The organism is Serratia plymuthica NBRC 102599, from assembly GCF_001590925.1.
Classification (GTDB): Bacteria; Pseudomonadota; Gammaproteobacteria; order Enterobacterales; family Enterobacteriaceae; genus Serratia; species Serratia plymuthica.
Map to the genome: position 1 here is coordinate 1 of NZ_BCTU01000035.1, position 55490 is coordinate 55490.

The window sequence follows — 55490 nt, forward strand, 5'->3', positions numbered from 1 at the left end:
GCGCAGCATTAAACCGTATTGGGCGGGGGCCGTCAACGGCTTTATGCGTGAAATACCTGAAAAAGCATTCGGTTGCTGACTTTTCAGGCAAGGCGCGCAAAAGTACGCCCATTTTGGTTGCGAAAGTGCCTCGTCAGCCCAGCCTTTCGCCGTTCAATCAGCCTAAAGCACCGTTTCTGCGGCACTGCGCTACCTGCAAGATATCTTCTGCCAGCCGTTTGGCGACGGATACATCCTGGAGCTGGCGTTTTACCAGCAGTTTGCTCAGGCAGCCTTCCTGAATCAGCTCCATCTGCTGCGCCACCATATCGGCGTCGTCGGCGTCCATTTGGCGCAGCAGGTCGCGGGTCAGCTCCAGCGACGTCAGCTTTTGCTGCTCCGCCAATTGGTGTATCGGGTGATCCACCTCCGGGAAGAAGCTGCAGGCAGCAATAAACAGGCAGCCGGGATAACGATCGTGCCGGACGTACTCCGCCAGAACGTCATAGCGCGCCAGCAGCTTTTGCTGCGGGCTCAGGGTTTCGTCCAACAGCAGTTGGCGGCGCCAGGTGTCAATTTGCTGGCCGTGGTAGCGCAGGCTGTCGTACAGCAGCGCCTCGCGATCCGGCCAGAAGCGTTTAAGGTCGCCCGGCTGCACGTCGAGTTTGTTTGCCAGCATTTCCAATGTGGTGGTCGCCAGGCCCTGTTGTTCCAACAGCCCCAGTGCCGTATCAAGGACGTGTTCGCGTTGCACTTGTGCTCCCTCCAAATTCGGTTCTGATCCACAGTGTCGTTTACCGCACTGTTTTCTGCAAATGCGCGCTGAACGCAGGCGCATTCATAAATCCGGTGACGCGTGCGGCCGGCACTTCCTGGCCCGCGCCGTTAAAGAACAGAATGGTCGGCAGCCCAAGGACCTTCAGGTGCTTGAGCAGCGCCGCCTGTTCGGCGTTGTTGGCGGTCACATCCGCCTGCAGCAGTACGGCATCGGCCAGCTTAGCCTGAACTGCCGCATCGCTGAAAGTATATTTTTCGAACTCCTTGCAAGCGACGCACCAGTCGGCGTACAGATCCAGCATCACCGGTTTCCCCTGTGCCTGCTGCAGCGCCAGGTTGAGTTGTTCTACGTTATTAATCCGCGCGAAGTTCAGGTGCGCCGGTACCCTCTGCTGGGCGTCATTGGTGCCGAAGGCCCAGTCTTGCAGCGGCCTTGCGGCGATCACCGCCGCTGCCAGCAATAGCAACTGCAATGCACGCGCCCAGCCGCGCGAGGTTTTCAGGCTCAGCGCGAATGCCCAACCGAAGAATGCCACCCCGAGCAGGCTCCATAACCGCAGTCCCCAGGCATCGCCGATTACCCGCTCCAACAAGAAGACCGGCAGCGCCAGGATCACAAAGCCGAAGGCTTCTTTTACATACTGCATCCACGGCCCGCTGCGCGGCAGAAGACGATTGCCGAACAGGGTGACGAACACCAGCGGAATACCCATCCCTAGCGCGTACAAGTACAGCGTGCCGCCGCCGGCCCACATATTGCCGCTCTGGGCGATGTAAAGCAGAATGGCGCTGAGCGGCGCGGTGGTGCAGGGCGAACAAATTAATCCGGCCAGTGCACCCATCAGGAACACCCCAGGCAGCGAGCCGCCCTTTTGGGTGTTGCTCCAGCCTGCCAGCCGCGTTTGCAGCGAAGAGGGCAACTGCAGCGAATACAGGCCAAACATCGACAGCGCCAGCGCGATAAACAGCACCGACAGGCCGATCAGCACGTACGGGTGCTGCAACGCCGCCTGGAACTGCAACCCGGCGGCCGCGACCACCAGACCAAGCAGGGTATAGGTTAGCGCCATGCCCTGTACGTAAACCACCGCCAGCGCCAGAATGCGTCCGCTGCTGTGTGGCTTTTCGCGGCCCAGAATGATGCCGGAAATCAATGGGTACATCGGCAGCACGCAAGGGGTGAAGGCAATGCCAATGCCAATCAACAGGGCCCAAAGTGGCGAAAACGGCAGGTTGGCTGGCGCGGGTTCCGTTGGCGCGTCAGCGGGCGGGGTTGTGGCGGCACTCACCGCATCCAGTGGGATCACACGCGTTTCAGGCGGGTAACAGAAGCCGGCTTCCGCACAGCCCTGATAGGTCACGCTCAGGCTGGCCCCTTTGGACGCCTGTTGCAGGGGAATGTTCAGAGCGAGCTGTTGCTTGAAAATAGCGACTTCACCGAAGAACTCGTCCTTGTGGCTCAGCCCTTCGGGCAGCTCAACGGTGCCTAGCGCTGCCTGCTGCGGTACCAGTTTGATTTGCTGACGATACAGGTAGTAACCGGGACGGATTTGCCAGCTCAGGGCCAACTGGCGATCTTGCTGCTTAAAATCAAAGGCGAATGCCTGATCGACGGGCACGAACTGGCTGCCGCCGCTTTGACCGAACAGCGATGCCTGAGCCGCCTGCGGCAAAAAAAACAGGCTGCAGATCAGGAAGATTAATTTAATGAGGCGTTGATCCATAACAGGTAGTCTTTATCTCCAGCCATCACCGGCAGCACCAACAGCTCGGGCGTTTGATACGGGTGATGTTGTTTCAGGGTGCTGAGCAGGGCATCTTGATGGCGGCGATCGCTTTTGAACAGCATCTGCACTTCGTACTCCTGTTCCAGTTTCCCTTCCCAGTAATAGAGCGATGTCGCGCCGGGCAGCAACGTGGCGCAGGCTGCCAGCTTTTCCCCCAAAATCCGGGCCGCCAGGTCTTGCGCGGTAGCCTCATCGGGCGCGGTACAGAGTATGACGACAGCTTCGCAATCAGACATCTTCAGCCCTCTCATCCAGATTATCAGTAGGCACTATACCCTGAAGGCGAGTTGGCTAGAAGGCGAGTTTATCGCCAGTGAGGCGAGGTTCGGGGGAGAACCGGGGCCGCAGCCCCGGTCAAAAGATTACAGCATCACGCTGCCCAGCAGGAAACCGAACAGCACCGCCAATACTACCCCGATGGTGCCGGGGATAAAGAACGGGTGGTTAAACACGAAACGCCCGATGCGCGTGGTGCCGGTATCGTCCATCTGCACCGCCGCGACCAGTGTCGGGTAGGTTGGCAGAATGAACAGGCCGGAAACGGCGGCGAAGGACGCGATGGCGGTCAGCGGCGAGACGTTCAGCGCCAGCGCCATCGGCATCAGCGCCTTGGCGGTGGCAGCCTGCGAGTACAGCAGCGCAGAACAGAAGAAGAAAATCACCGCCAGCAGCCACGGATGGGATTGAATCACAGCGCCTGCGGTCTCTTTGATCCAGTCGATGTTGGCCTGCACGAAGGTATCGCCCAACCAGGCCACGCCCAGGATACAGATACAGGCGCTCATGCCGGCTTTGAAGGTACTGGAGTTGAGCACCATATCGGTGTCGACGCGGCACAGCAGAGTGGTCAGCGTGGCGACGCTCAGCATGATGATCAAAATGGCATTGGTGGTGTTCATCAAAGGTTTTGCCACCAACCCAAGGCCCGGGCTGTTGATGATGGCGTAGGCTACCACGCAGACCACACCCAGCAGGAACAGCAGTACCGAGGCTTTGGCGCGCGGTTTGATGTCTATCGCCTTGTTGCCGCGCAGGGTAATCAGGCCTTCTTCCAGGCGTTTCAGGTAAACCGGGTCGTCAGACAGTTTGGAGTCAAACAGCCAGGACACCAGCAGCGACATCAACAGCACGGCGCAGAAGGTGGACGGCATCACCACCATCAGCATATGCAGATAGCTGACGCCATGACCTTCCATCACCGAAGACATATACACTACGGCGGCGGAAATCGGCGAGGCGGTGATGGCGATTTGCGCAGCTACTACGGCGGTAGACAGCGGTCGGCAAGGCTTGATGCCCTGTTCTTTCGCCACTTCGGCGATGACCGGCAGGGCGGAGAGGGAGATATTGCCGGTACCGGCGAAGATAGTCAGGAAATAGGTGACGATCGGCGCCAGAATCGTGATGTGTTTAGGGTTCTTGCGCAGCAGTTTTTCCGTTTGCTGCACCAGATAATCCATACCGCCGGCCACCTGCATGGCCGAGATCGCGGCAATCACCGCCATGATGATGGAAATCACGTCGAAAGGGATGCTGCCCGGCTTAACGCCAATCAACGCCAGGACCAAAACCCCCAACCCGCCTGCAAATCCGATACCGATACCGCCCAATCTGGCCCCTAAAAAAATGGCCAGCAGAACGATAACCAATTCTACGGCTAACATAGTGTCTACTCCTTAAAATAAGATTATTTGAAAATGAAAAGTTAAAAATTTGTGGGCGACAGAAAGTAAAAAGGCACGCTATCCAGAGGATTTAGCGTGCCTTTTAGGGCTACCGGGTGTATCTGTTATTGTTCATTTTCATCCGTATAGCGTTTGGCTTTATAGGCCGGGTGCATCAGGTTCTCCACGGAGAAGATGTCATCCAGCTCGGCTTCGGTCAGCAGGCCGCGTTCCAGTACCACTTCACGTACGCTTTTGCCGGTTTCGGCACAGATCTTCCCGACGATGTCACCGTTGTGGTGGCCAATGAACGGGTTCAGATAGGTGACGATACCGATAGAATTGAACACGTAGTGTTCGCAGACTTCTTTATTCGCGGTAATGCCGTTAATGCATTTTTCCAGCAGGTTATAGCAGGCGTTGGTCAGGATGTGGATTGACTCAAACATCGCCTGGCCAATCACCGGCTCCATCACGTTCAACTGCAGCTGGCCCGCTTCGGCGGCCATGGTAACGCAAGTGTCGTTGCCAATCACCTTGAAACACACTTGATTGACCACTTCAGGTATCACCGGGTTCACCTTGGCCGGCATGATGGAGGAGCCCGCCTGCAGTTCCGGCAGGTTGATTTCGTTCAGGCCGGCGCGCGGGCCAGAGGACAGCAGGCGCAGGTCGTTACAGATCTTGGACAGTTTCACCGCCAGACGTTTCAACGCGCTGTGTACCATCACGTAGGCGCCGCAGTCGGAGGTGGCTTCGATCAGGTCTTCGGCCGGTACCACCGGCAGGTTGCTGACTTCCGCCAGCTTTTGCACCGCCAACTGTGGGTAGCCTTCCGGCGTGTTCAGCGCAGTGCCAATCGCCGTGGCCCCCAGGTTCACTTCCAGCAGCAGTTCTGCCGTGCGATGCAGGTTGCGGGTTTCTTCTTTCAGCAGCACGCTGAACGCGTGGAATTCCTGACCCAGAGTCATAGGCACGGCATCCTGCAACTGCGTGCGGCCCATTTTCAGAATGGTTTCGAACTCTTTCGCCTTGCGATCAAAGCCTTCACGCAACTGGTTAATGGCGTCGATCAGTTTCTGGTTGGAGGCGTAAACCGCAATGCGGAAACCGGTGGGGTAGGCGTCGTTGGTGGATTGGCATTTATTAAGGTGATCGTTAGGGTTCAGATACTGATATTCGCCTTTCTGATGGCCCATCAGTTCCAGACCGATATTCGCCAGCACTTCGTTGGTGTTCATGTTCAGCGAGGTACCTGCGCCGCCCTGGAACACATCGACCGGGAACTGGTCCATGCATTTGCCTTTATCCAGCACTTCGTCACAGGCTTGAATGATGACATCAGCGATTTTACGCGGAATGGTTTTCAGTTCTTTATTCGCCATCGCTGCGGCTTTTTTTACCATTACCATGCCACGGACAAACTCGGGCACATCGCTGATTTTGCTGTTACTGATATAGAAGTTTTCAATCGCACGCAGGGTATGAACACCGTAATAGGCTTCTGCGGGGACTTCACGTGTTCCTAACAGGTCTTCTTCGATACGAATGTTGTTTGACATGAGAACCTTCTTTATATTGCTGCCGAATTAATTAATAGTCAGGGAATCAAATTATGTTGCCGAAGGCTTCAGGCATGAAACGATTAACCATAGCGCCCGTTGCAGCCCAGATCATATGCTGGTTAGTAATAAATGACTGAATCCAGATCACCTTCTGAGCCTTCTGGAATCACGCTTTTCCTGTTCTGTGATCTCATTCACGTTTGTTAACTTTAGCAATAAAAAAGGCCGTTGGTTGAAATGACGGCGGGATGACCCCATTGTAATGGTGTCGGCCGTTTACCGGCCCCCCTTTTCACCTTGCCGCCACCGTGCGGGAACGTGCCGTTACTTATAGGAGAACCAGGTGCGCTGGTTACCGTTACTGCTGATATTTCTGTTGGCTTACATCGAAATATCTCTATTTATCAAAGTCGCCGCCGTATTGGGCGTGGCGATAACCCTGTTGCTGGTGGTATTCACTTCCTGCGTCGGCATCTCGTTGGTGCGCAACCAGGGCATGAAAACCTTCGTGCAAATGCAACAGAAACTGGCCGCCGGAGAAAGCCCGGCTGCGGAAATGGTGAAAAGCGTTTCACTGGTACTGGCGGGCTTCCTGCTGTTGGTGCCGGGATTCTTCACCGATTTCCTTGGCCTGCTGTTGCTGCTGCCGCCGGTGCAAAAATCGCTGACGCTGAAATTGATGCCGCATCTTTCGGTCTACCGTCCCGGCGGCTGGAGCCAGGGCGGCGATGCCGCCAACGGCAACACCTTCGATGGCGAGTTTCAACGTAAGGACGACGATCGTTATACGTTGGATCATCAGCCGGACGATCATGACAAGCGCAACGATCGTTGAAAAAACGCGGCCTCGGCCGCGTTTTTCACATTTTGCTCCTCTGGATTGCCGTCAAAAGCGAAAATTTTTTTGACTGGCCCCTTGAAGGGGGATGGAATGCCCCCATTTCAAATCCCACGAGGCCGGTAACAACAATCCGGTGACAACCCTAAATCTGATAGAAACCTTCTTACAGGAGAGCGTTCAATGAGTATTCGTCCATTGCATGACCGCGTTATCGTCAAGCGCAAAGAAGTTGAATCAAAATCTGCTGGCGGCATCGTTCTGACTGGCTCTGCAGCGGGTAAATCTACTCGTGGTGAAGTTGTGGCAGTGGGTAAAGGGCGTGTTCTGGAAAGCGGCAACATCCAACCGCTGGATGTGAAAGTTGGCGATATCGTGATTTTCAACGACGGCTACGGCGTGAAAGCAGAGAAGATCGACAATGAAGAAGTGTTGATCATGTCCGAAAGCGACATTCTGGCAATTGTTGAAGCGTAATTACGCTTTATCTTCTGAACTGAACGAAACGAGTTGAAGGGAAATACCAATGGCAGCTAAAGACGTAAAATTCGGCAATGACGCTCGCGTGAAAATGCTCCGCGGCGTGAATGTTCTCGCTGATGCAGTAAAAGTGACCCTGGGCCCGAAAGGCCGTAACGTAGTGCTGGATAAATCCTTCGGCGCTCCTACCATCACTAAAGATGGCGTATCCGTTGCCCGTGAAATCGAACTGGAAGACAAGTTTGAAAACATGGGTGCGCAGATGGTGAAAGAAGTGGCCTCTAAAGCGAACGACGCTGCGGGCGACGGCACCACCACTGCAACCGTACTGGCTCAATCCATCATCACCGAAGGCCTGAAAGCAGTAGCTGCCGGCATGAACCCGATGGATCTGAAGCGCGGTATCGACAAAGCGGTTATCGCCGCTGTTGAAGAGCTTAAAAAACTGTCCGTACCTTGCTCTGACTCCAAAGCTATCGCTCAGGTAGGCACCATCTCTGCAAACTCCGACGAAACCGTGGGTAAACTGATTGCAGAAGCCATGGAGAAAGTGGGCAAAGAAGGCGTCATCACCGTTGAAGAAGGCACTGGCCTGCAAGACGAGCTGGACGTTGTTGAAGGTATGCAGTTCGACCGCGGTTACCTGTCCCCGTACTTCATCAACAAACCAGAAACCGGCTCTATCGAACTGGAAAGCCCGTTCATCCTGCTGGCTGACAAAAAAATCTCCAACATCCGTGAAATGCTGCCGGTACTGGAAGCCGTGGCGAAAGCCGGCAAACCGCTGCTGATCATCGCTGAAGATGTTGAAGGCGAAGCGCTGGCTACCCTGGTGGTCAACACCATGCGCGGCATCGTGAAAGTGGCTGCGGTTAAAGCACCTGGTTTCGGCGACCGTCGTAAAGCCATGCTGCAGGATATCGCTACCCTGACTGGCGGTACCGTTATCTCTGAAGAGATTGGTCTGGAGCTGGAAAAAGCGACTCTGGAAGACCTGGGTACGGCTAAACGCATCGTTATCAACAAAGACACCACTATCATCATCGATGGCAATGGTGAAGAACCTGCGATCCAGGGCCGCGTGTCCCAGATTCGTCAGCAGATCGAAGAAGCAACTTCTGATTACGACCGTGAAAAACTGCAAGAGCGCGTAGCTAAACTGGCTGGCGGCGTTGCGGTAATCAAAGTCGGTGCTGCTACCGAAGTTGAAATGAAAGAGAAGAAAGCTCGCGTTGAAGATGCTCTGCACGCAACCCGTGCAGCGGTAGAAGAAGGCGTAGTTGCTGGTGGTGGTGTTGCGCTGATTCGCGCTGCGTCCAAACTGAGCGATCTGCGTGGCGTGAACGAAGATCAGAACGTGGGTATCAAAGTTGCGCTGCGCGCAATGGAATCACCACTGCGTCAGATCGTTCTGAACTGCGGCGAAGAGCCATCTGTTGTTGCCAACACCGTGAAAGCGGGCGAAGGTAACTACGGTTACAACGCAGCAACTGAAGAATACGGCGACATGATCGCGATGGGTATCCTGGATCCAACCAAAGTAACCCGTTCTGCTCTGCAGTACGCGGCTTCTGTGGCTGGCCTGATGATCACCACCGAGTGCATGGTGACCGACCTGCCGAAAAGCGATGCGCCTGATTTAGGCGGCGCTGGCGGTATGGGCGGCATGGGTGGCATGGGCGGCATGATGTAATCATCCCCCACACTGTCTGTGTGCTGAGAACCCCGGTCAATTGGCCGGGGTTTTTTTATTCTGTGCTCTTTGCCGCACTGTATTTGATGATATTTTTGCAGCCCGGAGTGATTTAGCTGGTAAACTGATATTTCATCAGCTGTCGCTCAAGGCGTTGACCCGGTACCCGTGGCAACGGATGCTTAAGAGATAGCAACGCTTTCTGATAAGCTTGTGCAGAATTCTCAATATCATATGGGGAACAAGATGCGGATTAAAGCCTTACTGGGTCTTTCGGCAGCTATGCTGCTGGCAGGTTGCAGCAGCACCAACGAACTGTCCGCCGCAGGCCAGCAGGTCAAATTTACCGACACCAAACCGGCGGCTGAATGCCAGCTGGTGGGCGAAGTGACCGGCACCCAGAGCAACTGGTTGTCCGGTAACGGCGGCGAAGGCAGCTCTATGCGCGGTGCGGCAAACGACCTGCGTAACAAGGCAGCGGCAATGGGTGGCAATGTCATCTATGGCGCAACCAGCCCGACGCAGAACCTGCTTTCAAGCTTTGCCCCGCTGGACAGCAAAATGATTGGCCAGGTTTACAAGTGCCCCTAACGCAGTAACGAGCAGGGTATAACACAAAAAAGAGGCATGCCCAGGCATGCCTCTTTTTGTATCTGGAACGGGCAGTCGATCAGCTTTGCATCAGATGCAGATCGAGGGGGGTTTTGCTTGGCTTGCCGCCGACTTCACGCGTCAGACGCGGCACCATGTAGCCGGAAACTTTGCTCAGCAGCGCCTGCATGATCGCGCGCGCTTCGTCGTCGCTGACCATAAAGTGTGCCGCGCCCTGCACCTTATCCAGTACGTGGATGTAATAGGGCAGAATGCCGGCATCAAACAGCGCGTTGCTCAGTGTCGCCAGCGTGTCGGCGTTGTCATTGATACCGCGCAGCAGCACGCTTTGATTTAGCAGCGTGACACCTGCCAGACGTAGTTGCGCCATGCTGGCCTGCAGCTCGCGGTCAATTTCATTGGCGTGGTTGATGTGCGTAACCATCAGCACCTGCAGGCGCGAAGCGGACAGCCGACGGCACAGCTCCGGCGTAATGCGTGCGGGGATCACTACCGGCAGACGGGTATGGATACGCAGGCGTTTCAGGTGCGCAATGGCTTCCAACTCGCCGATTAGCCAGTCGAGTTCATGATCTTTCGCCATCAGCGGATCGCCGCCGGAGAAAATAATCTCATCCAGTTCCGGGTGTTGGCGGATATAATCCAGCGCCTGACGCCAGTTGGCCTTGTTGCCTTGGTTGTCCTGATACGGAAAATGGCGGCGGAAACAGTAGCGGCAGTTGACCGCACAGCCACCCTTGACCAGCAGCAGAGCGCGGTTACGGTATTTATGCAACAGGCCTGGCACCACGCTGCGCTGTTCGTCCAGCGGATCGGTAGTGAAGCCGGGCGCATTGATGAATTCTTCGCTAACGGTCAGGACCTGGCGCAGCAGCGGGTCATTGGCATCGCCGGGGCGCATGCGTGCCGCGAAGGCGCGAGGGACGCGCAGTGCGAACAATCGACGGGCCTCGCGGCCCTGCGGCAGGTCCGGATGCGTATTCAGTGATAAAAGCTGCAGTAATTCATCAGGATCGGTAATAACATCGGCGAGTTGATGCAACCAATCTTCTCTATATGCCGTATTTTGGGTTATAATGTGTGCCATTTTTTTGGCTAAGCTACCAGTTTAAATATTCAGAGGGGCCATCATGGCGACTTATTCTAGCAACGATTTCCGTCCGGGTCTTAAAATCATGTTCGAAGGCGAGCCTTATGCCATCGAATCCAGCGAGTTCGTTAAACCGGGCAAAGGCCAGGCGTTTGCGCGCGTTAAAATGCGCCGTCTGCTGACCGGCAGCCGCGTAGAAAAAACCTTTAAATCTACCGACTCTTGCGAAGGCGCAGACGTTGTAGATACCAACATGAACTACCTGTACAACGACGGTGAGTTCTACCACTTCATGCACCCTGAGACTTTCGAGCAACACGGGGTTGAAGAAAAAACCGTTTCTGACGCGGCAAAATGGCTGCAAGATAACGCGGAATGTATCGTTACGCTGTGGGACGGCCGCCCAATCGCCGTTCAGCCACCGAACTTTATCGAAGCAGAAATCACGGATACCGATCCTGGCCTGAAAGGCGATACTGCCGGTACCGGCGGCAAGCCTGCGACCCTGAGCACTGGCGCCGTGGTAAAAGTGCCATTGTTCGTACAGATTGGCGAAGTTGTCCGTGTTGATACTCGCTCTGGCGAATACGTTTCACGCGTAAAATAAGTTTCCAAACAAAGGAGCCCTGAGTGGCTCCTTTGCTTTATCCCTTTCCGCATATCGTTGGCAGACTCTGCATGATGAAGAAAACTCTGTTGGCCGTGATCTCCCTGTTGTTACTTGTCTCCCTTAGCGGTTGTAATACTTTCCGTGGTTTCGGTGAGGATGTTCAGCACCTCGGCGGCGCTATTTCACGGACGGCCAGCTAAAATCATTAATTTCAGTAATGTAATTGTGCAAAATAAACGCGTTTTAAACAGCAACTCTCGTTAATATTTACTAAGCTTAGAAAGCCGTACTTTTTCGTCACTGACAAATAAGGACTTTCATATGCTGAAGAAAAGTATTATCGCGATTTTCTCTTTGATGATCCTGACCTCATTGACCGCATGCAACACCACCAAAGGCGTAGGTAAAGACGTGCAGGCCGGCGGGGAAGCCATCCAGCGCAGTGCAGAATAACCTGCCTTTTTGCCTCTTGTGGTATTCCACGTAACCCTCCCACTGTGGGATACCGCTTCACCTCCGACCTTGGCAAACGCCACCTTTGTGCTGCTATCCTTCCCAGGCGCGGGTATAATTCCCGGGCATTTTCACAAGGCTAAACGGGACGACCTGTTTACGCATCAGCTTCCGGGGACGACCCCATCGTAACGGAGCCTGTTCATGGCTTGGATTATTCTGCTTATTGCCGGTTTGCTCGAGGTGGTGTGGGCTATCGGCCTGAAATATACCCACGGCTTTACCCGCCTGACACCCAGCATTATCACTGTCGCCGCCATGGTGGTCAGCATGCTGCTGTTGGCGCATGCCATGAAAACGCTGCCTGCCGGCACGGCTTATGCGGTTTGGACCGGTATCGGCGCGGTAGGGGCGGCAATTATGGGGATGGTGCTGCTCGGCGAATCGACCAATATCGCGCGTATTCTCAGCCTGTGCCTGATTGTCGTCGGCATCCTCGGGCTGAAGTTCAGCAGTCACTGAGTCGTGGCTTGTTGCACCCAGATTAGTTTATCGGTAGCAAACCCGTAACTCCTGGCGGTTTGCACCAGCCTGTCGCGCGTGGTGGCGTCCAATGTTGGCGTGCGCGACAGGATCCATAAATAATCTCGGTTAGGGCCGCAGACCAGCGCGTAGCGATATTCCGCATCCAGTTCAATCACGTTATAGCCGCCATAAAAGGGGCCGAAGAACGAAACCTTCAGAGCGGCCACCTGCGGCGAGCCTATAAAATAGGCTTTGCCTTCGCTTTCTTGCCATTGCTGTTTTTGCACATTAAAGCCGCGGTTGATCACCTTCAGGCCACCGTCAGCCCGTGGACTGTAGTTGGCGGTAACCTGTTGCAGGCCACGCTCAAAGCGGTGATCGAGACGGGCGATTTCATACCAGGTGCCCAGATAGCTTTTGCTATCGAAAGGGGTCACTACCCTGACGTCTTTGGGGGGTGTGACGCTGCAAGCGACGGAAAGAAGGGCGGAAAAAATCACGCAAAGCTTTGACCATAAACGCATTGGTTACTCCTGTATTACCGGGGTCAGATAAACAGTGTAGCCGAAAGAGAAGGTTGGCGGCCAACGTGGGCCGGCCGCCAAGGGGCTTACAGAGTGACTACCCCAATCAGCGTCACCACGCTGAGAATGGCCGCCAGGCCGTAGAACACCCATTTACCGGCCGGCACGTGAATTTTCAAATCGTGCATCGCATGGTGGATTCGGTGCAAACCGCACCACAGCGGCAGGATAATCATCAGCAGCAAGAACAGGCGGCCGATCAGGCTTTGGCAAAACGCCAGTACACGGTCATAGCCCAGCGCGTCGCCGGGGAACAGGCCCAGCGGCAGCAAAATGCCGACCAGCAGCACGATGGCGGGTGCGACAATGGCTCCCCACATGCCGCCTGCACCGAATAACCCCCAGAAAACCGGTTCGTCGGAGCGTTTAGGTGTTTGATTTATCATATTTCCTCCGGGTTACACCAAGGCTACGGCCAAAATGATCGCGCTGGCGACCAGCGTCACCGCCCACAGTGCTTTCACTATCGGCCCTGGTCCCATTTTCTCGTTGTTGACCACGATATTGGCGGCTTTCGGCGCCAGATCGAACCAGGTTTTGGTATGCAGCAGCGCCGCCAGCAGGGCGATAACGTTAATCAGCAGCACCAGCGGGTTTTGCAGAAAACCGACGAAGCCGGCCCAGCTATCCACACCGCCTTTCAGCGAAAAAATGCCGTAAATCAGTACGATGCTGAACCACACCGCCGGCACCGAGGTGCTTTCACGCAGCATATAGAAGCGGTAGAAACCGAGCTTTTGCCACCAGGTCGGCGTCATGGTGCGCACATAAGGCTTACGTTGTGTTGTCATTGCGGTTCTCTCCCTTATTGCGGCTTCAGCATGGCGATCATGAAGTCTTTGGCGCTTTCCACCTTGCCCTGCTGGATGGCAGCGGCCGGGTCGACGTGCTTTGGACACACTTCAGAGCAGTAACCGACAAAGGTACAGCTCCAGACGCCGTTCTGGCCGTTGAGTTGCGCCATGCGCTGCTTCTTGCCATGATCGCGGTTATCCAGGTTATAGCGGTGCGCCAGGGTGATCGCCGCCGGGCCGATAAATTCCGGGTTCAGACCGAACTGCGGGCAGGCGGCATAGCATAGACCGCAGTTGATGCAGCCGGAAAACTGGTGATATTTGGCCATTTGCGCCGGGGTTTGCACGTTAGGGCCATCTTCCGGCTTGCGGTTGTTGCCGATGATATAGGGCTTAATCGCCTCCAGGCTTTCGATAAAGTGGGTCATATCGACCACCAAATCGCGCTCGATCGGGAAGTTGCCCAGCGCTTCCACCTTCATGCCGCCGGTGTATTCGCGCAGGAAGGTTTTACAGGCCAGTTTCGGCACCCGGTTAACCATCATGCCGCACGAGCCGCAGATCGCCATGCGGCATGACCAGCGGTAGGAAAGGTCGGGCGCCAGGTTATCCTTGATGTAGCCCAGCGCATCGAGCAGCGAGGTTTGCTCGTCATAAGGCACTGCAAAGGTCTCGAAATGCGGCTCGGCGTCGCGTTCCGGGTTATAGCGCATGACCTCGATTTTCAGGGTGTTCATCTCAGCCATTTGCCTGCTCCTTGTCCTTTTTATCCTGCGCGTCGGCTTCAGCGCCGTACACACGTTTGGCCGGTGGCAATTTGGTGATCTTCACGTCGCTGTATTCCAGTCGCGGCGCACCATTCGGGTTATGGAACGCCAGCGTATGCTTCAGGAAGTTCACGTCGTCGCGTTCGGTACAGCCTTCGTCCAGGCGCTGGTGCGCGCCGCGCGATTCTTTACGGTTGAAGGCGGAGTGCGCCATGCATTCCGCCACGTCCAGCCCGTAGCCCAATTCGATGGTGTACAGCAGGTCGGTATTGAACACGCTGGATCTGTCGGCGATTTTGACGCGCTTGAAGCGCTCTTTCAGTTCTGCCAGTTTATCGATGGTCTTTTGCATCAACTCCGGCGTACGGTAGATGCCGCAACCTTCTTCCATCGACAGGCCCATTTCATCGCGGATTTTTGACCAGTTTTCGTTGCCTTCCTGCTTCATCAGGTTGCTCAACCGGGCTTCGACATCACGGCCCTGAGCATCCAGTGCGCTCCCATTGGCCGGGTTGCTTTCCAGCGCGCGGCGGGCGGCGTTCTCGCCGGCTACGCGGCCGAACACCACCAGTTCCGCCAGCGAGTTAGAGCCGAGGCGGTTGGCGCCGTGCAGACCGACGGAAGAGCATTCGCCGACGGCGAACAGCCCTTTAATGCGGGTTTCGCAGTTCTGATCGGTTTCAATGCCGCCCATGGTGTAGTGCGCGGTCGGGCGTACCGGGATCGGTTCTTTTACCGGATCGACGCCGACGTAGGCTTTCGCCAGTTCACAGATGAACGGCAGACGTTCCAGCAGTTTCTTTTCCCCCAGGTGGCGCAGATCCAGATAGACCACGTCGCCGCGCGGGGTGGCGATGGTGCGGCCGGCGCGCCATTCGTGCCAGAAGGCCTGAGAAACCTTGTCGCGTGGACCGAGCTCCATATATTTGTTTTTCGGTTCGCCCAGCGGTGTTTCCGGGCCCATGCCGTAATCTTGCAGGTAACGATAGCCGTCCTTGTTCACCAGAATGCCGCCTTCGCCACGGCAACCTTCGGTCATCAGGATGCCGGAGCCCGGCAGGCCGGTCGGGTGATACTGCACGAACTCCATATCGCGCAGCGGAATGCCGTGGTGGAACGCCATGCCCATGCCATCACCGGTGACGATGCCGCCGTTGGTGTTGTAGCGGTATACGCGCCCGGCGCCGCCGGTAGCCATGATCACCGCATTGGCGCGGATCTGCACGCGGGTGCCTTCCATCATGTTCATCGCCACCAGGCCACGGACCTGGCCATCATCCACCAGAATGTCCAGCACGAAGTGTTCGTCGAAACGCTGGATTTGCGGGTATTTGAGCGAGGTCTGGAACAGGGTGTGCAGCATATGGAAGCCGGTCTTGTCGGCGGCGAACCAGGTGCGTTCAATCTTCATGCCGCCAAAACGGCGTACGTTGACCGAACCGTCCGGTTTACGGCTCCACGGGCAGCCCCACTGTTCAAGCTGCGCCATTTCACGTGGGCAGTTGTGGACGAAATGATCGACCACGTCCTGCTCGCACAACCAGTCGCCACCGGCAACGGTGTCGTGGAAGTGGTAATCGAAGCTATCATGATCCTGAGTGACGGCGGCGGAGCCCCCTTCGGCGGCCACCGTATGGCTGCGCATCGGGTAGACTTTGGAAATCAGGGCGATTTTCAGTTGAGGGTTGGCTTCCGCTGCGGCTATCGCTGCACGTAAACCAGCACCCCCGGCCCCAATAATGGCAAGATCGGCGTTAAAGGTTTGCACTGCATTCCTCCAATATTCTTATTAAGAACGGCGAATTAAATATCTATGCTTAATATTTACAAAAACGCTTCGGGTACTAACTAATTGAACCGATTGATATTGCATAAAGACTGAGGATAGATATCTCCCACCAATTATGTGGAATTAACTATACCTAAAGTTAAGTAGAAGAAATTTGATGTGATCGATTGTTTTGTCTTTTAGCTGTTGGTTGGAGGAATTATTGCCTGCAAGGGATATTTAACGTTTATTCACCTTTTATTAACCTTGTGGCTACGCGTTTGTGAGGAATTACCGCCGTTAAAGGCACCCGGCTGTTAAGAATTTGTTTGCATGCCTGGATACGAGTAGACTGCATCCCCTGTTTGATTTCGGAGTAATTACCATGAGCGAAACGGCAAGCTGGCAACCAAGTGCACCCATCGCCAATTTGTTGAAACGCGCAGCGATCCTGACTGAGATCCGGCGTTTCTTCGCCGATCGTGGCGTATTGGAAGTTGAGACGCCAACCATGAGCCAGGCGACGGTTACCGATATCCACCTGTTCCCGTTCCAGACGCGTTTTGTCGGCCCGGGTGCGGCGGATGGCCTGACGCTGTACATGATGACCAGCCCGGAATATCACATGAAGCGCCTGCTGGCGGCGGGTAGCGGCCCGATCTATCAGATGGGGCGCAGTTTTCGTAATGAAGAGGCCGGTCGCCATCACAACCCGGAATTCACCATGCTGGAGTGGTACCGTCCACATTACGACATGTACCGGCTGATGAATGAGGTGGATGATTTGCTCCAGCAGGTGCTGGATTGCGGCAGCGCGGAAACCTTGTCCTATCAGCAGGCTTTCCTGCGCCATCTGGATATCGATCCGCTGTCGGCAGAGAAAGCGCAACTGCGTGAAGCGGCGGCCAAGCTCGATCTGAGCAACATTGCCGATACGGAAGAAGACCGCGATACGCTGCTGCAATTGTTGTTCACCGTCGGCGTGGAGCCCTACATCGGGCGTGACAAGCCGGCGTTCGTTTATCACTTCCCGGCCAGCCAGGCGTCATTGGCGGAGATCAGCACCGAAGATCACCGCGTGGCGGAGCGTTTTGAGGTGTATTTCAAGGGGATCGAACTGGCGAATGGCTTCCGCGAGCTGACCGACAGCCGCGAACAGCGCCAGCGTTTTGATCAGGATAACCGCAAACGTGCGGAACGCGGTCTGCCGCAGCACCCGATCGATAACAATCTGCTGGACGCTTTGCAGCACGGTATGCCGGAATCTTCCGGCGTGGCCTTAGGGGTTGATCGGCTGGTCATGTTGGCGCTGGGTGCCGAGAGCCTGAGCGAAGTGCTTGCCTTCCCGGTCGGGCGCGCGTAACCGTATATCCGTCGTCTTTCAAGCCGCAGCGCTGTTACCTGCACTCGCTCACCCCCAGTTACTTACTTAAGTAAGCGCCTGGGGATGAGCGAGCTGGGCGCCTAGCTGCAACTTGAAAGCCATAGGATATATTGTGGTGATAAAAGGGTTCGGTGTTGCATTGCACGCCGAACCCTTTTTGCATTATGCGCTTACAAGCCGCCCGATTCGCGCTTGGTATTTGGCGGCGGCGTTGACGGTGGGGTGCGGCCATTGCTGGTCAGGCGCGACAGCGTTTCGCTGCGAACCTGGAACGGCGGGTACGGCAGGGTAATGCCGTGTTCGCGGTAACCTGCCAGGATCAATTGGTGGATCTCGTGGCGCAACGGCATGCGATGGCCCATCTCGGCCGCGTAAATACGCATTTCGAAGATCTGAATACCCTGTTGCAGGTCGACCAGATAAACCTCCGGCGCCGGGTTGTCCAGCACCAACGAGCAGCGTTCGGCGGCGTTGAGAAGGATCTTGGTCACCTCTTCGCTGTTGGCCTCGCCCGGGGCAGGTACGGTCAGCACCACACGGGTCAGGTTATCCGACAGCGACCAGTTGACGAACTGCTCGGTGATGAACGCCTTGTTCGGCACGATGATCTCTTTGCGATCCCAGTCCGAAATGGTGGTGGCGCGAGTGTTGATCTTGGTGACGGTGCCGGTCAGGTTTCTGATCGTCACGGTATCGCCGATGCGGATCGGTTTCTCGAACAAAATGATCAGGCCGGAGATGAAGTTGGAGAAAATCTCCTGCATACCGAAGCCCAACCCGACGCTGAGCGCGGTCACGACCCACTGCAGCTTCGACCATTCGATACCGATCCAGGAAAAACTGAGGATGGCGCCGAACAGCAACAACAGATACTTGGTAATGGTGGTGATGGCGTAGCCGGTGCCTGGCGTCAGATCCAGATGCTGCAACACCGCCAGCTCCAGCAGCGCCGGCAGGTTACGTACCAGTTGCATGGTGACGATCAGCACCAGTATGGCTATCAACACTGCGCCGAGCGTGATCGGATGCGCCGTTTCCACCCCGTTGACCGTCGAGGTCACGTCCCACAGGGAGATGTTTTCCAGGAAGGCGAAGGCGGAGTGGATCTCTGACCACAGCACAATCACCGACACCAGCGCGATCATCGTCAGAATCGAACGTACCAACCGCAGCGACTGGGCGCTGATGGTATCCAGATCGATCTCCGAATCATCCACATCCATCGATCCTTCGGTGCTGTTTGGCGTGTGCGTCGTTTCCTCCTCGCCGCGTGCGCGCTGGGCCAGGATGTCGGCACGGCGCTGTTTGGCGCGGTCAAAGGCGATGCGTCGCCGTTGGATTAACATCCAGCGGCGAATAATGTGGTAAATCACCAGCAGGAAGAACCAGATCGCCACCGAAGTTTCCAACCGCGCCAGCAGCGCCTGTGAGGTGGTCAGGTAACCGACGGCGGAGGCCAGTGCGGCCAATAGCGGCGCTGAAAGCAGCAAACCCCACAGCGCGGTGTTGACCATGTTCTCGCCGGAGCCTTTCTTGTCCAGATACAGCGGAATGCCGGCGCGTTTGAGGCTCTTGGTGACGATGGCCAGCGCCAAACACAGCAAGATAAAGCACAGCCGCCCCAGGGTATTGGCAAACTCGCGCTCTTTCAGGCTGTCGAAGGTGATCAATGCCATGATCAACGGCACGATCAGCCAGATCGACATCTTGTAGTACCGCATGGCGCGCGAAACCTGTTTCACCGGCCAGCGGAAGTGCACGATAAACAGCCCTTGCGGATGGGCGAAGGCGGCGCAGATCATGCAGATCCACAAGATCGGCAGCGTTGCGGTGACCCCCTTGCCAATCGCCTCCGCCACGGGGTAGTTCCAGGCGCTCTGCAGGCCAAAACCGAGCGCGGCCCACAATACCGGCAGCGGTAATGCCACCAGAATCGACCAGAACACGGTGCGCATTGTCAGGAAGAATTCGTCCTGCGTTACCTTGCCGACCCGGCTGTTGGCGCGTTCCAGGAAGGCGTGATAGTGCTTGCGTGAGCTGATGCTGAAAATCACCAGTAGCAGGGCGCCGAAAATCGGGATCAACGTTTCTTTGCTGGTCACCATCATCATGAAGGCACCGCCCAGCTGTGCCAGCGTATCCAGCGACAGCAGACGTGTCAGATCGTGCGCCACGTTAATCGGATAAGACAGGGTGATCGGGTTGACGTCCGGAACCCAGAACAGATAACGGTGGGTGGCGTCTTTGATCTCGTTCAACGCCTCAATCAGCTGGGTGTTGGCCACTTTCAGCTTGGTCAGCTCGAGGATCTGGGTATCGCAGCCGGAAAGCAGCGAATTCAGCAGCTCACGCTGGGTGCGCAGCTGTGCCTCAACGATACGCCGTTCCGCGCTGGTCAGTTCGCTGCCGTCGTCACGTTTAAACTCGCGCTGCGACAGTTTCTCCAACTGGCTTTCAAACTGCAGGCGCTGTACACGCAGCTGGGCCATATCGCCATCCAGCTGCTGCGGCTTTGGCATTTCCGGCAGCGTCGCCACCTGGGCGCGCAGGGTTTCCCCCAACGCCGACGACGAACCGAGCCACTGCGCTTGTTCGATAATGGTGCTCAGCGCCTGACGTACCTGCAGCGTTTGCGCGGCGGCCTGGCGCTGCTGCGATGAGATCAGATCCATACGCTGCGCCTGATTGTTCAGGGCAGCGGAGAGTTCACGGTTGATCTGCAATTGTTGGCTGATGCTTTTCGGCAGGTCGCCGTTTTGTTCGGCCAGTTGCTCGGTTTTTTCGAGCGCCAGTTCGGCTTCGCGCTGGCGCTGGGCGTTAAGGTTGTTGCGCAGGGCCTGCAACTGAACGTCGATCTTCTCGTGGCGCTTTTTGTATACCTCGGCGCGCATCCGCGCCAACTCCTGGCGGTTGTTGGCCGACAGTTGCGCCAATTCCAACTCATCTACCTTGGCTTTGCGCGCCGCGGCTTCTGCCTGCAACAGCGCCAGAGCCGCCTGGGCATGCGGGGTCGTAGGGTTGGCGGGTTGGGCTTGCAGACGACGCTGTACTTCGGTGAGCGAGCGGCGGGCGTCGGTCTGCTGCTGCGGCAACTGGCCGAGCGAATCGCTGATCTCCCGCGTGCGCTCCTGTTCTTGTTGCAGCAGACGCGCCTGTTCCAGCAACAGGCTGCTGGTTTGCAGGATCTGTTGTTCCAGATCGCTGGCGGGCAGGTTGTCGCCATTTGGCAGGATTTTGTTGTCTTCCAGCGTCAGTTGACGGCGCAGTTCCTGCGTCATCTTCGGGAAATCATCGATCACCCGCTGATACTGTTCGGAGCGCGTCATCGACTCCTGGCGCTCCGACAGCCAGTTGAGGGCGCTCTGCAGCGCCTCGGTGGTTTCCGCCTGATTAGGCGCGTTTTTGTTGCTCTCTGCCTGCTTCAGCTCCTGTTTGAGCTGAGTCTCTGTGGGCACCGCAGCGGCCAGCACCGGTTGAGACAGTAAACAACCGAGCAATAGCGTGATAATCAGGCGCACGGCGTCAATTCCTTTAGATCTGCGGTGTTTCAGTGGCAGTTGGCGCAGCCGGGATTTCGGCGAAGGCTTCACCCATGCGGGTGACGGTACCGTTATTCAGCTGTGGAGCGAACTGCACGCTGCCTGGGGTAAACAGGTTGATGACCGTGGAACCGAGCTTGAAGCGGCCCATTTCAGCGCCTTTTTCCAGTGCGATTGCGCCTTCAGCGCCTTCTGCCGGATAGGTCCAGCGTTTGATGATGCCTTCTCGCGGCGGCGTTACGGTGCCGGCCCAAACGGTTTCAATGCTGCCGACAATGGTGGCGCCCACCAGGATCTGCACCATTGGCCCAATGGCGGTATCAAATACGCAGATCACGCGTTCATTGCGCGCGAACAGATTCGGCACGTTGGCGGCGGTCAGCGGGTTCACGGAGAACAGATCGCCCGGCACGTAAATCATTTCACGCAGCACGCCGGCGCACGGCATGTGGACGCGGTGATAATCACGTGGTGCCAGGTAAGTGGTGGCGAACAGACCGTTACGGAAGGGTTCCGCCAGCATGTAGTTGCCGGCCAGCAGCGCTTCCAGGCTGTAATGATGGCCCTTGGCCTGGAAGATCTGGTCTTCGCGGATCGGGCCGAGCTGGCTGATAGCGCCGTCGGCAGGCAGCGCCAACCAATTGGCTTCGCCGATGATGGGACGTGCGCCGTCACGCAACGGGCGAACGAAGAATTCGTTAAAGGTGGCATAGGAGGACAACTCTGGCTGTTGCGCTTCCTGCATATTCACGCGGTAGTAGCGGGCGAACCCCTTCAGGACAAGCTGGGTGAGCCAACCGGCCTGTTTGTCTGCGCCCCAGCCGGCCAGACGAGTCAGCGCCAGCTTCGGCAACCAATACTGCAATTTAATTTTGATGCTATCCAGCACGTTAACCTCTTGAATCAGGGTAAAGGGCGCGCATTGTAACGGTGGCGCCGCCACTGTCAACGCCCGCCCGCAACGATCAGTCTGCGGCGTCCGTGAGGTTTTTGCGAACCTTCACTTGCGCCATGCTTTCCAGAATGCGGTGGTAGTTGTCGAAACGCTCTTTTGCGATATCGCCTTTTTCCACCGCCGCGCGGATGGCGCAGCCTGGGTCGGTGTCGTGGCGGCAGTCGCGGAATTTACAACCGCCTAAATAGTCACGGAATTCGACATAGGCTTGGGTGATTTGTTCCGGATCCAGATGCCACAGGCCAAATTCACGGACTCCCGGCGAGTCGATCACATCGCCGCCGTGCTGGAAGTGGTACAGCCGCGCGGCGGTGGTGGTATGTTGCCCCAGGCCGGAGACATCGGAAACCTGATTTACCAGAATTTGCTTATCGCTTGGCGGCAGCAAGGCATTCAGCAGGCTGGATTTGCCCACACCGGACTGGCCGGCGAAGATACTGATACGATCGGCCAACGCCTGTTCAAACGCTTCCATGCCTTCGCGCGTCTGGCTGGAGACTTCCAGCACCCGGTAACCGATATGGCGGTAAATCGCCATCATGCCGTCGACCACCTTGCGTGCCGGCGGATCCAGCAGATCGATTTTATTCAGAACGATCAGCGGTTCGACCTCGAGCGTTTCACACGCCACCAGGTAGCGATCGATCATATTCAGCGAAAGCTCCGGCAGGATCGCCGAAACGATAACGATCTGATTGATATTGGCGGCGATCGGCTTCACGCCGTCGTAGAAATCGGGGCGGTTCAGCACCGAGGTACGTTCATGCACCGCCTCGACGATGCCCTTGACCCCTTCATGGGCCCCCACGCCGGGACGCCACACTACGCGATCGCCGGTTACCAGCGAACGTAACGTGCGGCGAATGTTGCAGCGATGCTGGGTGCCATCCGCGGCTTCAACATCGGCGTGCATGCCGAAACGGCTGATAACGATGCCGTCTTGCGGCTCGCCCAGTTGGGAATCATCCAGTTCCGGTTTGTTATCAGTGCGCTTCAGGCGACGCTGATGGTTCGCCTGTACGCGGCGTTGTTGACCTTTGGACAGTTTGTTCTTAGTCACTGCGCCTCACTTGAATCGGCTTTTATCGCTCGTGGCGACCAAAAAGGCTATGATACACGCTATTTTATATTAAATAACCGTTGTTAGCCGCTACGCACCGCGTATCGCCGCCGGCAAACAGCCAGCGCCGGTCGCCGCCTTGCCCACGCTTTGTTTATCTTTCGGCTTTTACGCAGGAAATATCATGACAGGAAACGAAAACAACCTGATTTGGATCGATCTGGAGATGACCGGGTTGGATCCGGAGCGCGATCGCATTATCGAGATCGCCACGCTGGTCACTGACGCCAATCTGAACATTCTTGCTGAGGGGCCGACCATCGCCGTCCATCAATCCGACGAACAGCTCGGCCTGATGGATGACTGGAACGTGCGTACCCATACCGGCAGCGGGCTGGTGGAGCGGGTGAAGGCCAGTCGCTTCGACGATCGCGCCGCTGAACTGGAAACCATCGCCTTCCTCCAGCAATGGGTGCCGGCGGGCAAATCGCCAATCTGCGGCAATAGCGTCGGTCAGGATCGCCGTTTCCTGTTCCGCTATATGCCCGAGCTTGAAGCCTACTTCCATTACCGTTATCTGGACGTCAGTACGCTGAAAGAGCTGGCACGCCGCTGGAAACCGCAAATTCTCAGCGGCTTTAAAAAGCAGGGTACTCACCAGGCGATGGATGATATCCGCGAGTCCGTGGCTGAACTGGCCTATTACCGCGAGCATTTCATCCAATTGTGATGGCGGCTCGGGCCCCTTTGGGGGCCCTATACTGTGAAAGCACTCGATTCCGCCGCTTAATTAGCCAGTTTGACGCTTTAATCGGCAATCAAACAAAAATCGCGTTTTTTTGCTTTTAGGGGCTTGCGACAAAAAGGATTTCTCGTATAATGCGCACCCCGTACCGATGAAGAATTTCGTTTAGTTCCGACATCGATACGCCGGGCGGGAATAGCTCAGTTGGTAGAGCACGACCTTGCCAAGGTCGGGGTCGCGAGTTCGAGTCTCGTTTCCCGCTCCAAATTCAACAATGCTGCTTATGCGGCGTGATGAATAAAAAAAGTATCAAGCAGTACCCATGCGACGCGGGAATAGCTCAGTTGGTAGAGCACGACCTTGCCAAGGTCGGGGTCGCGAGTTCGAGTCTCGTTTCCCGCTCCAAAAAATTCAAAGGCCATGTTGTTGTTTGATGGCCAGGTGCCCAAAGCATCTCAATGCGGGAATAGCTCAGTTGGTAGAGCACGACCTTGCCAAGGTCGGGGTCGCGAGTTCGAGTCTCGTTTCCCGCTCCAATTTTATCTTCGATTAAACTCAGTTCAACGCCTTTGCCGGCGGGGCTCTTTGTCTCTCCATACACACCCTGTCGAAATGTTGTGAACAGAGTTATCCACAGATAGCGCTCATAATACCCTCAGTTCAAAAAATCAACGCCACCGAAATGAAATATGTAATTTATTGATTTGTATCTATATTTTTTTATAAGAAAACGTTATGCCGATCACTTGCTCTTTTTGTTGCAGTTGAAAGACAAAGCATTTTTATTTTTATGCACAAATCCACAGAGCGACTATCGGGGTCTGGACAACGGATCCGGCAGGGGCTTTACGCATCCCTCGGTAATCCTTTTTCCACCGCCCGTATCAATCGTTTTTTCTGCGTTGTCTGCACTTCTATACCCTGCGCTTCCCGTCGCGCCAACTGTTGCTCAAGCGCCCAGTCAATATGCTCGTCCAGCATGGGGTTCTGGCTCAGCCTGGAGCGTAGCGCTATCACCACGGCATCCTGATAAGGGGCATTGCCCAGCGCTACGGCGATATTGCGCAGCCAGCGCAAATGGCCGATACGCCGAATGGCGGAACCTTCGGTAATGCGCAGGAATTTCTCTTCCGTCCAGCCGAACAGTTCAATCAACTGAGGCGCATGCAGCGCAGCGCGCGGGCTGAAATCATCTTCGTCGGTGAGCTGGGAGAAGCGATTCCACGGGCAGATAAGCTGGCAGTCATCACAGCCGTAAATGCGGTTACCCAGCAATGGGCGGAACTCTTCCGGGATGGCGCCCTCAAGCTCGATAGTCAGGTAGGAGATACAGCGGCGCGCGTCCACGGTGTAAGGCGCGACAATCGCACCGGTCGGGCAGGTGGTGATGCAGGCGACGCAGCGGCCACACTGTTCCGGCTGTGGTTCATCCACCGGTAGCGGCAGATCGATCAGCAGTTCTCCGAGAAAGAACCAGGAACCGGCTTCGCGATTGAGAATAAGTGAGTGTTTACCAACCCAGCCAATGCCGGCCTTGGAGGCCAATGCACGCTCCATCACCGGCGCCGAATCGACAAAGGGACGAAAGTTCAGCTCGCCGCAGTAGGCCTGGATCTGGTCGCCGAGCTTTTTCAGCCGCTGGCGCAGCAATTTATGATAGTCCCGCCCCAGCGCATAGCGGCTGACGTAGCCCAATTGCGGATTATTCAGGGTGCTGGCAAAGGCCGCTTTCGCCGGCAGGTAGTTCATGCGCACGCTGATCACCCGCAGCGTACCGGGCAGCAACTCATGCGGCCGTGCGCGCAGCATGCCATGGCGCGCCATCCACTCCATTTCGCCGTGGTATTGCTTGTCCAGCCATGCCTGCAACTTGGGTTCTTCGGCGCTCAGATCGGTATCACAAATGCCTACCTGCTGGAATCCTAGCGATTGCCCCCATTGCTTGATATGTTGGGCGAGTTGATTGAGATCGAGGGGGTGTGTCATGACGGGCCACAGTGAAAAACAATACACCGACAGTTTATCACACTCTGTCTGGTCTGCGGACGGGATCCGACAGGCAGAACCTGCCGCCGCCGCCTCGCTCGGCATTTCACTCTACGATTTGATGCAGCGTGCCGGTGAGGCAGCTTACGCCCTGGCACGCGACCAATACCCGGCAGGCAGCCATTGGCTGGTACTGTGCGGCCACGGCAACAACGGCGGCGACGGTTACGTGGTCGCCAGACTGGCTGCCGCCGCCGGTGTAAAGATTACGTTGATTGCCTGCGAGGGCGCGCGGCCCTTACCCGTTGAGGCCGCCGCCGCCCGGCAGGCCTGGTTGAACGCCGGGGGTGAAATTCATCCGGCTGACAGCCGCTGGCCGGAAAGTATCGATCTGATTATCGATGGCCTGCTCGGCACCGGGTTGGGGACCGCACCGCGAGCGCCTTACAATGCCTTGATTGAGGCCGCTAACCGCAGTTCAGCGCCGGTTATCGCACTTGATATCCCCTCAGGCCTGCTGGCCGAAAGTGGCGCTACGCCTGGTGCGGTCATCCGCGCTACGCACACCGTCACCTTTATCGCCCTAAAACCGGGCCTGTTAACCGGCCAGGCCCGCGATTGGGTCGGGCAACTTCATCAGAGTACGCTAGGATTATCTGGCTGGCTGGCGAGGCAACCGGCGCAGATTCATCGGGTTACCGCAGAGTCTCTGGCGTTGTGGCTGAAGCCGCGCCGCCCTTGTTCGCACAAGGGCGAGCAAGGGCGTTTACTGTTGGTGGGCGGCGATCACGGCTTTGGCGGGGCAATACGTATGGCGGCAGAGGCCGCACTGCGCAGCGGCGCAGGCCTGGTGCGAGTGCTCACTCACATTGAGCATGTCGGGCCGCTGCTTACCGCCCGTCCTGAGTTGATGGTGCAACGTCTGAGCGACGATACGCTGCAACAGGCGCTCAATTGGGCGGATGTGGTGGTGGTGGGGCCGGGACTGGGCCAGGGCGAATGGGGGCGGAATGCACTGAAAGTGCTGCAAGCCAGTGATAAACCGGCGTTATGGGATGCCGATGCGCTGAACTTGCTGGCATTAAATCCCGAGAAGCGTCAGAATCGCGTGATTACCCCGCACCCTGGGGAGGCTGCACGCTTATTGGGGTGCAGTACCGCTGATATTGAGAGTGATCGCTTACTTGCAGTGCGCAAACTGGCGGCGCATTACGGTGGCGTGGCGGTGTTGAAAGGCGCCGGTACGCTGATCGCGGATGAGCAGGGCCAGATGGCGATCGCGGACGTCGGTAATGCGGGCATGGCCTCCGGTGGTATGGGCGACGTGCTGTCGGGTATTATCGGTGGTTTGCTGGGGCAAAAGCTCTCGCTGTATGATGCAGCCTGCGCGGGGTGTGTCGTGCATGGTGCTGCGGCCGATCGCGTGGCGGCAAGACAAGGAACAAGAGGGATGCTGGCGAGCGATCTATTGCCGGAAATCCCTTATTACGTTAATCCTGAGTTGGCATAAATAGAAACTATCGAATGAAAGAACTCGTTTTACCTCTGCCGGATGAGGCAGCGACTGTCGCATTGGGCGCCGCCTTGGCCAAGGCGTGCGATCGCGCCAGCGTAATTTATCTTTACGGTGACTTGGGCGCCGGTAAAACCACCTTCAGCCGTGGTTTCCTGCAGGCTTTGGGGCACCAGGGCAATGTTAAAAGCCCAACCTATACGCTGGTGGAGCCGTATGCGCTGTCGCCACTGGCGGTATACCATTTTGATTTGTATCGGTTAGCCGATCCGGAAGAACTCGAATTTATGGGCATTCGCGATTATTTTGCGCAGGATGCCATTTGCCTGGTGGAATGGCCGCAGCAGGGCACTGGCGTGTTGCCGGATCCGGATCTGGAGCTGCACCTCAGCTATCAGGATCAGGGGCGAGAGGCAAAAATTCAGGCGGTTTCCGCCTACGGTAGCCAGCTTTTAGACCGTATCCACGGGCCACAGGAATGACGCCGCAATGACGTATGCGTTGAAGAAATTACTCGTAATCACCCTGATCGCCGTATTGGGGCCTTTTGGTGTGGCCAGTGCGCTGGCGGCATCGTCGCTGTCTGATATCAAAGTGTCCAATGCCCAGCGAGAAGCCACGGTATCGGTGAGCTTCAATGGTCCGCCGGATTACGCCTTCTTCCCGCTGCATGGCCCGGACCGCGTGGTCTTGGACGTTAACCAGAAAGGCAAGGTTGGCGGCCTGCCGCTGAGTTTTAGCGGACAGAACCTGGTAAAAAGCATCCGTTCAAGTACGCCGAAAGACGCTCAGAGCGTGCGGTTGGTGTTTGATCTGACTCAGCGTTCGAAAACTCGCGTCGCTACGCGCCAGAACGGCGGCATTTATACCGTCGTATTTACCATTGCCGCCGAGGGCAGCGCCAACACCAATGTGGTGCGCAGAACGCCGGCGGCCATTCCCGCGCCGGCCCCTGTAGTGGTCCGCGACCCGGTACGCAAAGCGCCGGTGATGAGTGAACCTGAATCCGAAGCTGAATCGGCACCGGTGCGAAGAGCGCCGAGCGGCTCGAATCCTTTCACCAATAAGCCGACTGTAGTATCGGGCACCGCATCGGAAATTACGCCGCGCAGCAGCCGCGTTTCCGTGGGGTCCGGCGATCGGGTGGTGGTGGCGATTGATGCCGGTCACGGCGGGCAGGATCCGGGCGCTATCGGCCCGAACGGCCTGAAAGAGAAAAATGTTACCATCGGCATCGCGCGCCGTTTGCAGGCCATGTTGGATGCCGATCCGCAGTTCAAACCGGTGCTGACGCGTACAGGCGATTACTTCATCTCGGTGATGGGGCGTTCTGACGTGGCGCGTAAACAGGGTGCCAACGTGCTGGTCTCCATTCATGCTGACGCCGCGCCAAACCGCAGCGCCAACGGGGCCTCGGTTTGGGTGCTGTCCAATCGCCGGGCCAACAGTGAGATGGCAGGCTGGCTGGAACAGCATGAGAAACAGTCTGAGCTGCTTGGCGGTGCGGGTGATTTGCTGGCCAACAGCCAGGCCGATCCTTACCTGAGTCAGGCGGTGCTGGATTTGCAGTTCGGCCACTCGCAGCGAGTGGGCTACGATGTTGCGGTAAAAGTCTTGCAGCAATTGCAAAGCGTGGGTTCATTGCATAAACGCCGCCCGGAACACGCCAGCCTTGGCGTGCTGCGTTCGCCGGATATCCCATCACTGCTGGTGGAAACAGGGTTTATCAGTAATAGCACGGAGGAGCGGCTGCTGGGCAGTAGCGCGTATCAGGATAAAATTGCCAGGGCGATCCACAATGGCCTGCGCAGTTATTTCCTGGCGCATCCGCTACAAGCCGACCCAAAGGTGGAAAACCGTCCGCTGGACGTCGCAGCGGCGGTTAACACTTCAGCCCCGGCCCCAACCCGCACGGTCGCCAAGGCGAAATCCAGCGTGAAGAAAGCGTCAAAACATAAAGTGACGCGCGGTGATACGTTGTCATCCATTGCTTCCCGTTATGGCGTCAGCGTCAGCGATCTGAAGCGCGTGAATAAACTGAAGTCGGACGTCGCGCCGCTGGATCGGACGCTGACCATTCCGCAGGCCTAGCGCCAACATGACAGGAGCCAGTATGCCCATCCAGGTGTTACCGCCACAGCTCGCCAACCAGATTGCCGCCGGCGAAGTGGTCGAGCGGCCTGCGTCTGTGGTGAAAGAGCTGGTGGAAAACAGCCTGGATGCCGGGGCGACGCGCATCGATATCGACATCGAACGCGGCGGCGCCAAGCTGATCCGCATCCGCGATAACGGCTGCGGTATTGGCAAGGAAGATCTGGCCCTGGCGTTGGCTCGTCACGCCACCAGTAAGATCAGTACCCTCGACGATTTGGAAGCGATTGTCAGCCTTGGTTTCCGCGGAGAAGCGCTGGCCAGCATCAGCTCGGTTTCCCGTTTGACGCTCACCTCACGCACGGCAGAACAAAGCGAAGCCTGGCAGGCTTATGCCGAAGGCCGCGATCAGGCGGTGACGGTCAAGCCGGCGGCACATCCGATAGGCAGCACGCTGGAAGTGCTGGATTTGTTCTACAACACCCCGGCGCGCCGCAAGTTTATGCGCACCGAGAAAACCGAATTTGGTCATATTGATGAAGTCGTGCGGCGCATTGCGCTGGCGCGTTTCGATGTGGCGATAAACCTCAGCCACAACGGCAAACTGATCCGCCAATACCGCGCAGCGAAAGACGAGAGCCAGCATGAACGCCGTCTGGGCAGCATTTGTGGGCCGGCATTTTTGCAGCATGCGTTGAACATCTCCTGGCAACACGGCGATCTGACCATTCGCGGTTGGGTGGCCGATCCCGCCGGCGCCCGCCAATTGGGCGAAATGCAGTATTGTTACGTCAACAGCCGCATGATGCGCGATCGCCTGATCAACCACGCCATTCGTCAGGCTTATCAGGATCAATTAAAAGATGAGCAGCAGCCCGCTTATGTGCTGTATCTCGAAGTAGATCCTCATCAGGTCGACGTGAATGTTCATCCGGCCAAGCATGAGGTGCGTTTCCATCAGGCGCGGTTGGTACATGATTTTATCTATCAGGCGGTAACCACCGTGCTGCAGCAGGTTGGCACTGCGCCGTTGCCGTTGGTGGATGAACAGGACCAGGAACCCGCTCCGGCCTGGCAGCCGGAAAACCGCGTCGCTGCCGGCGGCAACCATTTCTCGCAGCCTGCGCCACGCCGCGAGGTTCAACCGGCTGCACCTGCGGTTGCGCGCGAACCTGCGCCGCAGCCGGCCTATCACGCGGGCAGCGGTTATCAAAAGCGCGAAGGTGAGCTGTATGGCAAGCTGCTGCAGGCCGCTCCCGCCGCCGAACCGCACCAGGAAACGCCGAAACAGCCGCTGTTCCCACCGGTGAAAATCGAGCGGGAAACACCGCTGGCGGGCAGCCAGCACAGCTTTGGTCGGGTACTGATGATTCACCCGCCGTGCTACGCGCTGATAGAAAGCCGCCAGCAACTGATGTTGCTGAACCTGCCGGTGGCTGAACGCTGGCTGCGTCAGGCGCAGCTTAGCCCATCGGAAGATGGCCTGCGGCCACAGCCGTTGCTGATTCCCATCAAGCTGACGTTGAATAAAAACGAGGTGGCTGCCTGCGTACGCCACCAGCCGCTGCTGGTCAAAATGGGGCTGGATCTGCAGTCGGATCATGGGCGTGTGACGCTGCGCGCAGTACCTTTACCATTACGCCAACAAAATTTACAAAAACTGATACCCGAACTGTTAGGCTATCTGGCCGAGCATCAGGAGATGTCGCCCGCGGTGTTAGCCACCTGGATCGCCCGCCATTTAGGCAGCGAGCACGAACAGTGGAACACCTCGCAAGCGATACAATTGCTGACCGACGTTGAACGACTTTGCCCGCAGCTGGTCAAATCACCTCCGAGCGGACTTTTACAACCTGTTGATTTACAGGCTGCACTGACAGCCCTTAAGCATGATTGAAACTGAAATGACACCACGTCCCCCGGCTATTTTTATCATGGGGCCGACCGCCTCCGGCAAAACCGCTCTGGCGATCGCGCTGCGTGAGCGCCTGCCTGTGGAACTGATCAGCGTGGATTCCGCTCTGATTTATCGCGGTATGGATATCGGCACCGCCAAGCCGAGCGCCGAAGAGCTGGCGCAGGCGCCGCACCGGCTGATTGACATCCGCGATCCCGCAGAAGCCTACTCCGCAGCGGATTTTCGTGCCGACGCGTTGAAAGAGATGGCCGCGATTACCGCCGCAGGCCGCATCCCGCTGCTGGTGGGGGGCACCATGCTCTACTTCAAGGCGCTGTTGGAAGGATTATCGCCGCTGCCCTCCGCCGATCCGGCAGTGAGAGAACGCATCGAACAGCAGGCGGCTGAGCAGGGTTGGGACGTTTTACACCGTCAGTTACAAGAGATTGACCCGGTTGCGGCAATGAGAATTCATCCGAATGATCCGCAGAGACTGTCCAGAGCACTGGAAGTTTTTTTTATTTCGGGTAAAACTTTAACGGAACTGACTAAAATTTCGGGTGAATCGTTACCGTATCATGTTCACCAATTTGCGATAGCGCCGACCAGCCGTGAGTTGATCCATCAACGAATCGAGCTGCGGTACCATCAAATGTTGGCGGCAGGTTTTGAGACGGAAGCGCGTGCACTTTTTGCACGGGGTGATTTGCATACGGATTTGCCTTCCATTCGCTGTGTCGGTTATCGCCAGATGTGGTCATATTTGTCTGGCGAAATTAGTTACGATGAGATGGTTTATCGTGGTATTTGCGCAACGCGTCAGTTGGCCAAGCGCCAAATGACCTGGTTACGGGGCTGGAACTCGGTACATTGGCTGGACAGCGAGAAGCCGGGAGAGGCTTTGGACTCGGTAATACAGGTTGTTAGTGCATAGGTTGAGTGATTGTGTACAATTGATGAGTATTCAGCGCGCAAATTTTTTAGGTCGTTTATTTTAGAGCCGACAGGTTCTTAGTTACAAACAACAAGCAAATAAGGAAAAGATAGAATGGCTAAGGGGCAATCTTTGCAAGATCCGTTCCTGAACGCATTGCGTCGTGAACGTGTTCCGGTTTCTATTTATTTGGTGAATGGTATTAAGCTGCAAGGCCAGATTGAGTCTTTTGACCAGTTTGTCATCCTGTTGAAAAACACGGTGAGCCAGATGGTTTATAAGCACGCTATCTCTACCGTTGTTCCGTCACGCCCGGTTTCGCACCATAGCAACAATCCGAGCGCCGGCACCAGTAACTATCACCATGGTAACAACCCGTCTGCGCCGCAACAGCCGCAGCAGGAAAGCGATGACGCTGAATAAAGCGCGTTGCGAGTCAACCATGACGGGGAGCATAAGCAGCCATGGGCTGTTTATGTCCCCCAAACTCGCGGTATATGTCCGTTTGAGAGGTTGCACGCTTGTTTGACCGTTATGAAGCCGGTGAGCAGGCCGTCCTGGTTCATATCTATTTCTCGCAAGACAAAGATACGGAAGATCTCAGTGAGTTCGAATCCCTGGTGTCCTCCGCGGGGGTTGAAGCTTTGCAAGTGGTTACTGGTAGCCGCAAAGCCCCACATCCCAAGTACTTTGTCGGCGAAGGAAAGGCCGAAGAAATTGCAGATGCGGTAAAAGCCAGTGGCGCATCTGTTGTCCTGTTTGATCATTCCCTTTCCCCGGCGCAGGAGAGAAATCTTGAACGCCTGTGTGAATGCCGGGTGATCGATCGCACCGGGTTGATTCTAGACATCTTTGCCCAGCGTGCCCGTACCCATGAAGGTAAGCTGCAGGTAGAGCTGGCGCAGTTGCGTCATATCGCCACGCGTCTGGTTCGTGGCTGGACGCACCTTGAACGCCAAAAAGGGGGGATTGGCCTGCGCGGGCCGGGGGAAACCCAGTTAGAGACCGACCGTCGTCTGTTACGCGACCGTATCAGCTTGATTTTACGCCGCCTGGAGCGGGTAGCCAAGCAGCGTGAACAGGGCCGACGTGCGCGTACCCGTGCTGAAGTGCCGACCGTATCGCTGGTGGGTTATACCAACGCCGGCAAATCTACCCTGTTTAACCGAATAACGTCTGCCGATGTGTATGCGGCGGACAAGCTATTTGCCACCCTGGATCCCACTCTGCGCCGTATTGACGTGGTGGACGTGGGCGATACCGTGTTGGCGGATACCGTAGGCTTTATCCGGCACCTGCCGCACGATCTGGTAGCCGCCTTCAAGGCGACGCTGCAGGAAACGCGCCAGGCGTCTCTGCTGTTACATGTAATCGACGCCGCGGATACTCGCGTCGATGAAAACATTGAAGCGGTAAACACCGTGCTGGCAGAGATTGAATCGGATGAGATCCCTACACTGTTAGTGATGAACAAAATAGATATGCTGGATGATTTTGTCCCGCGTATCGACCGCAACGATGAAAACTTACCGATCCGGGTGTGGCTGTCCGCCGCCAGCGGTGAAGGTATCCCGTTGCTGTATCAGGCGTTGACGGAGCGCTTATCGGGGGAAATCGCGCAATATGAGCTGCGCTTACCGCCACAGGCAGGCCGTCTTCGTAGCCGTTTTTACCAGCTTCAGGCAATTGAGAAAGAGTGGAACGAAGAAGACGGCAGCATCGGCATGGTGATTCGTATGCCAATTGTCGAATGGCGTCGCCTCTGTAAACAGGAACAGGACCTGATTAACTTTATAGTATGATCATATCCTGTTACATTTGAGCTTCGCGTAAGCCTGAAGTACCCAATCACAGAATATGGAGCTAAAACATGGCGTGGAATCAGCCCGGTAATAACGGACAGGACCGCGACCCGTGGGGGAGCAGCAATAATAATGGCGGCAACTCTGGCGGTAACAATAAAGGCGGTCGCGAGCAAGGACCTCCTGATTTGGACGATATCTTCCGCAAGCTGAGCAAAAAACTGAGCGGCTTGGGCGGGGGCAAAGGTTCCAACAGCAATAACGGTGGCGGCACCGGTACCTCAGGTCCGGGTTTCAGCAGCCGTATTATCGGCATTGCTGCAGTTGCGGTGGTGGTGATTTGGGCCGCCAGCGGCTTCTACACCATCAAAGAAGCCGAACGCGGCGTAGTCACCCGTTTTGGCAAGTTCAGCCACCTGGTGCAACCGGGTCTGAACTGGAAGCCGACCTTCATCGACGAAGTTCGTCCGGTCAACGTGGAGTCCGTGCGTGAACTGGCGGCTTCCGGCGTGATGCTGACTTCCGATGAGAACGTGGTGCGCGTGGAAATGAACGTGCAGTACCGCGTGACCAACCCGGAAGCGTATCTGTTCAGCGTGACCAGTGCCGACGACAGCTTAAGCCAGGCCACCGACAGTGCCCTGCGTGGCGTTATCGGTAAGTACACCATGGACAAGATCCTGACCGAAGGCCGTACTATCGTACGTAGCGATACCCAACGCGTGCTGGAAGAGACCATTCGTCCGTACAACATGGGGATCACGCTGCTGGACGTCAACTTCCAGGCAGCCCGTCCGCCGGAAGAGGTGAAAGCCGCATTTGACGATGCGATTGCCGCGCGTGAGAACGAGCAGCAGTACATCCGTGAGGCAGAAGCTTACGCCAACGAAGTGCAGCCACGTGCTAACGGCCAGGCGCAGCGTCTGTTGGAAGATGCCAAGGCGTATAAAGATCGTACCGTCCTGGAAGCTCAGGGTGAGGTAGCGCGCTTTGCCAAACTGTTGCCGGAATACAAGTCCGCACCGGAAATTACCCGTGAGCGTCTGTATATCGAAACCATGGAAAAAGTCCTGAGCCACACCCGCAAGGTGCTGGTCAATGACAAAGGCAACAATCTGATGGTGTTACCGCTTGAGCAAATGCTGCGTGGCCCGGCCGGCACGGCGGGTGAAGGCAATAAAGACACCAGCCTGATTCGTCTCAACCCCGCTCCGTCCGCCAGCAGCGGCGCCAGCTCGAACAGCCAGCGTAGCAACAGCGGCTCGGTCATGGACCAACGCCGGGCGAATGCGCAGCGTGACGACACCACTCGCGTAGGGAGAGAATAATCAATGCGTAAGTCTTTTATAGTTATCGTCCTTGCGGTGCTGGTGGCGCTGTACGCATCTCTGTTCGTGGTGCAGGAAGGCCAGCGCGGCATCGTGCTGCGTTTCGGCAAGGTACTGCGTGACAGCGACAACAAACCGCTGGTGTATGCGCCGGGTCTGCACTTCAAGATCCCGTTTATCGAATCAGTGAAAACGCTGGACGCGCGTATCCAGACCATGGACAACCAGGCTGACCGCTTCGTAACCAGCGAGAAGAAAGACCTGATCGTCGATTCTTACCTGAAATGGCGTATCAGCGATTTCAGCCGTTACTATCTGGCAACCGGCGGCGGTGACGTTTCACAAGCCGAAGTGTTGTTGAAACGTAAATTCAGTGACCGTCTGCGTTCCGAGATTGGTCGTCTGGATGTGAAAGACATCGTGACCGATTCGCGCGGCAAGCTGATGTCTGACGTACGTGACGCGCTGAACACCGGTACCGTCGGTGATGGCGAAGAAGTGGTGACTACTGAAGCTGATGATGCCATTGCTTCCGCGGCGGCTCGCGTTGAGAAGGAAACCACCGGCAATCTGCCGAAGGTTAACCCGAACAGCATGGCTGCACTGGGTATTGAAGTGATCGACGTGCGTATCAAGCAGATCAACCTGCCGGCTGAAGTGTCTGACGCAATCTACCAGCGTATGCGCGCCGAGCGTGAAGCGGTAGCTCGTCGTCACCGTTCACAAGGCCAGGAAGAAGCTGAGAAGCTGCGCGCAACGGCGGACTACGAAGTGACCCGTACGTTGGCGGAAGCCGAGCGTACGGCGCGTATCACCCGTGGTGATGGCGATGCCGAAGCGGCCAAACTGTTTGCTGCCGCATTCAGCCAGGATCCGGACTTCTATGCCTTTATCCGTAGCCTGCGTGCTTATGAAACCAGTTTCAGCAGCAACAACCAGGACGTGATGGTACTGAGCCCGGACAGCGATTTCTTCCGCTACATGAAGTCGCCTGATTCCACGCGTAAGTAACAGCGACAGGTAAATTATTGGGGGCCCGTTTAATCGCGGGCCCTTTCTTTTTTGGGGTGAGGCATGAATTCAACGATTTGGCTGGCGCTTGGGCTGGTGTTGGTGCTGGAAGGGCTGGGGCCAATGCTGTTTCCACAGGCCTGGCGTAAAATGATACTGGCGATGACCCAGTTGCCTGACGCTACGCTGCGGCGATTTGGCGGTGGAATAGTGGTTGCGGGCTGCGTGATCTACTACATGTTGCGTAGCCGCGCGGGGGTTTAAAGTTTAGTCTAAAAAAGACGCAATCGTGTGCTGAAAGTGCTGAAAGTGCTGAAAATCGAAAATTACGGTGGTAGAATCCATTTTTAAGCAACCGGTGATTTTGAAAATGGGTAAGAACGTCGTCGTACTGGGCACCCAATGGGGTGACGAAGGTAAGGGCAAGGTCGTAGACCTGCTGACTGAACGGGCTCAATATGTTGTGCGCTACCAAGGTGGCCATAACGCTGGCCACACTCTGGTTATTAACGGTGAGAAAACCGTCCTTCATTTAATTCCTTCAGGCATTCTGCGTGATAACGTGACCAGCATCATCGGCAACGGTGTAGTTCTGGCGCCAGACGCATTGATGAAAGAAATGGGTGAACTTGAAGCGCGCGGCATCCCGGTACGCGAACGTCTGTTACTGTCCGAAGCCTGCCCGCTGATCCTGCCTTATCACGTTGCGCTGGATAACGCGCGTGAGAAAGCGCGCGGTGCGAAAGCTATCGGCACCACCGGTCGCGGTATCGGTCCGGCTTACGAAGATAAAGTTGCCCGCCGCGGTCTGCGCGTTGGCGATCTGTTCAATAAAGAAACCTTCGCCGTTAAGCTGAAAGAAATCATCGATTACCATAACTTCCAGCTGGTTAACTACTACAAAGTCGAAGCCGTCGATTACCAGGCGACTCTGGATTACGTGCTGTCCATCGCCGATATCCTGACCGCAATGGTTGTTGACGTTTCCGAACTGCTGGACGGCGCGCGCAAGCGTGGCGATCTGATCATGTTCGAAGGCGCTCAGGGTACCCTGCTGGATATCGACCACGGTACTTATCCGTATGTAACCTCTTCCAATACCACTGCTGGCGGCGTTGCTACCGGTTCAGGTATTGGTCCGCGTTACGTAGATTACGTGCTGGGCATCGTTAAAGCCTACTCTACCCGTGTAGGTGCAGGTCCGTTCCCGACCGAACTGTTCGACGAAACCGGTGAATACCTGTGCAAACAAGGTAACGAGTTCGGTGCCACCACTGGCCGTCGTCGTCGTACCGGTTGGCTGGACGCCGTAGCGGTTCGCCGCGCAGTACAGATCAACTCCCTGTCCGGCTTCTGCCTGACCAAGCTGGACGTGCTGGACGGCCTGAAAGAAGTGAAGATCTGCGTGGGTTACCGCATGCCTGACGGCCGCGAAATGGACACCACGCCGCTGGCTGCAGAAGGTTGGGAAGGCATTGAGCCAATCTACGAAAGCCTGCCTGGCTGGAGCGATACCACTTTTGGCGTGAAAGAACACAGCAAACTGCCACAGGCGGCGCTGGACTACATCAAGCGTATTGAAGAATTGACTGGCGTACCGGTAGACATTATCTCTACTGGCCCGGATCGTAGCGAGACCATGATCCTGCGCGACCCGTTCGACGCATAATCCGGCTTTGCTACACCAAAACAAACCGGGCATGTCCCGGTTTGTTTTTATCATTATTCTCCCCGATTGCGGTTTCACGTCAAAAAATCCTTTCTTTAACCCGCTCCAGAGCCTGAGATACGCTAAATAATTAGCGGCGAACTCTCCGGCTGGTTTATTATCCAATAAGTAATCTTTTGAATAATGCCGAAAATCGGCTTGTCAGACGGGTAGAAAGAGACCCAGAGGTAGATGTGCAGTTAACAAGTTTTACTGATTACGGCCTGCGGGCGTTGATCTACATGGCCTCGCTGCCACCGGACAAAATGACCAGCATTTCGGAAGTTACCGAAGTCTATGGCGTGTCCCGTAACCATATGGTGAAGATCATCAATCAGTTAAGCCGGGTTGGGTTTGTGACCGCAGTGCGCGGAAAGAACGGTGGCATCCGTTTGGGCAAACCGGCCGAAACCATTCGCCTCGGCGACGTGGTAAGAGCGCTGGAGCCGCTCTCGTTGGTTAACTGCAACAGTGATTTTTGCCACATAACCCCTGCCTGCCGCCTGAAGCAGGTGCTGCACCAGGGCGTACAGAATTTCCTTGAAGAGCTGGATAGCCACACGCTGGCCGATATGGTCGAAGACAATCCACCCCTCTACAAGCTATTGCTTGTCGAATAAAGCGTCGCTGAGAAGACAAGGCTCAGCGGCACCCTGCTGATGACAACGGAGGAACCGCAATGTCACAAGATCCATTCCTGGAACGAGAAGCAGAAAAATATGAGTCCCCAATCCCGAGCCGTGAATTCATTCTGGCCCATCTGGCGAAAAGAGAAACGCCAGCCAGTCGCGAAGAGCTGGCCAAAGAGCTGGATTTAACCGGTGAAGAGGCGCTAGAAGCGTTACGTCGTCGTCTGCGCGCGATGGAGCGTGACGGTCAATTGATATTTACTCGCCGCCAGTGCTATGCGCTGCCGGAACGTCTGGATCTGCTGCGCGGTACCGTAATCGGTCATCGCGACGGTTTTGGTTTCCTGCGTATTGAAGGCAGCAAAGACGACCTGTATTTGTCGGCTGAGCAGATGAAAATGGCGATCCACGGCGATGTGGTGCTGGCGCAAGCGATGGCTGCCGACCGTAAGGGCCGCCGTGAAGCGCGTATCGTGCGCGTTTTGGTGCCGAAAACCAGTCAAATCGTCGGCCGCTTCTTTATGGACGCGGGTACCGGCTTTGTGGTGCCGGACGACAGCCGCCTCAGCTTTGATATCCTGATCCCCGCCGAGGCCGTCAGCGGTGCGCGCATGGGCTTTATGGTGGTGGTTGAACTGACTCAACGCCCGACCCGTCGCACCAAGGCGGTAGGCAAGATTGTTGAGATCCTCGGCGATAAAATGGGCACCAGCATGGCGGTGGACATCGCACTGCGTACCCATGAGATCCCGCATGTCTGGCCGCCGCAGGTGGAAAAACAGGTTGCCGATCTCAGCGAGCAGGTACCCGAGGCCGCCAAGAAAGGCCGTGTTGACCTGCGTCAGCTGCCGCTGGTAACCATTGACGGCGAAGACGCGCGCGACTTCGATGATGCCGTCTACTGCGAGAAAAAACGCGGCGGTGGCTGGCGCCTGTGGGTAGCCATCGCCGATGTCAGCTACTACGTGCGCCCGCGTACCGCGCTGGATGACGAAGCGCGCAACCGTGGCACCTCGGTGTACTTCCCGTCGGAGGTTATCCCGATGCTGCCGGAAGTACTTTCCAACGGCCTGTGCTCGTTGAACCCGCAGGTTGATCGTCTGTGTATGGTGTGTGAGATGACCATCTCCGCCCAGGGCCGCCTGTCGACGTCCAAATTCTATGAAGCGGTGATGAGCTCCCATGCCCGCTTAACCTACAATAAAGTCTGGCACATTCTGCAGGGCGATGAGGAGCTGCGTGAGCATTATCACCCGCTGGTCAAGCACCTTCAGGAACTGCACACCATGTACAAGGTGTTGGATCAGGCGCGCGCCGAACGTGGCGGCATCGCCTTCGAAACCGAAGAAGCCAAGTTTATCTTCAACGCCGAACGTCGTATTGAGCGCGTTGAGCCAACGGTACGCAACGACGCGCACAAGCTGATCGAAGAGTGCATGATCATGGCGAACGTCGCCGCTGCACGCTTTGTCGAGAAGCATAACGAGCCGGCACTGTTCCGCGTGCACGATCGCCCAAGCGACGATCACATTACCGCACTGCGCAGCGTGCTGGGTGAACTGGGCCTGACGCTGGGCGGCGGTAACAAACCGCAGCCGAAGGACTACGCCACCCTGATGGATGAAGTGGCCGAGCGCCCTGACCGCGAAATGCTGCAAACCATGCTGCTGCGTTCGATGAAACAGGCGATCTACGATCCGGAAAACCGCGGGCACTTTGGCCTAGCACTGGCCTCTTATGGCCACTTTACCTCGCCAATTCGCCGCTATCCGGACCTGGCGCTGCACCGCGCGATCAAATATCTGCTGGCTAAAGAGCACGGTCAGCCGAAAGAGCGCTGGACGCCGACCGGCGGCTGGCACAGCGAGTTTGAAGAAATGCTGCAGCTCGGCGAACACTGCTCGATGACCGAACGCCGCGCTGACGAAGCGACGCGTAACGTTGCCGACTGGCTGAAATGCGACTTTATGCAGGATCACGTCGGTGAAGTGTTTAGCGGCATTATCGCCAGCGTAACCGGCTTCGGCTTCTTCGTGCGCCTGAACGATCTGTTCATCGACGGTCTGGTGCACGTCTCAACGCTGGATAACGATTATTATCGTTACGATAATATCGGCCAGCGCCTGATCGGCGAATCCTCGGGCATGGTTTATCGCTTGGGTGATACGGTGGAGATCCGCGTTGAAGCGGTGCATATGGACGAGCGCAAGATTGATTTTGCCCTGGTCTCCAGCACCCGCAAACCGCGCGGCGAAGGTAAAACCGAACGCGATCGCGCCAAGAACGGCGGCCAACGCACCTTGCGTGACGGTGCCGGTGCAGGCCGCGCCCCGGCATCGCAGCGCAACAAGCGACGTGGTGGCAAGCCACCGGCCAACTTTGAGCCGGACAGCGCCTTCCGCAAAAAAGACGACGCCAAACCGGCTGACCAGGTGAAGAAAGACAAAAAGGCGAAAGCCAAGAAAGCGTCTGACAAAACCCGGAAAATAGCGGCGGCCACCAAGGCCAAGCGCGCCGGCAAGAAGAAAGGTGCTGAGCAGGCTTAATCTGCCGCACGTTATTATCACCGGCAGGCATTTGCCAGCCGCACAGTAAAAAGAGCATCATGAGCGAAATTATTTACGGCATCCATGCCGTCAAAGCCCTGTTAGATAACGATCCGCAGCGCTTCCTGGAAGTGTTTATTCTGAAAGGGCGCGACGATCGCCGGCTGCAACCGCTGATCGCCGAGCTGGAAGCGACCGGCATTGTTATCCAGGTGGCGAACCGTCAGTGGCTGGATGAGAAAGTCGAGGGCGCAGTACATCAGGGCATCATCGCCCGGGTGCGCGAAGGGCGTCAGTATCAGGAAAACGATTTGCCTGGCCTGCTCGAAGGCATAGACACGCCATTCCTGCTGGTGCTGGACGGCGTGACCGACCCGCACAACCTCGGCGCCTGCCTGCGCAGCGCGGATGCGGCCGGCGTGCATGCGGTCATCGTCCCGCGCGATCGTTCCGCCCAGTTGAACGCGACCGCCAAGAAAGTGGCCTGCGGCGCGGCGGAAAATGTTCCGCTGATCCGCGTTACCAACCTGGCGCGTACCCTACGTTTGCTGCAGGAAATGAACGTCTGGGTCGTCGGCACCGCCGGCGAAGCCGACCATACGCTGTTCCAGAGCAAAATGACCGGCCCAATGGCGTTGGTGATGGGGGCTGAAGGCGAAGGCATGCGCCGCCTGACCCGCGAACACTGCGATGAGCTGATCAGCATCCCGATGGCGGGGACGGTTTCTTCTCTGAACGTCTCTGTCGCCACCGGCATCTGTTTGTTCGAAGCGGTGCGCCAGCGCAGCTGATTTATCCACGGGGGCGCTTGCGCCTCCGTCAATTTCCCACCTTGTGATCCCACCTCCGGCAAAAATCCCCCTTGTGACCATAATTACTCCTGAAGCCTTTATCAGGGAGCAAGCCGATGGTCTGGACAACGCATACCGTTTTCAATCAACCCAAGCCGCTGGGCAACAGCAATCTGTTCCTGTCTGATACGTCGCTGCATGAGGCGGTACAGCGCGAGCAGGCTGGCTGGGACACCGACGTACTGGCCTCGCTGGGCCAACAGCTGGGTACCCAGGAATCGCTGGAACTGGGGCGACTCGCCAACGCCAATCCCCCTGAACTGCTGCGCTATGATGCCACCGGGCAGCGCCTGGACGACGTTCGTTTCCATCCCGCCTGGCATATTTTGATGCAGGGGCTGATCGCCAACCGGGTGCATAACCTGCCGTGGCAGGAGGATGCCCGTATCGGTGCGTTCGTAGCGCGTGCCGCGCGCTTTGTGCTGCATGCACAAGTGGAAGCCGGCACCTTATGCCCAGTGACGATGACCTTTGGCGCTATTCCTCTGCTGCGACGCTTGCTGCCGTCAGAATTTCAATCCTGGCTGTCGCCGCTGCTTTCCGACCGCTACGATGCGCATTTGTCCCCGGGTGGGCAAAAGCGTGGTTTGCTGATTGGTATGGGAATGACCGAAAAGCAGGGAGGATCCGACGTGCTGAGCAATACCACCACCGCCACCCCGTTAACTGCTCGCGGTTCTGGGGAAGCGTACCGGTTGGTGGGGCACAAATGGTTCTTCTCGGTGCCGCAAAGTGATGCGCATCTGGTGTTGGCGCAGACCGAAGGCGGCCTGTCCTGCTTCTTCCTGCCGCGTATTTTGCCCGACGGTACGCGCAATGCTATACGGCTGGAACGGTTGAAAGATAAGCTGGGCAACCGTTCCAACGCCAGCAGCGAGGTGGAGTTCCAGGATGCCACTGCCTGGCTGCTGGGTGAGGAAGGGGATGGTGTGCGGCATATCCTTAAAATGGGGGGGCTGACGCGCTTTGACTGCGCGCTGGGCAGCCACGGCTTGATGCGTCGCGCGTTATCGGTAGCCTTGTACCATACCCTGCAGCGGCAGGCATTTGGCAAGACGCTTATCGAACACCCGATGATGCGTCAGGTATTGGGACGTATGGCGTTGCGGCTGGAAGGGCAGACGGCGGCGCTGATGCGCCTGGCTCGGGCTTATGACAGCGCCGACGATCCTCTTGAGCAGGCATTGTGTAGGGTACTGACTCCGGCGGCGAAGTTTGAGGTCTGCCGACAAGGGATCCCTTTTGTGGGAGAGGCCATGGAGGCGTTGGGGGGCCTGGGGTATTGCGAAGAGAGTGAACTGCCGCGACTCTATCGTGAAATGCCGGTGAACAGCATCTGGGAAGGTTCCGGCAACATTATGTGCCTGGACGTGATGCGAGCCTGGGGAAGATTACCGGTGGTACAGGAAGCGCTGGAGCGTGAATTTGGTGAGGTGAAGGGACAGAATCGACATTTTGACCTCCAGTGGCGACGCCTGAGCCAACTGATGCGTAAACCCCATGAAGAACAGGGGCGGGCGGTCACCAGCACGTTATTCAATTTGTTCGTGGCGGCACAGCTTCTGCGCTACAGTTCACCACCGTTGGCGGAAGCCTGGTGTCAAATGACGCTCGACGCCCGTGGCGAACGGATACTGCCTGATCGGTTGTGCGATATGCTGTTTGCCAGAGCGATGGGCGGCTAGGGAAAACAGTGGCGTCGCAACAGAAAAAGCTTTTTAATTCAGCACTTGACCCGTAAGGGATACTGACCTCTGACCAGGAAACATGACATGGATATTCTCAGCGCGTTGGCGGCATTCGCCTCTTACTTCTTCAGTGGCTTTGCCATGGTTCTGGTGTTCTTGTTTGTTTATACCCGTATTACGCCGCATGACGAATGGGCATTGATCAAGGCGGACAACCCGTCAGCCGCCTTCGGGTTCGTCGGTGCCTGCCTGGGGTATGTGATCCCGCTGGCCAGCGCGGCGATCAACTCGATCAGCCTGCTGGACTACCTGCTGTGGGGCGTAGTGGCGCTGGTGGTGCAACTGTTGCTGTTCGCGGCGGTGAAAATCTACATGCCGCGCATCAGCGACAAGATTGAGTCCAATCATCTGGCCGCCGGGATTTTCCTGGGGGGCGTTTCGATCAGCGGCGGCGTGCTAAATGCGGCTTGCATGAGTTATTAAAGATAAAAAATCGCCGAGGCGCGCCAGCCGGGCTGATGCGCCTGTTCCTCCATCTGCAGAATACGGTAATAGCTTGCCCCATGCTCATCAGCCTTGCGGGCAATGACCTGTTCGACGTCCTGAGGCGAGCCGGAAAGATTATTCAGGGTGATTTGCGCAATTTCACTGAGCGGTGTCACACGGTCCGCGGGCGCCAGTTCGGCAGACTGGGCGCTGACAGTGAGCAACCCCACGGAGAGCAGGAGGGCGGTGAGTGCGGCGGAGCGTTTCATGGCGTTCCCCTTCGTCGAACGACCGCAGATTGCGGCAGGTTGACCGCCAGTGTGCAATATCCAACTTCAGTCTGTGCAAAGCCATTGTAAATATGGTTAAAACGCCGCAGCTTACCGATACAGGATCGCCTGCGAATACCATTGGCCGGGAACGACGGTTTCGCTGTTCATGATGATCATGTAATAGCGTGCGCCGCTGGCGTTGGCCTTCCTGTTAATCTCCGCTTCCACATCCATCGGGCTGCCGTAAACCAGGGCGCTGGTGGTGCCTATCTTTACCAACTCAGAAGTTTGCGCTCGGGTGATCTCCTGCGCCCGATCGGTAGGCGGCGGCGGCGGCGGGGCTTTGGGTGTTGTGGTCATTATTCCGCAGGCGGAAAGCGATGCAGCCAGCGTCAGGAGCAGCAGCAGGCGGGAAAGTTTCATGGATACCTCGAGGAAACCGCTATCATGGCTTCAGTGTAACCCAATATAAAGTGGAACAGATTGAGCTAATGCTTTTAGCTCAAGTTTGCCATTATGAAGGCAACAGGTACGCAGAGGGAAAAACGGATGATTGAAATACATGACGAACGGGTGGGCGAGGTTGCGGTGATCCATGCTGTGCCGGCGGGGCAGTATCATCAGCCGCTGCCGACGGTGTTTTTCTACCATGGTTACACCTCGTCGAAAGAAGTGTACGCCTACTTTGCCTATGCGTTGGCCAGGGCGGGTTTTCGCGTGGTGCTGCCGGATGCCGATCTGCACGGCGAGCGCTTTGACGGTGATGAACAGCGGCGCTTGGCCAGCTTTTGGGAGATCCTCAAACGCAATATCGACGAACTGCCGGCGCTCAAAGCGCAGTTTGAGCAGCGTGGCCTGATTGCCGACGGGCGGATCGGCGTGGCCGGTGCCTCAATGGGCGGCATGACCACCTTGGGCTGTTTTGCGCGCTATCCGTGGATTAACGCAGCTGCCAGCCTGATGGGGAGCGGTTATTATACCTCGTTGGCCCAGACGCTGTTTCCGCCGTTGGATGAACAGGGCAATCTGTTGACGGCCGCCGGTTTTGCGGCGCGCATCGCCGTTCTGGCGGATTACGGTCTGGAGTATCAGTTGGAAAAGGTTACCGATCGCCCGCTGCTGCTGTGGCACGGTGAGGCGGACGATGTGGTGCCGGCGGCGGAAAGCCTGCGGTTGGCTACCGAACTGCGCCAGAGCGGTTGGGATCGCCAGTTGACGTTTATTAGCGAACCGGGCGTCAAGCACCGTATTACGCCGTTGGCATTGTCCGCGACCGCAGACTTTTTCCGCCGCGAGCTGTAAAAAAAGCCCCCTGAATAATAGGGGGCCAGGTATTACCATTCAGCGAGAGCGTCGCCTGTTCTCATTTGCCGCTTGTTGGCGCGGCTTCGTTCCCTGGTGCTGCATTTTCGCTTAGCGGTACAGCTCGGCGCTGACGTGAATGGTGCTGTTGCTGTCCGGCTCATGCAGGGCAATGATGCGGTAGGCGGTGGCACCCCGCTGGTCGGCTATTTTGCTCACCTGGCTGGTGGCGTCATCCGGTGATACCACGTTCTGGTTTAGAGTGACGAAACCGACGCTCTGGCGCTGGTCGGCCTCATGCGAAGTGATTTCGGTGGCGGCCATGACGTTGGTGGAAAACAGTAAAGCAATGGCGGTGGCGATGGTAATGCGTTTCATATTTGCCTCTCTTAACCGTTTGCTTCAACGGCCTGACAGCGGGTGCCAGTGCAGCAAAAAGTTATTTATATACATTGAATAACTTCAAATCTTTTTCGTCGCGCTGTCTGCGGCGGATAAGTACAATTTTAGACCTTCCGGCCGGATTAAAAAGTGTGTGGTTTTGATAGCCTATTTCAAAAAAAATGAATAAAATTTACGCGTCGATGATGATTTCATTGAAAGATTTTTGGAACTGATGGATCTGCATACATAGGTTCCGCAGAGAGCAAATCGTGCTATTTTTGAATTGGCCTCGCATTACCGATAATAAACCTCACGCTGTCCTTGAGTTTTTTAACCCCCGCAAGTATGATTACGCGTCATTTTTTCAGCCGTACACACATACACGTTCCTTGCTTCCATGGGCCACGGTTGACCCTGACAGGAGGCTGAATAATCCGTAAGGAGCAATTCGATGCGTCATTACGAAATCGTTTTTATGGTCCACCCTGACCAAAGCGAACAGGTTCCGGGCATGATCGAGCGTTACAGTGCTACCATCACTAACGCTGCTGGTCAGATTCACCGTCTGGAAGACTGGGGCCGCCGTCAACTGGCTTACCCGATCAACAAACTGCACAAAGCCCACTACGTTCTGCTGAACGTTGAAGCTCCGCAGGAAGCGATCGATGAGCTGGAAACAAACTTCCGCTTCAACGACGCCGTTATCCGCAGCATGGTTATGCGCGTTAAGCACGCGGTAACTGAAGCATCTCCGATGGTTAAAGCGAAAGACGAACGTCGTGGCGATCGCCGCGAAGACTTCGCTAACGAAACCTCAGATGATGCAGATGCTGGGGATTCTGAAGAGTAATTGCTGCTGTGACGTCTAATCGTCTGGTTTTGTCGGGCACTGTGTGCAAGGCGCCGGTTCGAAAGGTGAGTCCTTCCGGGATCCCCCACTGCCAATTTGTGCTAGAGCACCGTTCGCAGCAGGTTGAAGCCGGATTTAGCAGACAAGCATGGTGTCGAATGCCCGTGGTTGTCAGTGGACAACAGTCACAAGCACTAACTCAAAGATTAACGGTCGGCAGTCAGATAACCGTGCAAGGCTTCGTAAGTTGCCATCAAGGGCGCAACGGGCTGAACAAACTGGTTCTGCATGCCGAGCAGATTGAATTGATAGATTCTGGAGACTAGCCTAATGGCACGTTATTTCCGTCGTCGCAAGTTCTGCCGTTTCACAGCGGAAGGCGTTGTTGAGATTGATTACAAAGATATCGCAACGTTGAAAAACTACATTACCGAAAGCGGTAAAATTGTCCCGAGCCGTATCACCGGTACTCGTGCAAAATACCAGCGTCAGCTGGCTCGCTGCATCAAGCGTGCTCGCTACCTGTCCCTGCTGCCATACACTGATCGTCATCAGTAATCGGCCGCTGTCTATTAACGACTTTAAGAGGATAAGGTAATGCAAGTTATTCTGCTTGATAAAGTAGCAAACCTGGGCAGCCTGGGTGATCAGGTTAACGTTAAAGCGGGCTACGCCCGTAACTTCTTGGTACCACAGGGCAAAGCTGTTCCTGCTACCAAGAAAAACGTAGAGTTCTTCGAAGCACGTCGTGCTGAACTGGAAGCCAAACTGGCTAACGTTCTGGCTGCTGCTGAAGCTCGCGCAACCAAGATCAACGAACTGGGTTCAGTAACCATCGCGTCTAAATCAGGCGACGAAGGCAAACTGTTCGGCTCTATCGGCACCCGCGACATCGCTGACGCAGTTACTGCGGCAGGCGTTGAAGTTGCCAAGAGCGAAGTTCGTCTGCCGAACGGCGTTCTGCGTACCACTGGTGAACATGAAGTTGAGTTCCAGGTACACAGCGACGTGTTCGCTAAGCTGAATGTAGTTGTGGTTGCAGAAGCTTAATCGCTCCTGCCAGCCAAGTTAAAACGCCAGCCTTGTGCTGGCGTTTTGCTTTTCTGCGCCAGGTAAAACGCGCTACCCTGCGATTACCCTTGGCGAGGAGAAGCAGTAAATGACAGATATCAATTTACAGCGCGTGTATGACTTTACCGGTCCTGCGCCGGAGAACTGCTACCTGATTGATCGGCTGTGGCCGCGTGGGGTTAGCAAGGAACGGTTGCTGGGCGTGCAGTGGCTGAAACAGGTTGCGCCGGATAACGCACTGCGGCAGTGGTTTCATCAACACGTCGATCAGTGGGAAGAGTTTGAACGCCGCTACCGGTTGCAACTGGTGGAAAACGAAACCTGGCAGCCGCTGGTGACGTTATTGCGGCAGGGGCAGGCCTTGACCTTGCTGTACGGCAGTAAAGACACACAGCACAACCAGGGCGTGGTGCTGCGTGACTTCCTGTTGGCTCAACTGGCGGATTACCGCTCGCGGCGATAGCCGCCGTCGGCCTGACGGCGGAACAGGGCCTGGGTATTGTCTGCGGTGGTGACCGACAGCGCGGTAATCACGCCGTTGGCATCACGTTCGATACGCACTTCCTGACCTACCTTCATGTTGCTGAGCGGTTTGTCGCTCCCTTCCACTTGTGCCATGGCGAAGACTTCGTTCACCGGCAGGCTGTTATCGCGAAATAGCTGCGCCAGCGTTTGGCCAGGCTGGATCTGATAGCGTTGCCAATTGCCCGCAGGTTCCGGTTCGGCCGCTTGCTGCTGGCCATTATCTTGCAAATCGGCTTGCAGCGGTATGCCGTTGCCCTGCTGGGTGACCGGGAATGGCTGCTTCTCTGACGAGTAAGGCCATAACAGCGCCAACAGCAGAATCACGCCGAAGATAAGGGTCCAGCGACGATGGAAATAGGGCAGCGGTTCCATCCAGCCGAAGTTGTCCGGCAGGTGCCAGATCTTCAGCAGTAACGCTTTTATTCCCTGTCCTTTGCCGTTTACCGGCGGTTGCTCTGAATCCGGATCTTCTGCCGCCTCTGGCGCAGGGCCAGGTTTCAGGCGCTGGCTGAAGTTCAGCCAGGTGCGCAGCAACGGCTGGTAGATACGGGTGGTTTTCCTTCTCCTGGGCGAGATTCTGCCCATGGTGACCTCTCTTCAACTGCGTAAAAATGCCACAGTACAACATGGTGTACCGCCGGCCCGATTTCCTGCTTTCAGTATAGTCCGCTAACTGTTTGAAGTGAAAGGCAGCAGCAATTCAATGGCTGTCGCGGCAGGCGATGAGCCTGGGATCGCGGGAACGGGCGTTAACAGGGGGCCATTGTTTCTTTTTCTACGACAAAAGTCATCATTCTCCACACAAGATTTTACCCGGCTTTCCGGCACTGTTATGCTGCGCCTTCGACTTTTTACAGACTAAAGGAAAACCCCATGACAACCCCTTCTTTTGACAGCGTTGAAGCGCAAGCAAGTTACGGGATTGGTTTACAGGTCGGCCAGCAGTTGCAAGAGTCCGGTCTGGAAGGTTTGCAACCGGAAGCTTTGCTGGCAGGCTTGCGCGACGCGCTGGAAGGGAATGCCCCGGCGGTTCCGGTAGACGTAGTGCACCGTGCACTGCGTGAAATCCACGAGCGTGCGGATGCCGTGCGTCGTGAGCGCCAGCAGGCAATGGCCGTTGAAGGTCAGCAGTTCCTGGAAGACAACGCCAAGCGTGACGAAGTGACGCTGACCGAATCCGGCCTGCAGTTCTCAGTGCTGGAGCAGGGCAATGGCCCAATCCCGTCCCGTCAGGATCGCGTGCGCGTGCATTACACCGGTCGTCTGATTAACGGCGACGTGTTCGACAGCTCCGTAGAGCGCGGCCAACCGGCAGAATTCCCGGTTAGCGGCGTGATCCCAGGCTGGATCGAAGCGCTGACTCTGATGCCGGTTGGCTCCAAATGGCAGTTGTATATCCCGCACGATCTGGCCTACGGCGAGCGCGGTGCCGGCGCATCCATCCCGCCATTCAGCGCGCTGGTGTTTGACGTCGAGCTGTTGGAAATTCTGTAATTCAATAACAGATTTCTCTGGGCGCCTTAATGGCGCCCTTGTTTTATGCACCGCTCAGCGCACGTGGGAACAACAGGTTGTTCTCCAGATTGATGTGTTCCATCAGGTCGTCGATGAACTCGTCGATGCCGCCATACAGCGCCTGCCAGGTATTGCATGCTCCTTCCGGTGGCGTCACGTTATGGGTGAGAAATTTCACCACCTCAAGCTGTTCGCCCGCTTCGTCATGCTCATGCTCCATCACCGAGATCGGCCCGGCGGCCTGGCGTCCCATGCCCTGTTTGATCATCGGGAACAGGATCTGCTCTTCTTTCATCATGTGGTTTTCCAAATCCAGCCGGATCAGGTTCAGCTGTTTAGCCAAGCCGCGCGGGCAGGTGGGTTTATCTGCATGTACCCGCTCAACCTTTTCTGCCATCAGCACCAGTTCGGCCAACTGTTCACGGTGCCGTTGATGGAAGCGCGGCAGAATGTGGTCAATCACTTCGCCGAGCGGCGCAGTGCGCCAGTCGCGGGTTTGTTCCGGTTTGGCGGCGAGGGCGGCCAGCTCGGTTTCCAGCCGATCGATATCCAGCCCTCTGCGCTCGGCGGCGCGTTGCAGCGTTTGCTTGCCGCCACAGCAATAATCCAGATCGTTCAGACGAAACAAGCGGGATGCCCGGGGAATGGCGATGGCGAGTGCGCCGAGGGATTGATTGCGGTAATCCATGGTAGTGCCTCTTTAAATGAAGGAATTTTATAACATGCATTTTAAATGCAATTTAAAGGGCGCGCCAGAGAGAAAAAGAGGTAGGTAGCCGAGGGAAGGTATTTCCCCCGGCCTGGTGCTTATTTACTGCTCAAATCGATCTGATAAACCGCAAAACCGATGCTGTCCGTGCCCTCTGCCTTCATCGGGTACTGCGCATGCGCTTTGATAAACGCCGTGGCTTTCTCACTGGGTGAGGTTTCGAAGCGGATATCCAGCGGCTGTGCACTGCTGAACGTCGCCAGGCGCCAGTTATTGTCCACCTGTGGCCTTACCGCGCCGTGTTTTTTAGTCTCGGCACCGATATACGCCGCCAGTACTGAACGGTTCTCGTCCGGCGACGCGAAGGCGATGTGCTTGTCGCCGGTGCCGGCAAACTTGCCGCCGTAAGCGCGGTAGTTATTGGTGGCAACCAGGAAAGTGGCGTTCGGATCGATCGGTTTGCCCTTGAACGTCAGCTGCCTGATGCGTTCCGCCTTGTCATTGATTAACTGGCATTCGCCGTCGTAGCGCGCCGGTTGGCTGACGTCGATCTGGTAATTCACACCGTCAATCACGTCGAAGTTATAGGTGCGGAAGCCGTCCCAGTTAATCAGGCCTTGTGGTTTGTTGCTGGAGACGTCGATCTGATTGAACTGCCCGGCCGAGCATTCCAACCATTCCTTCACCTCTTTGCCACTGGCTTTCACCACCACCAGCGTGTTGGGGTAGAGATAGAGATCGGAAGCGTTGCGGAAGGTGAGCTGGCCTTTTTCCACTTCCACGAAGCTGGCCGGGTCGTTTTTGCGCCCGCCGACCTTGAACGGCGCTGCGGCTGACAGCACTGGCAGGTCGGCCAGATCCGGATCGCCTTGAATGTAGTGTTCAACATAGGCCTTCTGCGCATTGTTGACGATCTGCACCGTCGGATCGTCCTGCACCAGCGCCAGATAGCTGTACATGTTGTCGTCAGATTTGCCGACCGGCTGGCTGACGAAGTCTCGCGTGCCTTTATGATCCTCTGCCAGCACTTTCACCAGAGCCGTGTCTTCCGCGGCCAGTGATTTCTTGTTTTCTTTGTCGTAGATCGGTCGCGCTTCCGCTTCGGCGGAGGCCACTTTCCAGCTGCCGGAGTCGTTGTTCAGTTGCAGATCAACCACGCCGAGGTGATCGCCCCATTGGCCCGGCATGACCGCCGGTATGCCATTCAGCAGGCCTTTTTCAATATCTGCGCCTTTGATAGCGGCGAAGTCCTTGCTCGGGAATACCGCGTGGGCATGGCCGAACATGATGGCATCAATGCCCGGTACCTGGCTGAGGTAGTACACCGAATTCTCCGCCATGGCCTTATAGGGTTCGCTGGAAAGGCCGGAATGCGGGATTGCCACCACCAGGTCGGCGCCCTGTTTGCGCATTTCAGGCACGTAGCGTTTGGCGGTTTCGGTAATGTCATTAACCGTCACCTTGCCTTGCAGATTGGCTTTATCCCACACCAGAATTTGCGGGGGGACGAAGCCGATATAGCCGATGCGTAAAGTATGTTCCTTGCCGTCACGGTCTTTTACCGGCGTATCGACGATAATATAAGGGGTGAATAGCGGTTTTTGAGTTTTAGCGTCGATCACGTTGGCGTTGATATACGGGAATTTGGCGCCGGCAATGGCGTTTTTCAGGTAGTCCAGCCCGTAGTTGAATTCATGGTTGCCGATATTGCCGACCACGTAATTCAGCGTATTCATCGCCTTGTATACCGGGTGTACGTCGCCCGGTTTGAGCCCCTTGGCCGCCATATAGTCGCCCAGCGGGCTGCCCTGAATAATATCGCCGTTGTCCACCAGCACCGCATTGGTGGCCTGCTGACGCGCCTGCTCGATCAGGCTTGCGGTGCGCACCAGACCGAATTTATCGGTCGGTTTATCTTTGTAGTAATCGAAGTCCATCATGTTGCTGTGCAGGTCGGTGGTTTCCAGTACGCGCAGATCGACCGTTGCCGCCTGCGTTGAGGCGCAAACCAGCATAGCGAGGGCGGACAACGTCAGCGGACGCTTCATCATTTTTGGCTTTCTCCATTCTATTTTTCGAGTTTTATCGCAGAGGGACATGTAATTAACATTGGTTGTCTCACCAAACTGTGAAGTGTGGCAGAAAATTGGCCGAGGTTACGCAGGAAATGTCACAGTTGTGACGGCAAAGACTTGAATAAATACCGATGGTTAAACCGTTGTGATGGATATTCCATGCAAAAAAAACTAGGCTGCTAGCAATGAGGAAGGGGAAATGACCCACGGAACTGCATATCTGAGGTGAATGATGTTAGAGCAAATTTGCCAACTGTCCCGCGAGGCGGGGGCGGCAATCATGGCGGTGTATGACGGTGAACAACCGCTTGATGTCGCGCAGAAAAAAGATGATTCACCGGTGACGGCGGCCGATCTGGCGGCGCATCATATTATCAAACGCGGGCTGGCGGCGTTAACGCCGGACGTGCCGCTGCTGTCGGAGGAAGATCCGCCAGCCTGGGAGGTGCGTCGGAACTGGACGCGTTATTGGCTGGTCGATCCGCTGGACGGCACCAAGGAATTCCTCAACCGCAACGGCGAGTTTACGGTCAACATCGCGCTGATTGAAGACGGCCAGGCGGTAATGGGCGTGGTTTACGCACCGGCGATAGACGTGTTGTACCTGGCCGAGCGCGGTAAAGCCTGGAAAGAAGAGAAAGGACAACGCCAGGCGATCCGCGTCAGCAATGCTCATCCGCCGCTGGTGGTGGTAAGCCGCTCCCACAGCGACGAAGAATTGAAGGATTACCTGAACCAACTGGGCGAGCATCAGACTATTTCTGTCGGATCATCGCTGAAGTTCTGTTTGGTGGCGGAAGGAAAGGCGCAGCTCTATCCGCGTTTTGGACCGACCAATATCTGGGATACTGGCGCCGGCCATGCCGTCGCGGTGGCTGCCGGGGCGCAGATCCACGACTGGAAGGGCCAGCCGTTGCTTTATACGCCGCGTGAATCTTTCCTCAACCCCGGCTTCCGGGTTTCGCTGTTCTGATTCAGTTCAGGAGCTGGTGCAGTTGGGTCATGACCTGCTGCACCTCTTCCGGTGTCAGCGCGCCGTCTTTGGCGAATTGGATCTTGCCCTGTTTATCCAGCACCACAATGGCCGACCCTTTTGGCTGTAGATCCCAGGCTTTGCGAACGTTACCGTTGCTGTCGACCACAAACTGCGACCACGGAAACTCCTTCTTGCTGTCCTCAATGCTGTTGCGAACAAACATCGCGGTGCCGAGCAGGGCGTCGTCGGTATTGACTATTGTCGTCGTTTGGTAACGTTCGTGCGGTAGCTTAGCTTTTTTAATCGCTTCTATCAGTGGGTCGTTCATGTCCTTGGCGGAGCTGCGGCCGGCAATATGCTGAATCACTCGCACTTTCCCACTGAGCTGCGCGCTATTCCAGTTTTTATAGCTAAACTTATCATTAGCGTAATTTAACTCTCCTTTATCGCTGACGCCGACCGGCGCGACGCGTTGCTGGAGCTGGAAGTTGTGCGCAGAGGCCAAAAGGGGAGCAAACAGCAGGGATACAATGAGCATGCTACTTTTTTTCATGCCTTCTCCTTGGAAGGGGACGGTGCCGACAGCACCCAACAGCCTAAAGCATAGGTGGTGATCGGAGGTCTGTCCTGTTAGCCGGATCGCAGTTTTTCCTTCTGGTGGGTAATACCTTTATTTTGAAGGGATATACTGAGAAAGTTATATATTATCATATACAATTCTGTCAAAAAGTGTAAATCCAGTGAAGATGACCGAGCGGAAGTGAACGATATGGTCTTTACTAGGTCTACTACATGGCAATCAAGTTGCGTTCTTACTTTAGAGGCTACCACCTTGGCGGCTCGCTGAGCGCATGGACCAAACGGAGGAGAGTAAAAGAATGAGAATCTTCCAGCGTTATAACCCATTGAAAGTGGCGAAGTACGTAAAGACCCTGTTTCGTGGCCGGCTGTATATCAAAGATGTAGGCGCGTTCGAGTTCGACGAAGGGAAAATCCTGATACCGAAAATTCGTGACAGACGCCATTTCAGTGTGATGTCAGAGGTGAACCGGCAGGTGTTGTTGCTGCAATCTGAGATGGGTTAATGCGCTATACCCGTCGTATTTCAAGCGGCAGCGTTGTTTTCTGCAATTTGAAATTGATAGGGTAAATTTTGTGTACCTGCAAAAGCTCCAATTATCGCGGCCCCGATGGGGCCGCTGACGTTTTTGCCGGCAGGGGTCAGGCTGGGGAGTTGTCCCCCGGCGCTTTTGGCAGCACCGCGGCAGGTTTGTCGCTCAACCGGGTCACCAGCAACTGATCAATCTTGTAGCTGTCGATGTCCACCACCTCAAATTTATAACCGGCGTACTTAACGAAGTCAGTGCGTTTCGGGATCTTGCGCAGCATGTACATCATAAAGCCGCCAATGGTTTCGTAGTTGCCCGCCTGCGGGAACTCGTCAATGTGCAGCACGCGCATCACATCTTCGATCGGCGTGCCGCCCTCAATCAGCCATGAACTTTCGTCACGCGCCACGATCTGCTCTTCCTGGCCCTGGCCCACCAGATCGCCCATCAGCGTGGTCATTACGTCATTCAGCGTAATGATGCCCACCACCAGCGCATACTCATTAAGAATAACGGCAAAGTCCTCGCCGGCAGTTTTAAAGCTTTCCAGCGCTTCAGACAGC

General features: G+C 56.3%; 58 protein-coding genes and 3 tRNA genes (1 of these 61 running past the window's edge). 38 read left to right on the forward strand and 23 right to left on the reverse strand.

What is annotated here, in order from left to right; genetic code table 11:
- Window positions 1-157: 157 nt before the first annotated feature.
- The 5 genes from dicD to aspA form a co-directional block, all read right to left on the reverse strand.
- Entirely contained in the window at window positions 158-733 is a 576-nt protein-coding gene (gene dicD, locus SPL01S_RS21465) for a division control transcriptional repressor DicD (RefSeq protein ID WP_006323175.1), read from the reverse strand.
- Window positions 734-773: 40 nt separating this feature from the next.
- Entirely contained in the window at window positions 774-2480 is a 1707-nt protein-coding gene (locus SPL01S_RS21470) for a protein-disulfide reductase DsbD (RefSeq protein WP_063202764.1), read from the reverse strand.
- On the reverse strand, window positions 2456-2779 hold the full coding sequence (cutA, locus tag SPL01S_RS21475; protein ID WP_013811220.1) for a divalent cation tolerance protein CutA: 324 nt from the start codon (window positions 2777-2779) through the stop codon (window positions 2456-2458). The genes SPL01S_RS21470 and cutA overlap by 25 nt, the downstream gene beginning before the upstream one ends.
- A gap of 126 nt (window positions 2780-2905) precedes the next feature.
- Window positions 2906-4207, reverse strand: coding sequence for an anaerobic C4-dicarboxylate transporter (locus SPL01S_RS21480; protein ID WP_004952626.1), 1302 nt, complete (start codon window positions 4205-4207; stop codon window positions 2906-2908).
- Window positions 4208-4332: 125 nt separating this feature from the next.
- Window positions 4333-5769, reverse strand: a complete 1437-nt coding sequence (gene aspA, locus SPL01S_RS21485; RefSeq protein WP_062869270.1) for an aspartate ammonia-lyase — start codon at window positions 5767-5769, stop codon at window positions 4333-4335.
- A 346-nt stretch (window positions 5770-6115) separates the two neighbouring features.
- On the opposite strand from aspA, the gene SPL01S_RS21490 reads away from it, so the two are divergent.
- From SPL01S_RS21490 to SPL01S_RS21505, 4 genes are all read left to right on the forward strand, one after another.
- Window positions 6116-6607: an FxsA family protein gene (locus tag SPL01S_RS21490; protein ID WP_062869271.1), complete on the forward strand. Its 492-nt coding sequence runs from the start codon at window positions 6116-6118 to the stop codon at window positions 6605-6607.
- Window positions 6608-6793: 186 nt separating this feature from the next.
- The gene (locus tag SPL01S_RS21495; protein ID WP_004952634.1) at window positions 6794-7087 is read left to right on the forward strand and encodes a co-chaperone GroES; all 294 of its coding nucleotides are present in this window, start codon (window positions 6794-6796) and stop codon (window positions 7085-7087) included.
- 49 nt (window positions 7088-7136) lie between these two features.
- Window positions 7137-8783: a chaperonin GroEL gene (groL, locus tag SPL01S_RS21500; protein WP_004952637.1), complete on the forward strand. Its 1647-nt coding sequence runs from the start codon at window positions 7137-7139 to the stop codon at window positions 8781-8783.
- Between the two features lie 246 nt (window positions 8784-9029).
- The gene (locus SPL01S_RS21505) at window positions 9030-9374 is read left to right on the forward strand and encodes a DUF4156 domain-containing protein (RefSeq protein WP_006322050.1); all 345 of its coding nucleotides are present in this window, start codon (window positions 9030-9032) and stop codon (window positions 9372-9374) included.
- Between the two features lie 79 nt (window positions 9375-9453).
- On the opposite strand, the gene epmB is transcribed toward SPL01S_RS21505, so the two are convergent.
- Window positions 9454-10482, reverse strand: coding sequence for an EF-P beta-lysylation protein EpmB (epmB, locus tag SPL01S_RS21510; RefSeq protein WP_063202766.1), 1029 nt, complete (start codon window positions 10480-10482; stop codon window positions 9454-9456).
- Between the two features lie 43 nt (window positions 10483-10525).
- Between epmB and efp the strand changes: the two genes are divergently transcribed.
- The 4 genes from efp (at window position 10526) to sugE (ending at window position 12070) form a co-directional block, all read left to right on the forward strand.
- Entirely contained in the window at window positions 10526-11092 is a 567-nt protein-coding gene (gene efp, locus SPL01S_RS21515) for an elongation factor P (RefSeq protein ID WP_004952647.1), read from the forward strand.
- A 71-nt stretch (window positions 11093-11163) separates the two neighbouring features.
- Complete coding sequence (locus tag SPL01S_RS24885) at window positions 11164-11295, forward strand: entericidin A/B family lipoprotein (RefSeq protein ID WP_006323186.1); 132 nt, start codon at window positions 11164-11166, stop codon at window positions 11293-11295.
- A gap of 121 nt (window positions 11296-11416) precedes the next feature.
- Window positions 11417-11548 carry an entericidin A/B family lipoprotein gene (locus SPL01S_RS21520; RefSeq protein WP_006323187.1) on the forward strand — a complete coding sequence of 44 codons (132 nt, stop codon included), beginning with the start codon at window positions 11417-11419 and terminating at the stop codon, window positions 11546-11548.
- Between the two features lie 204 nt (window positions 11549-11752).
- A complete protein-coding gene (sugE, locus tag SPL01S_RS21525) occupies window positions 11753-12070 on the forward strand; it encodes a quaternary ammonium compound efflux SMR transporter SugE (RefSeq protein WP_006323188.1) in 318 nt (105 codons plus the stop codon).
- Here sugE and blc read toward each other — a convergent pair.
- The 5 genes from blc to frdA all read right to left on the reverse strand — a co-directional run bounded on the left by blc (window position 12064) and on the right by frdA (window position 15986).
- The gene (gene blc, locus SPL01S_RS21530; protein ID WP_063202768.1) at window positions 12064-12597 is read right to left on the reverse strand and encodes an outer membrane lipoprotein Blc; all 534 of its coding nucleotides are present in this window, start codon (window positions 12595-12597) and stop codon (window positions 12064-12066) included. The genes sugE and blc overlap by 7 nt on opposite strands.
- Window positions 12598-12683: 86 nt before the next feature.
- Complete coding sequence (gene frdD, locus SPL01S_RS21535) at window positions 12684-13043, reverse strand: fumarate reductase subunit FrdD (RefSeq protein WP_004952659.1); 360 nt, start codon at window positions 13041-13043, stop codon at window positions 12684-12686.
- Window positions 13044-13055: 12 nt separating this feature from the next.
- Window positions 13056-13448, reverse strand: a complete 393-nt coding sequence (gene frdC, locus SPL01S_RS21540; protein WP_063202770.1) for a fumarate reductase subunit FrdC — start codon at window positions 13446-13448, stop codon at window positions 13056-13058.
- A gap of 14 nt (window positions 13449-13462) precedes the next feature.
- Window positions 13463-14197 (reverse strand): succinate dehydrogenase/fumarate reductase iron-sulfur subunit, encoded by a 735-nt coding sequence (locus SPL01S_RS21545; RefSeq protein WP_006323190.1) that lies wholly within the window; start codon window positions 14195-14197, stop codon window positions 13463-13465.
- Window positions 14190-15986, reverse strand: coding sequence for a fumarate reductase (quinol) flavoprotein subunit (frdA, locus tag SPL01S_RS21550; protein WP_063202772.1), 1797 nt, complete (start codon window positions 15984-15986; stop codon window positions 14190-14192). Before frdA ends, SPL01S_RS21545 begins: the two co-directional genes overlap by 8 nt.
- 385 nt (window positions 15987-16371) lie before the next feature.
- Between frdA and epmA the strand changes: the two genes are divergently transcribed.
- The gene (gene epmA, locus SPL01S_RS21555; protein ID WP_006323202.1) at window positions 16372-17349 is read left to right on the forward strand and encodes an elongation factor P--(R)-beta-lysine ligase; all 978 of its coding nucleotides are present in this window, start codon (window positions 16372-16374) and stop codon (window positions 17347-17349) included.
- Between the two features lie 191 nt (window positions 17350-17540).
- Here the strand turns inward: epmA and mscM are convergent, their stop codons facing one another.
- The 3 genes from mscM to rsgA form a co-directional block, all read right to left on the reverse strand.
- A complete protein-coding gene (gene mscM, locus SPL01S_RS21560; protein WP_006323215.1) occupies window positions 17541-20888 on the reverse strand; it encodes a miniconductance mechanosensitive channel MscM in 3348 nt (1115 codons plus the stop codon).
- A gap of 13 nt (window positions 20889-20901) precedes the next feature.
- The gene (gene asd, locus SPL01S_RS21565) at window positions 20902-21798 is read right to left on the reverse strand and encodes an archaetidylserine decarboxylase (RefSeq protein ID WP_006323217.1); all 897 of its coding nucleotides are present in this window, start codon (window positions 21796-21798) and stop codon (window positions 20902-20904) included.
- A 76-nt stretch (window positions 21799-21874) separates the two neighbouring features.
- Window positions 21875-22924: a small ribosomal subunit biogenesis GTPase RsgA gene (rsgA, locus tag SPL01S_RS21570; RefSeq protein ID WP_004952676.1), complete on the reverse strand. Its 1050-nt coding sequence runs from the start codon at window positions 22922-22924 to the stop codon at window positions 21875-21877.
- A 184-nt stretch (window positions 22925-23108) separates the two neighbouring features.
- On the opposite strand from rsgA, the gene orn reads away from it, so the two are divergent.
- The 4 genes from orn (at window position 23109) to SPL01S_RS21590 (ending at window position 24205) form a co-directional block, all read left to right on the forward strand.
- Window positions 23109-23654, forward strand: coding sequence for an oligoribonuclease (gene orn, locus SPL01S_RS21575; RefSeq protein WP_004952679.1), 546 nt, complete (start codon window positions 23109-23111; stop codon window positions 23652-23654).
- Window positions 23655-23858: 204 nt separating this feature from the next.
- A tRNA-Gly gene (locus SPL01S_RS21580) sits at window positions 23859-23934 on the forward strand.
- Window positions 23935-23998: 64 nt separating this feature from the next.
- Window positions 23999-24074, forward strand: a tRNA-Gly gene (locus SPL01S_RS21585).
- A 55-nt stretch (window positions 24075-24129) separates the two neighbouring features.
- Window positions 24130-24205 (forward strand) — tRNA-Gly (locus SPL01S_RS21590).
- A 310-nt stretch (window positions 24206-24515) separates the two neighbouring features.
- On the opposite strand, the gene queG is transcribed toward SPL01S_RS21590, so the two are convergent.
- Window positions 24516-25655, reverse strand: coding sequence for a tRNA epoxyqueuosine(34) reductase QueG (gene queG, locus SPL01S_RS21595; RefSeq protein WP_062869276.1), 1140 nt, complete (start codon window positions 25653-25655; stop codon window positions 24516-24518).
- On the opposite strand from queG, the gene nnr reads away from it, so the two are divergent.
- From nnr to SPL01S_RS21675, 16 genes are all read left to right on the forward strand, one after another.
- Window positions 25654-27165, forward strand: a complete 1512-nt coding sequence (nnr, locus tag SPL01S_RS21600; RefSeq protein ID WP_062791153.1) for a bifunctional ADP-dependent NAD(P)H-hydrate dehydratase/NAD(P)H-hydrate epimerase — start codon at window positions 25654-25656, stop codon at window positions 27163-27165. The two genes, queG and nnr, sit on opposite strands and share 2 nt — an antisense overlap.
- A gap of 14 nt (window positions 27166-27179) precedes the next feature.
- Window positions 27180-27650 carry a tRNA (adenosine(37)-N6)-threonylcarbamoyltransferase complex ATPase subunit type 1 TsaE gene (gene tsaE, locus SPL01S_RS21605; protein WP_062869277.1) on the forward strand — a complete coding sequence of 157 codons (471 nt, stop codon included), beginning with the start codon at window positions 27180-27182 and terminating at the stop codon, window positions 27648-27650.
- 7 nt (window positions 27651-27657) lie between these two features.
- The gene (gene amiB, locus SPL01S_RS21610) at window positions 27658-29259 is read left to right on the forward strand and encodes an N-acetylmuramoyl-L-alanine amidase AmiB (RefSeq protein ID WP_063202774.1); all 1602 of its coding nucleotides are present in this window, start codon (window positions 27658-27660) and stop codon (window positions 29257-29259) included.
- 22 nt (window positions 29260-29281) lie between these two features.
- A complete protein-coding gene (gene mutL, locus SPL01S_RS21615; protein ID WP_063202776.1) occupies window positions 29282-31156 on the forward strand; it encodes a DNA mismatch repair endonuclease MutL in 1875 nt (624 codons plus the stop codon).
- Window positions 31149-32090, forward strand: a complete 942-nt coding sequence (miaA, locus tag SPL01S_RS21620; protein ID WP_006323238.1) for a tRNA (adenosine(37)-N6)-dimethylallyltransferase MiaA — start codon at window positions 31149-31151, stop codon at window positions 32088-32090. The genes mutL and miaA overlap by 8 nt, the downstream gene beginning before the upstream one ends.
- Before the next feature lie 114 nt (window positions 32091-32204).
- Window positions 32205-32513 carry an RNA chaperone Hfq gene (gene hfq, locus SPL01S_RS21625; RefSeq protein WP_004952704.1) on the forward strand — a complete coding sequence of 103 codons (309 nt, stop codon included), beginning with the start codon at window positions 32205-32207 and terminating at the stop codon, window positions 32511-32513.
- A 98-nt stretch (window positions 32514-32611) separates the two neighbouring features.
- A complete protein-coding gene (gene hflX, locus SPL01S_RS21630) occupies window positions 32612-33892 on the forward strand; it encodes a ribosome rescue GTPase HflX (RefSeq protein WP_063202778.1) in 1281 nt (426 codons plus the stop codon).
- Window positions 33893-33960: 68 nt separating this feature from the next.
- Window positions 33961-35220 (forward strand): FtsH protease activity modulator HflK, encoded by a 1260-nt coding sequence (gene hflK / locus SPL01S_RS21635; RefSeq protein ID WP_004952710.1) that lies wholly within the window; start codon window positions 33961-33963, stop codon window positions 35218-35220.
- Between the two features lie 3 nt (window positions 35221-35223).
- Window positions 35224-36231, forward strand: a complete 1008-nt coding sequence (gene hflC / locus SPL01S_RS21640) for a protease modulator HflC (RefSeq protein WP_004952713.1) — start codon at window positions 35224-35226, stop codon at window positions 36229-36231.
- 63 nt (window positions 36232-36294) lie between these two features.
- Window positions 36295-36495: a DUF2065 domain-containing protein gene (locus SPL01S_RS21645; RefSeq protein WP_020438320.1), complete on the forward strand. Its 201-nt coding sequence runs from the start codon at window positions 36295-36297 to the stop codon at window positions 36493-36495.
- A gap of 106 nt (window positions 36496-36601) precedes the next feature.
- On the forward strand, window positions 36602-37900 hold the full coding sequence (locus SPL01S_RS21650; protein WP_063202799.1) for an adenylosuccinate synthase: 1299 nt from the start codon (window positions 36602-36604) through the stop codon (window positions 37898-37900).
- A 233-nt stretch (window positions 37901-38133) separates the two neighbouring features.
- Complete coding sequence (gene nsrR / locus SPL01S_RS21655; RefSeq protein ID WP_004952720.1) at window positions 38134-38559, forward strand: nitric oxide-sensing transcriptional repressor NsrR; 426 nt, start codon at window positions 38134-38136, stop codon at window positions 38557-38559.
- A gap of 59 nt (window positions 38560-38618) precedes the next feature.
- Window positions 38619-41114 carry a ribonuclease R gene (gene rnr, locus SPL01S_RS21660; protein ID WP_062869282.1) on the forward strand — a complete coding sequence of 832 codons (2496 nt, stop codon included), beginning with the start codon at window positions 38619-38621 and terminating at the stop codon, window positions 41112-41114.
- A 59-nt stretch (window positions 41115-41173) separates the two neighbouring features.
- A complete protein-coding gene (rlmB, locus tag SPL01S_RS21665) occupies window positions 41174-41905 on the forward strand; it encodes a 23S rRNA (guanosine(2251)-2'-O)-methyltransferase RlmB (RefSeq protein WP_004952724.1) in 732 nt (243 codons plus the stop codon).
- 116 nt (window positions 41906-42021) lie between these two features.
- Window positions 42022-43650: an isovaleryl-CoA dehydrogenase gene (locus SPL01S_RS21670; RefSeq protein ID WP_063202780.1), complete on the forward strand. Its 1629-nt coding sequence runs from the start codon at window positions 42022-42024 to the stop codon at window positions 43648-43650.
- Window positions 43651-43737: 87 nt separating this feature from the next.
- Entirely contained in the window at window positions 43738-44136 is a 399-nt protein-coding gene (locus tag SPL01S_RS21675) for a DUF350 domain-containing protein (protein WP_062869284.1), read from the forward strand.
- Here SPL01S_RS21675 and SPL01S_RS21680 read toward each other — a convergent pair.
- Window positions 44133-44408 carry a YdgH/BhsA/McbA family protein gene (locus SPL01S_RS21680; protein ID WP_063202782.1) on the reverse strand — a complete coding sequence of 92 codons (276 nt, stop codon included), beginning with the start codon at window positions 44406-44408 and terminating at the stop codon, window positions 44133-44135. The genes SPL01S_RS21675 and SPL01S_RS21680 overlap by 4 nt on opposite strands.
- A gap of 111 nt (window positions 44409-44519) precedes the next feature.
- Entirely contained in the window at window positions 44520-44834 is a 315-nt protein-coding gene (gene bsmA / locus SPL01S_RS21685; protein WP_063202784.1) for a biofilm peroxide resistance protein BsmA, read from the reverse strand.
- A 126-nt stretch (window positions 44835-44960) separates the two neighbouring features.
- Here bsmA and yjfP point away from each other — a divergent pair, with 126 nt between their 5' ends.
- Window positions 44961-45713 carry an esterase gene (yjfP, locus tag SPL01S_RS21690; RefSeq protein WP_063202786.1) on the forward strand — a complete coding sequence of 251 codons (753 nt, stop codon included), beginning with the start codon at window positions 44961-44963 and terminating at the stop codon, window positions 45711-45713.
- 111 nt (window positions 45714-45824) lie between these two features.
- Here yjfP and SPL01S_RS21695 read toward each other — a convergent pair whose 3' ends face one another.
- A complete protein-coding gene (locus SPL01S_RS21695; RefSeq protein ID WP_063202788.1) occupies window positions 45825-46091 on the reverse strand; it encodes a YdgH/BhsA/McbA family protein in 267 nt (88 codons plus the stop codon).
- A gap of 457 nt (window positions 46092-46548) precedes the next feature.
- Between SPL01S_RS21695 and rpsF the strand changes: the two genes are divergently transcribed.
- The 5 genes from rpsF to SPL01S_RS21715 all read left to right on the forward strand — a co-directional run bounded on the left by rpsF (window position 46549) and on the right by SPL01S_RS21715 (window position 48481).
- Window positions 46549-46947 (forward strand): 30S ribosomal protein S6, encoded by a 399-nt coding sequence (rpsF, locus tag SPL01S_RS21700; protein WP_004952743.1) that lies wholly within the window; start codon window positions 46549-46551, stop codon window positions 46945-46947.
- Between the two features lie 8 nt (window positions 46948-46955).
- Window positions 46956-47273, forward strand: a complete 318-nt coding sequence (priB, locus tag SPL01S_RS24890; RefSeq protein WP_004952746.1) for a primosomal replication protein N — start codon at window positions 46956-46958, stop codon at window positions 47271-47273.
- A gap of 4 nt (window positions 47274-47277) precedes the next feature.
- The gene (rpsR, locus tag SPL01S_RS21705; protein WP_002210155.1) at window positions 47278-47505 is read left to right on the forward strand and encodes a 30S ribosomal protein S18; all 228 of its coding nucleotides are present in this window, start codon (window positions 47278-47280) and stop codon (window positions 47503-47505) included.
- A gap of 39 nt (window positions 47506-47544) precedes the next feature.
- Complete coding sequence (gene rplI / locus SPL01S_RS21710) at window positions 47545-47997, forward strand: 50S ribosomal protein L9 (protein WP_004952751.1); 453 nt, start codon at window positions 47545-47547, stop codon at window positions 47995-47997.
- Between the two features lie 109 nt (window positions 47998-48106).
- Entirely contained in the window at window positions 48107-48481 is a 375-nt protein-coding gene (locus SPL01S_RS21715) for a DUF488 domain-containing protein (protein ID WP_063202790.1), read from the forward strand.
- Here SPL01S_RS21715 and SPL01S_RS21720 read toward each other — a convergent pair.
- Window positions 48463-49128: an OapA family protein gene (locus SPL01S_RS21720; RefSeq protein WP_063202792.1), complete on the reverse strand. Its 666-nt coding sequence runs from the start codon at window positions 49126-49128 to the stop codon at window positions 48463-48465. The two genes, SPL01S_RS21715 and SPL01S_RS21720, sit on opposite strands and share 19 nt — an antisense overlap.
- Window positions 49129-49416: 288 nt before the next feature.
- Here SPL01S_RS21720 and bamJ point away from each other — a divergent pair, with 288 nt between their 5' ends.
- Window positions 49417-50037 (forward strand): BamJ family beta-barrel-assembly machinery protein, encoded by a 621-nt coding sequence (gene bamJ, locus SPL01S_RS21725; protein ID WP_004952760.1) that lies wholly within the window; start codon window positions 49417-49419, stop codon window positions 50035-50037.
- Window positions 50038-50080: 43 nt separating this feature from the next.
- On the opposite strand, the gene ytfE is transcribed toward bamJ, so the two are convergent.
- Together ytfE and SPL01S_RS21735 are read right to left on the reverse strand one after the other, a co-directional pair.
- On the reverse strand, window positions 50081-50746 hold the full coding sequence (gene ytfE, locus SPL01S_RS21730; protein WP_004952763.1) for an iron-sulfur cluster repair protein YtfE: 666 nt from the start codon (window positions 50744-50746) through the stop codon (window positions 50081-50083).
- Between the two features lie 119 nt (window positions 50747-50865).
- Entirely contained in the window at window positions 50866-52818 is a 1953-nt protein-coding gene (locus tag SPL01S_RS21735) for a bifunctional 2',3'-cyclic-nucleotide 2'-phosphodiesterase/3'-nucleotidase (RefSeq protein WP_063202793.1), read from the reverse strand.
- A 256-nt stretch (window positions 52819-53074) separates the two neighbouring features.
- Here SPL01S_RS21735 and cysQ point away from each other — a divergent pair, with 256 nt between their 5' ends.
- Window positions 53075-53815, forward strand: coding sequence for a 3'(2'),5'-bisphosphate nucleotidase CysQ (gene cysQ / locus SPL01S_RS21740; RefSeq protein WP_062869756.1), 741 nt, complete (start codon window positions 53075-53077; stop codon window positions 53813-53815).
- Window position 53816: 1 nt separating this feature from the next.
- Here the strand turns inward: cysQ and SPL01S_RS21745 are convergent, their stop codons facing one another.
- A complete protein-coding gene (locus SPL01S_RS21745; protein WP_006323250.1) occupies window positions 53817-54371 on the reverse strand; it encodes a YtfJ family protein in 555 nt (184 codons plus the stop codon).
- A 325-nt stretch (window positions 54372-54696) separates the two neighbouring features.
- On the opposite strand from SPL01S_RS21745, the gene SPL01S_RS21750 reads away from it, so the two are divergent.
- Window positions 54697-54903, forward strand: a complete 207-nt coding sequence (locus tag SPL01S_RS21750; RefSeq protein ID WP_004952776.1) for a DUF1107 domain-containing protein — start codon at window positions 54697-54699, stop codon at window positions 54901-54903.
- A gap of 136 nt (window positions 54904-55039) precedes the next feature.
- Here the strand turns inward: SPL01S_RS21750 and paeA are convergent, their stop codons facing one another.
- Window positions 55040-55490, reverse strand: partial view of a polyamine export protein PaeA gene (paeA, locus tag SPL01S_RS21755; protein ID WP_004952778.1) — the final stretch only. It continues 881 nt past the right edge of the window; only the last 451 of its 1332 coding nucleotides appear in the window; the start codon falls outside the window, past its right edge; it ends in the stop codon at window positions 55040-55042.

Coding starts and splice junctions, on each gene's coding strand:
- SPL01S_RS21470 (WP_063202764.1), bottom strand. CDS start 2,480: ATGGATCAACGCCTCATTAAATTAATCTTCCTGATCTGCAGCCTGTTT.
- cutA (WP_013811220.1), bottom strand. CDS start 2,779: ATGTCTGATTGCGAAGCTGTCGTCATACTCTGTACCGCGCCCGATGAG.
- SPL01S_RS21480 (WP_004952626.1), bottom strand. CDS start 4,207: ATGTTAGCCGTAGAATTGGTTATCGTTCTGCTGGCCATTTTTTTAGGG.
- aspA (WP_062869270.1), bottom strand. CDS start 5,769: ATGTCAAACAACATTCGTATCGAAGAAGACCTGTTAGGAACACGTGAA.
- SPL01S_RS21495 (WP_004952634.1), top strand. CDS start 6,794: ATGAGTATTCGTCCATTGCATGACCGCGTTATCGTCAAGCGCAAAGAA.
- groL (WP_004952637.1), top strand. CDS start 7,137: ATGGCAGCTAAAGACGTAAAATTCGGCAATGACGCTCGCGTGAAAATG.
- SPL01S_RS21505 (WP_006322050.1), top strand. CDS start 9,030: ATGCGGATTAAAGCCTTACTGGGTCTTTCGGCAGCTATGCTGCTGGCA.
- epmB (WP_063202766.1), bottom strand. CDS start 10,482: ATGGCACACATTATAACCCAAAATACGGCATATAGAGAAGATTGGTTG.
- efp (WP_004952647.1), top strand. CDS start 10,526: ATGGCGACTTATTCTAGCAACGATTTCCGTCCGGGTCTTAAAATCATG.
- SPL01S_RS24885 (WP_006323186.1), top strand. CDS start 11,164: ATGATGAAGAAAACTCTGTTGGCCGTGATCTCCCTGTTGTTACTTGTC.
- SPL01S_RS21520 (WP_006323187.1), top strand. CDS start 11,417: ATGCTGAAGAAAAGTATTATCGCGATTTTCTCTTTGATGATCCTGACC.
- sugE (WP_006323188.1), top strand. CDS start 11,753: ATGGCTTGGATTATTCTGCTTATTGCCGGTTTGCTCGAGGTGGTGTGG.
- blc (WP_063202768.1), bottom strand. CDS start 12,597: ATGCGTTTATGGTCAAAGCTTTGCGTGATTTTTTCCGCCCTTCTTTCC.
- frdD (WP_004952659.1), bottom strand. CDS start 13,043: ATGATAAATCAAACACCTAAACGCTCCGACGAACCGGTTTTCTGGGGG.
- frdC (WP_063202770.1), bottom strand. CDS start 13,448: ATGACAACACAACGTAAGCCTTATGTGCGCACCATGACGCCGACCTGG.
- SPL01S_RS21545 (WP_006323190.1), bottom strand. CDS start 14,197: ATGGCTGAGATGAACACCCTGAAAATCGAGGTCATGCGCTATAACCCG.
- epmA (WP_006323202.1), top strand. CDS start 16,372: ATGAGCGAAACGGCAAGCTGGCAACCAAGTGCACCCATCGCCAATTTG.
- orn (WP_004952679.1), top strand. CDS start 23,109: ATGACAGGAAACGAAAACAACCTGATTTGGATCGATCTGGAGATGACC.
- nnr (WP_062791153.1), top strand. CDS start 25,654: ATGACGGGCCACAGTGAAAAACAATACACCGACAGTTTATCACACTCT.
- queG (WP_062869276.1), bottom strand. CDS start 25,655: ATGACACACCCCCTCGATCTCAATCAACTCGCCCAACATATCAAGCAA.
- tsaE (WP_062869277.1), top strand. CDS start 27,180: ATGAAAGAACTCGTTTTACCTCTGCCGGATGAGGCAGCGACTGTCGCA.
- amiB (WP_063202774.1), top strand. CDS start 27,658: ATGACGTATGCGTTGAAGAAATTACTCGTAATCACCCTGATCGCCGTA.
- mutL (WP_063202776.1), top strand. CDS start 29,282: ATGCCCATCCAGGTGTTACCGCCACAGCTCGCCAACCAGATTGCCGCC.
- miaA (WP_006323238.1), top strand. CDS start 31,149: ATGATTGAAACTGAAATGACACCACGTCCCCCGGCTATTTTTATCATG.
- hfq (WP_004952704.1), top strand. CDS start 32,205: ATGGCTAAGGGGCAATCTTTGCAAGATCCGTTCCTGAACGCATTGCGT.
- hflK (WP_004952710.1), top strand. CDS start 33,961: ATGGCGTGGAATCAGCCCGGTAATAACGGACAGGACCGCGACCCGTGG.
- hflC (WP_004952713.1), top strand. CDS start 35,224: ATGCGTAAGTCTTTTATAGTTATCGTCCTTGCGGTGCTGGTGGCGCTG.
- SPL01S_RS21645 (WP_020438320.1), top strand. CDS start 36,295: ATGAATTCAACGATTTGGCTGGCGCTTGGGCTGGTGTTGGTGCTGGAA.
- SPL01S_RS21650 (WP_063202799.1), top strand. CDS start 36,602: ATGGGTAAGAACGTCGTCGTACTGGGCACCCAATGGGGTGACGAAGGT.
- rnr (WP_062869282.1), top strand. CDS start 38,619: ATGTCACAAGATCCATTCCTGGAACGAGAAGCAGAAAAATATGAGTCC.
- rlmB (WP_004952724.1), top strand. CDS start 41,174: ATGAGCGAAATTATTTACGGCATCCATGCCGTCAAAGCCCTGTTAGAT.
- SPL01S_RS21670 (WP_063202780.1), top strand. CDS start 42,022: ATGGTCTGGACAACGCATACCGTTTTCAATCAACCCAAGCCGCTGGGC.
- SPL01S_RS21675 (WP_062869284.1), top strand. CDS start 43,738: ATGGATATTCTCAGCGCGTTGGCGGCATTCGCCTCTTACTTCTTCAGT.
- SPL01S_RS21680 (WP_063202782.1), bottom strand. CDS start 44,408: ATGAAACGCTCCGCCGCACTCACCGCCCTCCTGCTCTCCGTGGGGTTG.
- bsmA (WP_063202784.1), bottom strand. CDS start 44,834: ATGAAACTTTCCCGCCTGCTGCTGCTCCTGACGCTGGCTGCATCGCTT.
- yjfP (WP_063202786.1), top strand. CDS start 44,961: ATGATTGAAATACATGACGAACGGGTGGGCGAGGTTGCGGTGATCCAT.
- SPL01S_RS21695 (WP_063202788.1), bottom strand. CDS start 46,091: ATGAAACGCATTACCATCGCCACCGCCATTGCTTTACTGTTTTCCACC.
- rpsF (WP_004952743.1), top strand. CDS start 46,549: ATGCGTCATTACGAAATCGTTTTTATGGTCCACCCTGACCAAAGCGAA.
- rpsR (WP_002210155.1), top strand. CDS start 47,278: ATGGCACGTTATTTCCGTCGTCGCAAGTTCTGCCGTTTCACAGCGGAA.
- rplI (WP_004952751.1), top strand. CDS start 47,545: ATGCAAGTTATTCTGCTTGATAAAGTAGCAAACCTGGGCAGCCTGGGT.
- SPL01S_RS21715 (WP_063202790.1), top strand. CDS start 48,107: ATGACAGATATCAATTTACAGCGCGTGTATGACTTTACCGGTCCTGCG.
- SPL01S_RS21720 (WP_063202792.1), bottom strand. CDS start 49,128: ATGGGCAGAATCTCGCCCAGGAGAAGGAAAACCACCCGTATCTACCAG.
- bamJ (WP_004952760.1), top strand. CDS start 49,417: ATGACAACCCCTTCTTTTGACAGCGTTGAAGCGCAAGCAAGTTACGGG.
- ytfE (WP_004952763.1), bottom strand. CDS start 50,746: ATGGATTACCGCAATCAATCCCTCGGCGCACTCGCCATCGCCATTCCC.
- SPL01S_RS21735 (WP_063202793.1), bottom strand. CDS start 52,818: ATGATGAAGCGTCCGCTGACGTTGTCCGCCCTCGCTATGCTGGTTTGC.
- cysQ (WP_062869756.1), top strand. CDS start 53,075: ATGTTAGAGCAAATTTGCCAACTGTCCCGCGAGGCGGGGGCGGCAATC.
- SPL01S_RS21745 (WP_006323250.1), bottom strand. CDS start 54,371: ATGAAAAAAAGTAGCATGCTCATTGTATCCCTGCTGTTTGCTCCCCTT.
- SPL01S_RS21750 (WP_004952776.1), top strand. CDS start 54,697: ATGAGAATCTTCCAGCGTTATAACCCATTGAAAGTGGCGAAGTACGTA.